At 60.3% G+C, this 57,196-nt stretch carries 53 protein-coding genes and 1 tRNA gene (1 of these 54 cut by a window edge); 24 read left to right on the top strand and 30 right to left on the bottom strand.

The features are described from left to right. The 3 genes in view from V7756_RS00270 to V7756_RS00260 are tightly spaced (at most 36 nt apart) and all read left to right on the top strand, a layout consistent with a single transcriptional unit that may run on beyond the window. Window positions 1–176: the final stretch of a lipase secretion chaperone gene (locus tag V7756_RS00270; RefSeq protein ID WP_335608162.1), read on the top strand. The gene continues 826 nt to the left of window position 1, outside the view; 176 of the gene's 1,002 nt are visible here — the last part of the coding sequence; its start codon lies off the left edge, out of view; the stop codon is at window positions 174–176. Window positions 177–212: 36 nt separating this feature from the next. Further along, window positions 213–449, top strand: coding sequence for a hypothetical protein (locus V7756_RS00265; RefSeq protein ID WP_335608161.1), 237 nt, complete (start codon window positions 213–215; stop codon window positions 447–449). Then, window positions 442–1,104, top strand: a complete 663-nt coding sequence (locus tag V7756_RS00260; protein WP_335608160.1) for a DUF3047 domain-containing protein — start codon at window positions 442–444, stop codon at window positions 1,102–1,104. The genes V7756_RS00265 and V7756_RS00260 overlap by 8 nt, the downstream gene beginning before the upstream one ends. On the opposite strand, the gene V7756_RS00255 is transcribed toward V7756_RS00260, so the two are convergent. Genes V7756_RS00255 through V7756_RS00245 form a run of 3 tightly spaced genes read right to left on the bottom strand, consistent with a single transcriptional unit; the run spans window position 1,079 to window position 4,223 of the window. After that, window positions 1,079–1,423, bottom strand: a complete 345-nt coding sequence (locus V7756_RS00255) for a YdbL family protein (RefSeq protein ID WP_335608159.1) — start codon at window positions 1,421–1,423, stop codon at window positions 1,079–1,081. The two genes, V7756_RS00260 and V7756_RS00255, sit on opposite strands and share 26 nt — an antisense overlap. 26 nt (window positions 1,424–1,449) lie before the next feature. Continuing rightward, window positions 1,450–1,641 (bottom strand): YnbE family lipoprotein, encoded by a 192-nt coding sequence (locus tag V7756_RS00250; RefSeq protein ID WP_335608158.1) that lies wholly within the window; start codon window positions 1,639–1,641, stop codon window positions 1,450–1,452. Window positions 1,642–1,643: 2 nt separating this feature from the next. After that, window positions 1,644–4,223: a YdbH domain-containing protein gene (locus V7756_RS00245; RefSeq protein ID WP_335608157.1), complete on the bottom strand. Its 2,580-nt coding sequence runs from the start codon at window positions 4,221–4,223 to the stop codon at window positions 1,644–1,646. Between the two features lie 189 nt (window positions 4,224–4,412). Between V7756_RS00245 and V7756_RS00240 the strand changes: the two genes are divergently transcribed. Both V7756_RS00240 and V7756_RS00235 read left to right on the top strand, forming a co-directional pair. After that, complete coding sequence (locus V7756_RS00240; protein WP_335608156.1) at window positions 4,413–4,778, top strand: DUF805 domain-containing protein; 366 nt, start codon at window positions 4,413–4,415, stop codon at window positions 4,776–4,778. A gap of 103 nt (window positions 4,779–4,881) precedes the next feature. Next, complete coding sequence (locus V7756_RS00235) at window positions 4,882–6,318, top strand: phospholipase D-like domain-containing protein (protein ID WP_335608155.1); 1,437 nt, start codon at window positions 4,882–4,884, stop codon at window positions 6,316–6,318. 24 nt (window positions 6,319–6,342) lie between these two features. Here the strand turns inward: V7756_RS00235 and gabT are convergent, their stop codons facing one another. From gabT to V7756_RS00220, 3 genes are all read right to left on the bottom strand, one after another. Next, window positions 6,343–7,617, bottom strand: coding sequence for a 4-aminobutyrate--2-oxoglutarate transaminase (gene gabT / locus V7756_RS00230; RefSeq protein WP_335608154.1), 1,275 nt, complete (start codon window positions 7,615–7,617; stop codon window positions 6,343–6,345). 60 nt (window positions 7,618–7,677) lie between these two features. Then, window positions 7,678–9,138, bottom strand: coding sequence for an NADP-dependent succinate-semialdehyde dehydrogenase (gene gabD / locus V7756_RS00225; RefSeq protein WP_335608153.1), 1,461 nt, complete (start codon window positions 9,136–9,138; stop codon window positions 7,678–7,680). A gap of 215 nt (window positions 9,139–9,353) precedes the next feature. Beyond that, on the bottom strand, window positions 9,354–9,815 hold the full coding sequence (locus V7756_RS00220; protein WP_335608152.1) for a MarR family winged helix-turn-helix transcriptional regulator: 462 nt from the start codon (window positions 9,813–9,815) through the stop codon (window positions 9,354–9,356). Window positions 9,816–10,162: 347 nt separating this feature from the next. Between V7756_RS00220 and V7756_RS00215 the strand changes: the two genes are divergently transcribed. After that, on the top strand, window positions 10,163–12,256 hold the full coding sequence (locus V7756_RS00215; protein ID WP_335608151.1) for a TonB-dependent receptor family protein: 2,094 nt from the start codon (window positions 10,163–10,165) through the stop codon (window positions 12,254–12,256). Window positions 12,257–12,481: 225 nt separating this feature from the next. On the opposite strand, the gene V7756_RS00210 is transcribed toward V7756_RS00215, so the two are convergent. Continuing rightward, entirely contained in the window at window positions 12,482–13,651 is a 1,170-nt protein-coding gene (locus tag V7756_RS00210; protein WP_335608150.1) for an MFS transporter, read from the bottom strand. Between the two features lie 157 nt (window positions 13,652–13,808). Beyond that, window positions 13,809–15,308, bottom strand: a complete 1,500-nt coding sequence (locus tag V7756_RS00205) for an aldehyde dehydrogenase (protein ID WP_335608149.1) — start codon at window positions 15,306–15,308, stop codon at window positions 13,809–13,811. Window positions 15,309–15,584: 276 nt separating this feature from the next. On the opposite strand from V7756_RS00205, the gene V7756_RS00200 reads away from it, so the two are divergent. The 6 genes from V7756_RS00200 to V7756_RS00175 all read left to right on the top strand — a co-directional run bounded on the left by V7756_RS00200 (window position 15,585) and on the right by V7756_RS00175 (window position 22,892). Continuing rightward, the gene (locus V7756_RS00200) at window positions 15,585–16,916 is read left to right on the top strand and encodes an aspartate aminotransferase family protein (protein ID WP_442908938.1); all 1,332 of its coding nucleotides are present in this window, start codon (window positions 15,585–15,587) and stop codon (window positions 16,914–16,916) included. A gap of 63 nt (window positions 16,917–16,979) precedes the next feature. After that, window positions 16,980–18,473 (top strand): CoA-acylating methylmalonate-semialdehyde dehydrogenase, encoded by a 1,494-nt coding sequence (locus tag V7756_RS00195; protein ID WP_335608147.1) that lies wholly within the window; start codon window positions 16,980–16,982, stop codon window positions 18,471–18,473. A gap of 58 nt (window positions 18,474–18,531) precedes the next feature. Continuing rightward, entirely contained in the window at window positions 18,532–18,900 is a 369-nt protein-coding gene (locus V7756_RS00190) for a cupin domain-containing protein (protein ID WP_335608146.1), read from the top strand. Window positions 18,901–18,983: 83 nt separating this feature from the next. Further along, a complete protein-coding gene (locus tag V7756_RS00185; protein WP_335608145.1) occupies window positions 18,984–19,736 on the top strand; it encodes a substrate-binding periplasmic protein in 753 nt (250 codons plus the stop codon). Window positions 19,737–19,886: 150 nt separating this feature from the next. Then, window positions 19,887–20,771 carry an alpha/beta hydrolase family esterase gene (locus tag V7756_RS00180; protein WP_335608144.1) on the top strand — a complete coding sequence of 295 codons (885 nt, stop codon included), beginning with the start codon at window positions 19,887–19,889 and terminating at the stop codon, window positions 20,769–20,771. A 213-nt stretch (window positions 20,772–20,984) separates the two neighbouring features. Further along, the gene (locus V7756_RS00175; protein WP_335608143.1) at window positions 20,985–22,892 is read left to right on the top strand and encodes a beta-ketoacyl synthase; all 1,908 of its coding nucleotides are present in this window, start codon (window positions 20,985–20,987) and stop codon (window positions 22,890–22,892) included. 710 nt (window positions 22,893–23,602) lie between these two features. On the opposite strand, the gene V7756_RS00170 is transcribed toward V7756_RS00175, so the two are convergent. Both V7756_RS00170 and V7756_RS00165 read right to left on the bottom strand, forming a co-directional pair. Next, window positions 23,603–24,607 (bottom strand): adenosine deaminase, encoded by a 1,005-nt coding sequence (locus V7756_RS00170; RefSeq protein WP_335608142.1) that lies wholly within the window; start codon window positions 24,605–24,607, stop codon window positions 23,603–23,605. Between the two features lie 118 nt (window positions 24,608–24,725). Beyond that, a complete protein-coding gene (locus V7756_RS00165) occupies window positions 24,726–25,385 on the bottom strand; it encodes a glutathione S-transferase family protein (RefSeq protein ID WP_335608141.1) in 660 nt (219 codons plus the stop codon). A gap of 180 nt (window positions 25,386–25,565) precedes the next feature. Between V7756_RS00165 and V7756_RS00160 the strand changes: the two genes are divergently transcribed. Together V7756_RS00160 and V7756_RS00155 are read left to right on the top strand one after the other, a co-directional pair. After that, on the top strand, window positions 25,566–25,808 hold the full coding sequence (locus V7756_RS00160) for a TIGR02647 family protein (RefSeq protein WP_335608140.1): 243 nt from the start codon (window positions 25,566–25,568) through the stop codon (window positions 25,806–25,808). Between the two features lie 11 nt (window positions 25,809–25,819). Further along, a complete protein-coding gene (locus tag V7756_RS00155) occupies window positions 25,820–28,660 on the top strand; it encodes a class I adenylate cyclase (RefSeq protein ID WP_335608139.1) in 2,841 nt (946 codons plus the stop codon). A 169-nt stretch (window positions 28,661–28,829) separates the two neighbouring features. Here V7756_RS00155 and V7756_RS00150 read toward each other — a convergent pair whose 3' ends face one another. From V7756_RS00150 to cyaY, 11 genes are all read right to left on the bottom strand, one after another. Then, window positions 28,830–29,576 carry a hypothetical protein gene (locus V7756_RS00150; RefSeq protein WP_335608138.1) on the bottom strand — a complete coding sequence of 249 codons (747 nt, stop codon included), beginning with the start codon at window positions 29,574–29,576 and terminating at the stop codon, window positions 28,830–28,832. Between the two features lies 1 nt (window position 29,577). Beyond that, window positions 29,578–29,997, bottom strand: coding sequence for a hypothetical protein (locus tag V7756_RS00145; protein WP_335608137.1), 420 nt, complete (start codon window positions 29,995–29,997; stop codon window positions 29,578–29,580). A gap of 40 nt (window positions 29,998–30,037) precedes the next feature. Next, window positions 30,038–30,787 carry a hypothetical protein gene (locus V7756_RS00140; protein ID WP_335608136.1) on the bottom strand — a complete coding sequence of 250 codons (750 nt, stop codon included), beginning with the start codon at window positions 30,785–30,787 and terminating at the stop codon, window positions 30,038–30,040. 1 nt (window position 30,788) lies between these two features. Then, window positions 30,789–31,094 (bottom strand): hypothetical protein, encoded by a 306-nt coding sequence (locus tag V7756_RS00135; protein WP_335608135.1) that lies wholly within the window; start codon window positions 31,092–31,094, stop codon window positions 30,789–30,791. A gap of 151 nt (window positions 31,095–31,245) precedes the next feature. Beyond that, window positions 31,246–31,983: a hypothetical protein gene (locus V7756_RS00130; RefSeq protein ID WP_335608134.1), complete on the bottom strand. Its 738-nt coding sequence runs from the start codon at window positions 31,981–31,983 to the stop codon at window positions 31,246–31,248. Between the two features lies 1 nt (window position 31,984). Further along, window positions 31,985–35,530, bottom strand: a complete 3,546-nt coding sequence (locus V7756_RS00125) for a T6SS effector BTH_I2691 family protein (RefSeq protein ID WP_335608133.1) — start codon at window positions 35,528–35,530, stop codon at window positions 31,985–31,987. Next, entirely contained in the window at window positions 35,527–36,399 is an 873-nt protein-coding gene (locus tag V7756_RS00120; protein WP_335608132.1) for a DUF4123 domain-containing protein, read from the bottom strand. The genes V7756_RS00125 and V7756_RS00120 overlap by 4 nt, the downstream gene beginning before the upstream one ends. Continuing rightward, window positions 36,399–38,465 carry a type VI secretion system Vgr family protein gene (gene tssI, locus V7756_RS00115; protein WP_335608131.1) on the bottom strand — a complete coding sequence of 689 codons (2,067 nt, stop codon included), beginning with the start codon at window positions 38,463–38,465 and terminating at the stop codon, window positions 36,399–36,401. The genes V7756_RS00120 and tssI overlap by 1 nt, the downstream gene beginning before the upstream one ends. Window positions 38,466–38,584: 119 nt before the next feature. Then, window positions 38,585–39,103: an Hcp family type VI secretion system effector gene (locus tag V7756_RS00110; RefSeq protein ID WP_092282965.1), complete on the bottom strand. Its 519-nt coding sequence runs from the start codon at window positions 39,101–39,103 to the stop codon at window positions 38,585–38,587. Between the two features lie 336 nt (window positions 39,104–39,439). Further along, window positions 39,440–39,634: a DUF1289 domain-containing protein gene (locus V7756_RS00105; protein WP_335608130.1), complete on the bottom strand. Its 195-nt coding sequence runs from the start codon at window positions 39,632–39,634 to the stop codon at window positions 39,440–39,442. Next, the gene (gene cyaY, locus V7756_RS00100; protein WP_335608129.1) at window positions 39,631–39,975 is read right to left on the bottom strand and encodes an iron donor protein CyaY; all 345 of its coding nucleotides are present in this window, start codon (window positions 39,973–39,975) and stop codon (window positions 39,631–39,633) included. Before cyaY ends, V7756_RS00105 begins: the two co-directional genes overlap by 4 nt. A gap of 127 nt (window positions 39,976–40,102) precedes the next feature. Here cyaY and lptM point away from each other — a divergent pair, with 127 nt between their 5' ends. The 6 genes from lptM to V7756_RS00070 are packed head-to-tail and all read left to right on the top strand — an operon-like array spanning window position 40,103 to window position 44,675. Further along, a complete protein-coding gene (gene lptM / locus V7756_RS00095; RefSeq protein ID WP_335608128.1) occupies window positions 40,103–40,249 on the top strand; it encodes an LPS translocon maturation chaperone LptM in 147 nt (48 codons plus the stop codon). Between the two features lie 7 nt (window positions 40,250–40,256). Further along, complete coding sequence (gene lysA / locus V7756_RS00090) at window positions 40,257–41,510, top strand: diaminopimelate decarboxylase (RefSeq protein WP_335608127.1); 1,254 nt, start codon at window positions 40,257–40,259, stop codon at window positions 41,508–41,510. Between the two features lies 1 nt (window position 41,511). Next, window positions 41,512–42,342 (top strand): diaminopimelate epimerase, encoded by an 831-nt coding sequence (gene dapF, locus V7756_RS00085; protein ID WP_335608126.1) that lies wholly within the window; start codon window positions 41,512–41,514, stop codon window positions 42,340–42,342. Further along, window positions 42,339–43,043, top strand: coding sequence for a DUF484 family protein (locus V7756_RS00080; RefSeq protein ID WP_335608125.1), 705 nt, complete (start codon window positions 42,339–42,341; stop codon window positions 43,041–43,043). Before dapF ends, V7756_RS00080 begins: the two co-directional genes overlap by 4 nt. Then, window positions 43,027–43,968: a tyrosine recombinase XerC gene (gene xerC, locus V7756_RS00075; protein WP_335608124.1), complete on the top strand. Its 942-nt coding sequence runs from the start codon at window positions 43,027–43,029 to the stop codon at window positions 43,966–43,968. The genes V7756_RS00080 and xerC overlap by 17 nt, the downstream gene beginning before the upstream one ends. Then, window positions 43,965–44,675: an HAD family hydrolase gene (locus tag V7756_RS00070; RefSeq protein WP_335608123.1), complete on the top strand. Its 711-nt coding sequence runs from the start codon at window positions 43,965–43,967 to the stop codon at window positions 44,673–44,675. Before xerC ends, V7756_RS00070 begins: the two co-directional genes overlap by 4 nt. A gap of 48 nt (window positions 44,676–44,723) precedes the next feature. On the opposite strand, the gene V7756_RS00065 is transcribed toward V7756_RS00070, so the two are convergent. The 6 genes from V7756_RS00065 to V7756_RS00040 all read right to left on the bottom strand — a co-directional run bounded on the left by V7756_RS00065 (window position 44,724) and on the right by V7756_RS00040 (window position 48,201). Beyond that, window positions 44,724–45,026 (bottom strand): hypothetical protein, encoded by a 303-nt coding sequence (locus V7756_RS00065; protein ID WP_335608122.1) that lies wholly within the window; start codon window positions 45,024–45,026, stop codon window positions 44,724–44,726. 160 nt (window positions 45,027–45,186) lie between these two features. After that, a complete protein-coding gene (locus V7756_RS00060) occupies window positions 45,187–45,606 on the bottom strand; it encodes a secondary thiamine-phosphate synthase enzyme YjbQ (RefSeq protein ID WP_335608121.1) in 420 nt (139 codons plus the stop codon). A gap of 60 nt (window positions 45,607–45,666) precedes the next feature. Further along, on the bottom strand, window positions 45,667–46,128 hold the full coding sequence (locus V7756_RS00055) for a hypothetical protein (protein ID WP_335608120.1): 462 nt from the start codon (window positions 46,126–46,128) through the stop codon (window positions 45,667–45,669). A gap of 215 nt (window positions 46,129–46,343) precedes the next feature. Continuing rightward, the gene (locus V7756_RS00050; RefSeq protein ID WP_335608119.1) at window positions 46,344–47,594 is read right to left on the bottom strand and encodes an ammonium transporter; all 1,251 of its coding nucleotides are present in this window, start codon (window positions 47,592–47,594) and stop codon (window positions 46,344–46,346) included. Window positions 47,595–47,647: 53 nt separating this feature from the next. Next, the gene (glnK, locus tag V7756_RS00045; RefSeq protein ID WP_093396590.1) at window positions 47,648–47,986 is read right to left on the bottom strand and encodes a P-II family nitrogen regulator; all 339 of its coding nucleotides are present in this window, start codon (window positions 47,984–47,986) and stop codon (window positions 47,648–47,650) included. Window positions 47,987–48,042: 56 nt separating this feature from the next. Continuing rightward, window positions 48,043–48,201 (bottom strand): hypothetical protein, encoded by a 159-nt coding sequence (locus V7756_RS00040; RefSeq protein ID WP_335608118.1) that lies wholly within the window; start codon window positions 48,199–48,201, stop codon window positions 48,043–48,045. Window positions 48,202–48,535: 334 nt separating this feature from the next. Between V7756_RS00040 and V7756_RS00035 the strand changes: the two genes are divergently transcribed. After that, on the top strand, window positions 48,536–48,781 hold the full coding sequence (locus V7756_RS00035) for an accessory factor UbiK family protein (RefSeq protein ID WP_335608117.1): 246 nt from the start codon (window positions 48,536–48,538) through the stop codon (window positions 48,779–48,781). Window positions 48,782–48,848: 67 nt separating this feature from the next. Continuing rightward, complete coding sequence (locus tag V7756_RS00030; RefSeq protein WP_335608116.1) at window positions 48,849–50,357, top strand: YifB family Mg chelatase-like AAA ATPase; 1,509 nt, start codon at window positions 48,849–48,851, stop codon at window positions 50,355–50,357. 178 nt (window positions 50,358–50,535) lie between these two features. On the opposite strand, the gene V7756_RS00025 is transcribed toward V7756_RS00030, so the two are convergent. Then, complete coding sequence (locus V7756_RS00025) at window positions 50,536–52,245, bottom strand: putative bifunctional diguanylate cyclase/phosphodiesterase (protein ID WP_442908927.1); 1,710 nt, start codon at window positions 52,243–52,245, stop codon at window positions 50,536–50,538. 320 nt (window positions 52,246–52,565) lie between these two features. Between V7756_RS00025 and rep the strand changes: the two genes are divergently transcribed. Beyond that, window positions 52,566–54,572: a DNA helicase Rep gene (gene rep / locus V7756_RS00020; protein WP_335608114.1), complete on the top strand. Its 2,007-nt coding sequence runs from the start codon at window positions 52,566–52,568 to the stop codon at window positions 54,570–54,572. Window positions 54,573–54,642: 70 nt separating this feature from the next. Here rep and V7756_RS00015 read toward each other — a convergent pair whose 3' ends face one another. After that, window positions 54,643–55,077 carry a c-type cytochrome gene (locus tag V7756_RS00015; protein ID WP_335608113.1) on the bottom strand — a complete coding sequence of 145 codons (435 nt, stop codon included), beginning with the start codon at window positions 55,075–55,077 and terminating at the stop codon, window positions 54,643–54,645. Between the two features lie 321 nt (window positions 55,078–55,398). Here V7756_RS00015 and V7756_RS00010 point away from each other — a divergent pair. Beyond that, window positions 55,399–55,475, top strand: a tRNA-Arg gene (locus V7756_RS00010). 469 nt (window positions 55,476–55,944) lie between these two features. Here V7756_RS00010 and V7756_RS00005 read toward each other — a convergent pair. Continuing rightward, a complete protein-coding gene (locus V7756_RS00005; protein WP_335608112.1) occupies window positions 55,945–56,853 on the bottom strand; it encodes a hypothetical protein in 909 nt (302 codons plus the stop codon). Window positions 56,854–57,196: the final 343 nt, after the last annotated feature.

The following is a 57,196-nucleotide window of genomic DNA, read 5'->3' as shown; positions in this document are numbered from 1 at the left end:
CCGAGTGGCAACAACGGGTCGACGCCTTCAACCGCGAGCGCGAAGGCATCCTGCAACAGGCCGGGCTGGCCGAGCAGGACAAACAGCAAGCCATACAGGCATTGTTGCAGAGCAGCTTTGCCAGCAACGAACAACTGCGCTTAAGCGCACAGACCGCTGATCAGTCAGCGCCTTGACCGCACGCCCCCGCCCGCTGCCATACTGAGTACTCAATGAGTCTGAGTGAGGAGGCAGCCATGCGCGCCGATGAGTTTCTCAAGAAGCACGGTCTGGATGAGGACGAAGACAAAGACAGCAGCCTGCGCGGCCAGGCTCTGGAGCGCGCCCTGCACCCCAGCCGTCCGCATGCCGGAACGCCACACGACTGGGAAGACTGGCAACGTTACCAGGCCGAGCAACAGGCTAAAACCGAAACGACGCAGGAAGAAAAGAAGCCGGCCGATGATTGAAGACTGCCGGCCCGTTTTGCTTGGCGCGACCTTGATGCTGTCACTGTCCAGCCTGGCAGCGCCAGGTTATAGCCCCGAGCAGATGCTCGGATGGCAGAGCAAAGACTTTGCCGAACCCACCGAGTACCAGCTCGAAGATGGTCAGCATGGGCTGCGCCTGCGCGCGCAATGCAGCAGCGGCGAGGCTAGCGCGCTCTACCTGGAGCAGCCGATAGACCTGCGCAAAACGCCAATACTGCGCTGGACCTGGACCGTGAGCGGTACCTATTCAGGGATCGACGAAACCAACAAGGCCGGGGATGACTATCCGGTGCGGCTGTACGTGGTGAAAGATGGCGGGCTGCTGCCCTGGCGCACCCTGGCAGTGAATTACGTCTGGTCCAGCCACCAGCCGGTCGGCAGCCACTGGCCCAATGCCTTTACCGGCAACGCACAGATGCTGGCGCTGCGCAGTGGCACGCCGGATCAACCCGGCCAGATGCTAAGTGAGCAACGCAATGTGCGCGAAGACTTCATGCAGCTGCACGACATCGACCTGCAGCAGATCGACGGTCTGGCGCTGATGACCGATTGTGACAACGCCGGCCAGCCGGTAACCGGCTGGTACGGCGCCATCGAGTGGCTACCGGCTACTTCTGCACCCAACCGCCGTTGACCTGAATGTACTGACCCGACGGCGTACGGTCGATGGCCTTCTGCCCGGCGATGGTTTCCACGTCCTTGAGCGCAACGCCATTGTCCTTCGCCACACGTTGATACTCTTCCTTGCGCGCGGCGTTGATCTGCCGCGCGACTTCCGCTGCGTTGCCGCCCGCCTTGACCACGCCCAGGTAACCATTGGGCTGTTCACCCAGTTGCCCGGCTTCCTTGGCCGCCGGTAGCGCGCCCATGGCCTCATTCAGGCTCAAGGCCCAGGCAGCGCCGCTACCCAGCAACATCAGCATGCATAAGGTAAAAATCGTTTTCTTGCCCATTGCCCTTATCCTTGTCGCGTGCGCGCTTAAAACAGCCCGCTGGATTCATCGAAGATTTCGTCCAATTGCTTATCAACCTTGATGTAAATCTCGTGCTCGATCTTCACATTCAGATTGATATTGATCGGTTCGCTGGGCGCCGCCAATTGCACCGTAGGTCCGGCACAGGCTACCAGCAGAATGCTTGCCGCCCCCATCAACAACCCTCGCCAATGCATAACTACTCCTCGTTGGCCGGCAGCCGCTGCTTGAGCAGGTGCTGCTGTACCCGTTGCTGAATGATGTCGCTGACCTGGCTGCTCAGTTGCAGACTGGTCAGCAGCGCCGGAATGTTTTCCTGCAGGTTGACGTTGAGATTGACCTGACGCCCCTGTTGAAAATTCGGGTTGCTGCCCTGCAATCGCAACCCCAGCTGCAGGGTGCCGTCCTCGGCGTAATCTACCTGACTGCTGAGCACAGTATAGTGAAAATTCTCCAGCGCCCCGGCCAGCTCACGCATGCCGGCATTGCTTTGCGCCAGCTGCTGCAGCTTGTCCGACTCGTATCGCAGCACGCCGCCGGGTTCACGCGCCGCCACTGTGCCGGTATCCACCACCAGCTCACCGTCGCGCAACAGCACCGGCAGGCGACCATCCAGGGTGCCGCGGCCACTCAAGCCCTCGGTCGGATAGACTTCAAACAGGGTTCCCAGTTCCAGCCCGCTCAGTTGCAGCACCAGGCGCTGCTCGGTGGCGGCAAAGTCCAGTTTGCTCGGCTCGGCGCTGATCTGCCCGCCCAGTAGCTGCAATTGCGCCCGGTCGAGCTGCAACTGCCCCCCGGAAAAGCGGGTCATTGACGCCCGATAGCTGGCCGCCGCGCGCAGGGGTCCCATCTCCAGGCCAGGGTTCAGGCTCTGCAATTGCAGATCGTTGCTGGCGATCTGCAAGGTTTCGCCGTGCACTGTGACTACCACCGGCGCGCTCAGGCCAGTGAAGGCGCTGCGGTCGTAGATGCCCTTCACCCCATCAAGGTTGAAATCGCCGCGCAGATTCAGCACCCGGCCCCCACTGGCCTGCACCGCCCCGCCGAGCTGGCCGCTGGCCAGGCTAAGCAACTCGGGCCAACTGGCCAGGGTAGCGGCCAGCGGATTGCCCGCGCGGAAAAACAGCGGCGGCAGCGTTGCCGAGGCGTGCCAGGGTTGCGCTGGCGGCAGGGTCAACTCGGTATCCAGGGCCAGCTCGGCAGCGTTGCCAAGCTGGCCCTGCCACTGCAACTCGCCGTCGTCATACTGCCAACGCCCATCGAGACTCCAGCGCTGCGATTTCAACTGCGGTTGCTCAACCTTGGCGAGGTTGCCGCTGAGGCGGCCCTCGGCGTGCAAGCTGTCCGGCAGCTGCCATTGTTGCTGGTAACTCAGACCATTGAGCTTCAGGCTGGCGTCGCTGATGTCCAGTTCAGCAGCAGCCACTTGCAATAACACCCACCCCAGCTGCGCGCCGTTGCCCGCCTGCAAGGTTGCGCCCTGGCTGTCGAGCATGCCGCTAAGCGGCGCGTTCATGTGCAGGCCCTGCAGCAGTATTCCCTGCTTCTGCCAACTGCCGAGGCGTAATGCCAGTTGGGTATCCAGCAGTTCGAGTTGCCAGCTTTCAGCCGGCGAGAGCCGCAGGGCCAGATCGCCCTTGAGCTGCGCATCAAGTCCTTGCGCGCCCGCCAGCGTTAGCGTGGCGGCAAAAGCCATGGCTTCACCCGCCGCCAGCCGGGTACTGGCTGCGGGTGAGGCCTGCAATTCCAGCTGCTGCGGCTGCAAGTCACCCGGCAAGCTGTCCAGCACCGCCAACTGCGGCTCGTCCAGAAGCAATTGGACTCTACCCTGCGCTATCTGCCAACGGCCCTGCTCACCCTTCAACTCCAGCTGCAGCTCACCGCTGAGGGCGCCCAACTGCTCGATCGGCCAAGGCTGCGGCAGCGCAAGCTGCGCATTCATCGCCGCCTCCCCCCGCAGCCAATCAGCCCAGCTCACCGGGGGCTGCGCGCTGTGCAAATCCCAATCCAGCAGCAACCGGGCGCCCGGCGGCAAACTGGCAATCGGCAGGCTGCCGAGCGACAGCCAGCGGCCAAGGTACTGGTAGAGCCCGTCGGTTTGCGGCCACTCGGGGACCCTGAGATTACCGCGCCAATGCGTTTGTCCCTGCCAGTCGGATTGCAGCTGCGCAGCCAACCCGCCGTCGATCAGCATGCGGCCTTCCAGACTCAGCTGGCTGCTTCCGGCCTGCAACTGCTGGCGAACCACAATCGTCTGCTGTCCCGCTTGCACCGCCAGTTCGGCGTTAGCCACCACATCACCCTCGAAGTCTGCAGTGCGGCTCGCCTGCAAGGAACCGATCAACTCGCAAGTCACCGCGCGGCAAGGGACCTGCGCAACAAGCTCGGTGACATGCAAATGATCGGGCAGCCAGTCGATTAGGCCGCTCCAGAGCTCGGGTGCAGTCAGGCTCGCTGCCGGCATGCCGGCAGCAGGTTCGGGCTCGGCTGCGGCGGCTTCCAGGCTTATATGCGCTCGCGCCAGCGTCAGTGTTCGAATCCGCAGACCATCGCGCCAGCCGGGCTGCAGGCGCAGTTGTTCCAACTGCGCCCGCCCGCCGGGAAACACAAGGGACACTCGCTGCACCTCCAGTGCGCTGTCTCGCCAGGCCAGGCCTTGCCACTCCAGCTGCTGCACGCCGGCGTCGGCAAGCGCCCGCTGCGCCCACCAGAGTGCCGCCGCCAGGCTGAGCCCGACCAACAGCAAGATAATCGTCAACCCACCAAGCGCTTTGCGCATGCCCGCCCTCTCAACCAGTAGCAGATCACAGGTTAGCACGCGCAGGTGCCGCATCAGTTGACCGCCTGGTCCGCTTGCGACCTATAATCAGCGGCGGTCTTGCTCACGCAATGCCCGCACTGGAAAGGAATTACGGGCGCCTGTCGATGCCTGTGAGCCAATAACAATAAACAAAAAGGAAAGCACCTTATGAACTGGTACCTCGAGGTTCTGAAAAAGTACGCCGTATTCCAGGGCCGCGCCCGCCGCAGCGAATACTGGTTTTTCATTCTGTTCAATATCATTGCCATGACCATCCTCGGAGCTGTGGATTACGCACTGGGCATGCAGATTTTGGCGCCGATCTATGTGCTGGCGACCTTTCTACCCTCGCTGGCGGTGGCAGTGCGCCGCTTCCACGACACCGGCCGCAGCGGCTGGTGGGTGCTGATTGCCCTGGTGCCGTTGATCGGTTCCATCATTTACCTGATCTTCATGTGCATCGAAGGTGAAGCCCAGGCCAATGCCTATGGGCCCAACCCCAAAGGCGATACTGCCGGTCCGGTCACAGCCTGATCCCAGTACCGGGCGTGCCTACGCATGCCCGGCTTACCCCCTTGCCTTGGTCGGTCGCAGCCGTCAGGCTGTGCTAATTCGCAGCCACTATCGATTGCCTAACATGCTCAGTATCTTCTCGGCCCTGCGCCGTAGCGCCCTTGTCTTGCTGTTGCTCGTCATCCTCAGCGTCGTTCTCAGCTCCTGCCAGAGCATGCCTGCGGGTTTCTCGGTCAGCGCGCCGCTGCGCCCGGCCGAACGCTTGCAGATACTCAGCGATCAAAGCTTCACCACCGCCCAGGGCCAGCAAAAGGTCGAACAGGAAATTTTCGACCAGGCATTCGCCCTGATTGCTCAGGCGCAACAGCTGGTGGTGGTCGACATGTTTCTGTTCAACCGCTTTGCCGGTGAAGACAGCTACCGCCCGTTGGCGCAGCAGTTGACCGATTCCCTGATTGCCGCCAAGCAGCGCCAGCCTGGCATGCCGGTGGTAATGATCACCGATCCGTTCAATACCCTGTATGGCGGCGTACGCGCCCCCGAGCTGCAACAGTTGCGCGCGGCCGGCGTGGAAGTCGTGATGACCGATGTGGACCAGCTTCCGCCCTCCAACCCCGCATGGAGCGGGATCTGGCGCTTGTGCTGCAGTTATCTGGGCAACAGCACCGAGGGCGGCTGGCTGCCCAACCCGGTGGGTGAGGGCAAGGTGACCTTGCGCACTTACCTGCACCTGGCCAACTTTCGCGCCAATCACCGCAAGACGCTGATAGTCGATTATGCCGATGGCTGGCGCGGCCTGGTTACCTCGGCCAATCCGCATGACGCCAGTAGCCGCCACCACAACAGCGCCATCGTGTTCAGCGGGCCGGCAGCGCTGGATCTGCTACAAACCGAGCGGGCGGTGGCGCTGCTATCCGGCCACGCCGCTGCCGTTGACTGGCCGCAGGCGCCTGAGGCCACCGCGTCCGTGGGCCTACCCGGCGTTCAGGTGCTCACCGAAGGCGCCATCGAGCGCTCGCTGCTGGAGCTGCTGAATTCAGCGCAGCGTGGCGATCGGTTGGATATGGAAATGTTCTATCTCGCTTCCAGGCCGGTGATCGCGGCGCTGATTGCCGCGCAGCGGCGCGGCGTAGAGGTGCGCGCCATACTGGACGCCAACCGCGACGCCTTTGGCCGCGAAAAGAACGGCATTCCCAACCGTCAGGCAGCCTGGGACCTGCATCAACACGGTATTGCCGTGCGCTGGTGCGGGACCGATGGCGAGCAATGTCACCGTAAATGGGTTCGACTGGAGCGCCGCGATGGGACCACCGAGGTGATCAGCGGCTCGGCCAATTTTACCCGGCGTAATCTGCACGATCTGAATCTGGAGACCAGCGTGCGACTGATTACCCAGGCCGACAATAGCGAGATAAGCGCCATGCGCGCCGGTTTCGAGCGCGCATGGAACAATAGCGACGGAGGTGAACACAGCCTCCCTTACAGCGCCTTTGCCGATCACAGCTATTGGCGCTACGGGCTCTATCGCTTCATGGAAGCCAGCGGGTTGTCTACTTTCTAGCAGGCCGCCCGCCAGCAGCGCGGGCTACTTCAGCTCGGCAAAACACTCGGCGATGATGTCCATACCGGCCTGCACTTCCAGGTCGGTAGCGGTCAACGGCACCAGAATCCGGATCACATTGCCGTACTGGCCGCAGGACAACAGGATCAACCCCTTTTCGCGCGCCTTGGCGACCACCTGCGCGGTCAGCTCCGCGTGCGGGTGGCCATCTGCCGTGAACAGCTCGCAGGCCACCATGGCGCCCAGACCGCGCACATCACCAATACGCTTGTCGTTCGCCGCCATCTCACTCAGGCGTCCGCCAATCAACTGCCCTAGGGTTCGGCTGCGCGCCAGCAGGTTCTCTTCCTCGAATACCTCCAGTACCGCCAGCGCTGCGGCGCAGGCCAGCGGGCTACCGGCGTAGGTACCGCCAAGCCCACCGGGGGCAATGGCATCCATCACCTCGGCACGGCCACACACGCCCGCCACCGGAAAACCGCCGGCAATGGATTTGGCGAAGGTCGTCAGGTCAGCCGCCACGCCCATCTGCTCCATGGCAAAGAAGCTGCCGGTACGTCCGGCGCCGGTCTGTACTTCATCGGCCACCAGCAGAATGCCGTGCAGATCACACAGCTCGCGCAAGCTGGCCATGAAGGCCGGGCTGGCAACGTAGAAACCGCCCTCGCCCTGCACCGGTTCGATCACGATGGCGGCAATGTCCTGCGGCTGGGCATCGTTCTTGAAGATGCGTTCGATGCTCGCAATCGCATCCTCGTCGCTAACCCCGTGCAGCGGACAAGGGAACTGCGCACGATAGACGCCGCCCGGCATCAAACCCATACCGGCCGAATAAGGCGCGACCTTGCCGGTCATCGACAGGGTCATCATGGTGCGGCCGTGGTAAGCGCCGGTGAAGGCGATTACCCCGGCACGCCCGGTAGCTGCACGGGCGATCTTGACCGCGTTCTCCAGCGCTTCCGAGCCGGTGGTAACCAGAAGGGTTTTCTTGTCGAAATCACCGGGCACCAGCTGATTCAGTTTTTCGCACAGTTCAATATAAGGCTCGTAGGCCAGCACCTGAAAACAGGTATGGGTGAACAGCTCCATCTGACGCTTGACCGCATCCATTATCCTGGGGTGGCGGTGGCCGGTGTTGAGCACCGCGATACCGCCGGCAAAGTCGATATACTGGCGGCCCTCGACATCCCAGACGGTCGCGTTCTCGGCACGCTGTACCACCAGCGGGTGGATCTGGCTGACACCGCGGGCGACTGCCGCGTTGCGCCGCTGCATCAGGGATTCATTGCTTTTGCTCATAACCGCCTCGCGCTTGAAAAAAGGGAGCACCGCTCCGGTAAACACGCCAGAAACTGGGTCTCAGATACCGCCCAGGCAGAGATATTTGATCTCAACGTACTCTTCAATACCGTACTTGGAGCCTTCACGTCCCAGGCCTGAAGACTTCATACCGCCAAAGGGCGCCACCTCGGTCGAGATCAGGCCGGTGTTGATGCCGACCATGCCGTACTCCAGGCGCTCCGCCACGCGGAAAACCCGGCTCAGGTCGCGGGCATAGAAGTAGGCTGCCAGGCCAAATTCGGTATCGTTGGCCTGACGCACTACATCGGCTTCGTCGCTGAAGCGGAACAACGGCGCCAGCGGGCCGAAGGTTTCTTCGCGCGCCACCAGCATGCTGCTATCCACATTGGTCAGGATGGTTGGCTCAAAGAAATTGCCGCCCAACGCGTGTGCCTTGCCACCAGCCAGTACCTGTGCGCCCTTGGCGGTAGCGTCGGCAAGATGGCGCTGCACCTTGGCCACCGCGTTGCCATCGATCAACGGGCCTGTAGTCACGCCGGTCTCGTTGCCATCGCCTACCTTTAACTGACTCACCGCAGCAGCCAGCTTCTCGGCAAAGGCGTCGTAGACCGAGTCCTGCACATAGATACGGTTGGCGCAGACGCAGGTCTGCCCGGCATTTCGGTACTTGGAGATCATCGCGCCTTCAACGGCAGCGTCCAGATCAGCATCGTCGAACACGATAAAGGGCGCGTTGCCGCCCAGTTCCAGCGACAGCTTTTTCAGGGTCGGAGCACATTGCTCCATCAGCTTGATGCCAACGCCGGTCGAACCGGTGAAGGACAGCTTGCGCACGATAGGATTGCTGCACAGCTCGCCGCCAACATCGCGTGAAGCATCCACATCGGCCGTGATCACGCTGAACAGCCCTGCCGGCAGGCCGGCCTGCTCGGCCAGCAGCGCCAGTGCCAGCGCGGAGAACGGGGTTTGCGGTGCGGGCTTGAGCACCATGGCGCAGCCAGCGGCCAGCGCCGGACCAGCCTTGCGGGTGATCATCGCAGCCGGGAAGTTCCAGGGCGTAATCGCGGCGGTAACGCCCACCGGCTCCTTCTGCACCAGAATGCGCTTGTCGGGCTGGTGGCCGGGGATTACATCGCCATAAACGCGCTTGGCCTCTTCGGCGAACCACTCCAGAAAGGAGGCCGCGTAGCCCACTTCACCACGGGCTTCGGCCAGCGGCTTGCCCTGCTCGGCGGTCATGATGCGCGCGAGGTCTTCCTGATGCTGCAGCATCAGATCAAACCACTTGCGCAGCACCTGGCCACGCTCCTTGGCGGTGCGCTGCCGCCAGGCCTGCTGGGCCTGCTGAGCCGCTTCGATGGCGCGCCGGGTTTCTACTGCGCCCATGTTGGGCACGCTGCCCAGTCGCTCGCCATTGGCCGGATTGAAAATCTCGGTGCGCGCGCCGCTGTCGGCCTCGCACCAGTGACCATCCACAAAGGCTTGTTGGCGAAAAAGTTCGGGGCAGTGAAGTTCCATCTAGCGAGTCCTCATCAAGGCAAAAACCGGAGTGGGCGTAACGCATTTACAACAGCAGCGTTTGAAATTTCAAACATGCTATGCGCAGCGCTGCACTCAGGCAATACCCCGAACGAGAAAAACCTTGGATGCTAAATACAGGGACGGAGTCAGGCCGAGACGCCAAAGGCAATCGGCCACCTCTGACCCGCAAGGACACGGGTCAGAGGCAGGGATCAGGCAGCTGTTTCGCTTTCAAAGAGTTCGGCCGGCGTTGTTTGCCCTTCTTCCAGCAAACCCGCGACCCGCTGCAGACTGGCCAGCAGCATCAACTGCTCCCAATCAGCCAGCTTGCCAAAGCGGTCGAGAAAGGCTGACGGCAACAAGGCCGGCTCAGCCTGAATCACTGCGGCGCCCTTGTCGCTCAGTACCAGATGCACCTTGCGCTTATCACTCTTGCTGCGAATGCGTTGCAGCAATTCGCGGTTTTCCAGGCGGTCTATGATAGTACTCAGGGTAGCCTGAGAGACGCTGACCTGCTTGGCAAGGTCGCCCAGGGTACTTTCCCCCATGGCCTTGATGCTGTGCAGAATCAGCAGCTGAATCGGGGTCAGGCCACTGTGCCGGCCCAATCGCTTGGCGTGTATCTCGCTGGCGCGCTGCAGGCGGCGCAGTGCCAGATATAGGTCGTGCATCATGTGCATATACAACTCCAGGCCAGCGCGAAAAAACAGCCGGCATTTTGCCATAAAGTCTAAATATTACAGTAATAACTAGATGCTTTTTATGCGCCTCCCCTTACAGCCCCTTTCTAGCGGACAGTCACGCGCAAAAAACACCCGAACACGCGAAGTATTACATGTTTTTTATTTTTACTTCAAAGTAAATCTTAAGCAATACCCGATGTACAGACGTTGTCGGATACTCATTTTGCGGCCGGCTCAACCCTCACCACTGGCATCGGGCACGCTTTCTGCCGCGGCCGCCGCACTGCTAGACTGACGAGCAGAACGCCGACCGCAGCCACAACAACAAGCCAGGCCCCATGACCCAAATTCCTCGCGTCACCACCACTTTACTGCTTGCCCTCGCTGGCCCGGCGCTGGCCACCGAGAGCAGCATCAAGCTGCCAACCCAGACCATACTGGGCAACCGTCCGGCCGCCGAAGCCGATACCCTTCCCTCTGCCAGCAGTCACGTAAGCAGCAGCGCCGTCAGCCCTTTCAACCTGGGCGCCAACCTCTCCGAGTCATTGCAACGCGTACCCGGCGTACTGGCGCTGAATCGACAGAACTACGCACAGGACGTGCAAATATCGTCGCGGGGGTTTGGTGCCAGGGCACAGTTTGGCGTACGCGGCGTACGCCTGATTCAGGACGGCATTCCCCTGACCATGCCCGACGGCCAGGGCCAGCCGGCGCTGTTCGACCTCGACGGCATGCAGTATATCGACGTGCTGCGCGGCCCATTGAGCGCACTCTACGGCAACGCCTCGGGCGGCATCATTCAGGCTTACAGCGCTCCGGCACCTCTGCATCCGACGCTGGATAGCCGCAGCGCGGTCGGCAGCGATGGCCTTTGGCGTTCGCGCTTGAAGTACGGCGGTCAGCATGGCGATCTGGGCATCACCGCCAACATCTCGCGGCTGGAAACCGATGGCTATCGCGACCACAGCCAGGCCCGGCGCGACATAGCCAACCTGCGGCTGGACTGGGATATCGACGATGCCTCTACCCTGACACTGCTGCTCAACAGCCTTGATCAGCCGGAAACCCAGGACCCGCTGGGATTAACAGCCGAATCGTTGAAAGAAGACCGCCGTCAGTTTGGCGGAAATGCCGAGAAATTCGATACCAGAAAGTCAGTTCAACACAACCAAATTGGCCTCAACTATCAGCGCCGGCTGGACAACGATGATCAGCTAACCATCGTCGCCTACACCGGTGAGCGGGACGTTCAACAGTATCTTGGCTTCCCCGGCGGAGACTCAATGAACTCTCAGAATCAGGTTGTACCCGGAAGCGGCGGCGTGATTGAACTGGACCGTCGTTTCGGTGGCGGCGAGGTCGGCTGGCTGCGCGATACGCAGTTGTTCAGCGTACCGGTCGAACTGGCCGCTGGTCTGACCTACGGTTATCAGGGCGAGGGCCGCAAGGGTTTCGTCAACAACGACGGGCGCAAGGGCGACCTCAAGCGCGACGAGTTCAACCGCGTTGATAGCAAAGAAGCCTATCTGATCAGCACCTGGGCATTGACCAACCAATGGAGCCTGACCGCCGGGGTACGCCACAGCCGTGTTGAGTTTGAATCCCAGGACGACTTTCTTGGTGACGGCAGCGACGACAGCGGCAGTGTCGATTACCGGCAGACCACCCCGGCGCTCGGTATCAGTTATCAATGGAGTCCGGCACTCACACTCTATGCCGCCGCCGGGCAGGGCTTTGAAACGCCCACCTTTCAGGAGCTGGCCTACCGCCCGAATGGCAGTGGCCTGAACTTCGCGCTGCAGCCGAGCGAGTCGGTCAACACCGAGGTTGGCTTCAAATTGCGCCAGGGCGATACCCGGGTTGATGTCGCCCTGTTCTACACACGCGTAAATGACGAGATTGTCACCGGCGTAGAGCAGGCCACCACTGAACGGTCCACCTACGCCAACGCCGGCAAATCAACCCGCCGAGGCATGGAGCTGGCGGTAGAGCAACAACTGCCGTACGACCTGAACGCCTATATGGCCTATACCTATATGGACGCCAGATTCGACGAATATGTCGACGGCAACGGCAATGACTATGCCGGCAATTATCTACCGGGCGTGCCGCGTCACAGCCTCTATGCCGAGCTAGCCTGGGCCCCAGCCGGTGGTTTCAGCACAGCACTGGAAGCACAAAGCCTGAGCAAGCGCTACGCCACCGACAACAATCAGGCCACAGCGCCGGGCTATGCGGCGTTCAACTGGCGGGCGGGGTATCGGCAAGAATTGGGCAACTGGGCGTTGGAGCCCTTTGTGCGGGTCGACAACCTGACCGACAAGGAGTACATCGGCTCTTTGATCGTCAATGGCGCAGGCGCCCGATACTACGAACCGGCGCCCGAGCGTAACTGGTTGGCGGGCATCGGCCTGCAGTATCAGTGGCGCTAGGCGGAAGGTGCGGTTCTCTGGGACGGCCAGGGCTCATCCCGGCCTGCGTGTTCGCCCATAGCACCCTTGGTCGAGATGGAACTCGACCCTCCCAGGCAAAAGCCAAACCAGGCATAACCCCGGGACGGCCTGGCTCCATCCCGGCCTGCGTGTTCGCCCATAGCACCCTTGGTCGAGATGGAACTCGACCCTCCCAGGCAGAACCTCAAAACGAGGGCTTCCTGGTCAGGACTGGATGACGACGGGCTTGGGCGCCGGCACGGCTACGGCAGCAAAAGCATTCCGGCGCCACGCCAGCACCACAAAGATAAGCGCCGCTATCGCCATCATCATCGGCAGCGCGTGACTACTGAGCCATTGACTCGCCGCGCCGGTGGCCACCGGCCCAAGTAGACAGCCCAGCCCCCAAAGCATGGCGATATGCGCGTTGGCGCGTACCAGGGCATCGTCACGAAAACGTTGCCCTACCAGAATGATCGACAGGGTATACAGCCCGCCCGCGCTGGAGCCGAAGAGCACCAGCGCGGGCCAGATCAGTACCGTATGCAACACCAACGGCATCGCCAGGCTACTCAGCAGCAGTACTACCCCACAGAACTTGAACAACGCGGTGCGCGAAAACTTGTCGGCCAGCCAGCCGATCGGCATCTGCAATACGGCATCGCCCACCACCACAGTACTGACCATGATCAGCGCCAGTTGCTGGGCAAAGCCTTCGCGTATCAGGTAGACGGGCAGCAATGTCAGGGTCATGGTTTCAAACCCGGCGAACAACACCATGGCCCAGGCAATCGCCGGAAAGGCCCGCACAAACTGACGCAGGCCGCGCCCCGCAGCTGCAGCCGGATCAACCACCGGCGCACCGCTGACGCAAAACAACATGGCTACACCGCTCAGCAACAAAGCGGTCGCCAACCAGAAACCCCGGTCACCCTCGGTTCCGATAAAGCCCAACAGCAGCGGCCCGCACAACTGGCTAAGGGCAAAGGCACTGCCGTAGACCGCGACCAGTCGGCCACGCAGGCGGTCCGGCACCAGTTGATTGATCCAGCTTTCACCAATAACAAAGGTGACCGTCAGGGAAATACCCAGCACCAGCCGCAGCAACAGCCAGACCGGATAACTGGGCCAGATCGCCAACAGCGCAACCGAGACCGCGCTACAGGCCATTACCAGGCGCAGGGCATTCTCCGAGCCCAGCCGTCCGGCCAAGCGCCCGGTCAGCTTGGAACCCAGCACGATGCCCACCGCCGGCATGCCGGCCATGATGCCAATGGCAAAGGTGCTGTAGCCCCAGTCATGCAAGCGTAACGAGACCAGCGGCAGCGTCACGCCCAGCGCCAACCCGACGATAACCACCGCCGCCGTGACGATGCAGTAGGCCTTCCAGTTCATAAAACGAATCCATGAGAAAACGAGGCAAAGCCCACCAACAAATCAGCCAAAGCCAAAGCACACGCTCCGCGCCGAGGCTGGCTTTTGGCTTTTGGCTTCTAGCTTCTAGCTTCTAGCTTGCCGCTTGTCGCTTGCCGCTAGCGCGCCAAAGGCGCGCTCAGAGCTTGATCCAGGTCGACTTCAGCTCGGTGTACTTGTCGAAGGCGTGCAGCGACTTGTCGCGACCATTGCCCGATTGCTTGAAGCCGCCAAAGGGCGCAGTCATGTCGCCGCCGTCGTACTGGTTGACCCACACGCTACCGGCACGCAGCGCCTTGGCAGCACGGTGTGCCTTGGACAGATCCGCCGTCCACACCGCCGCGGCCAGGCCGTAGATGGTGTCGTTGGCAATTGCCATGGCTTCATCGAAGTCGTTGAAGCTGATGACCGAGAGCACCGGCCCGAAAATTTCCTCACGGGCAATGCGCATGCTGTTGTTCACGTCGGCAAACACCGTCGGCTCGACAAACAGGCCGCCGGTGTCCTGCATTACCCGATTGCCGCCCAGCACCAGACGCGCGCCGTCTTCACGGCCCGCTTCGATATAGCGCAGCACGGTGTCGATTTGGGTGGTATCCACCAATGCACCGACTGCCGTGTTCGGGTCCAGCGGGTAGCCCGGTGCCCAGCTGGCCTTGAGTGCCGCTGCGACTTTCTCGACAAAGACATCCTTGATCGATGCTTCCACCAGCAAGCGCGAACCGGCGGTGCAGACCTCGCCCTGGTTGAAGGCGATGGCGCTGGCGGCGGCTTCAGCTGCGGCGTCGAGATCCGGCGCGTCGGCGAAGACCACATTCGGACTCTTGCCGCCGGCCTCCAGCCATACACGCTTCATGTTCGATTCGCCGGCATAGATCATCAGTTGCTTGGCGATGCGAGTGGAGCCGGTGAAGACGATGGTATCTACATCCATGTGCAGCGCCAGCGCCTTGCCCACGGTGTGACCGTAACCCGGCAATACGTTGAGCACACCGGCCGGCATGCCGGCTTCCAACGCCAGCGCGGCGATGCGAATGGCGGTCAGCGGCGATTTTTCCGACGGCTTGAGCACCACCGAATTCCCGGTGGCCAGCGCCGGACCCAGCTTCCAGCTGGCCATTAGCAGGGGGAAGTTCCAGGGCACGATGGCGGCCACCACGCCCACTGGCTCGCGGGTGATCAGGCCCAGCTCGTTGTGCGCGGTGGGCGCGACCTCATCGTACACCTTGTCGATAGCCTCGGCGGACCAGCGAATAGCATTGGCAGCGCCGGGAATGTCGACCGCCAGCGAGTCACTGATCGGCTTGCCCATATCCAGGGTTTCCAGCAGCGCCAGCTCTTCGGCATGCTGCTCGATCAGATTGGCAAAACGCTGCATGACCTTCTTGCGCTTGGCCGGCGCGCTGCGCGACCACACACCGCTGGCGAACACGGCGCGCGCAGCGGCTACCGCCTGCTCGGCATCGGCCTGATCACAGCTGGCGATCTGCGCCAGAACGCGCCCATCAACCGGTGAGACACAGTCAAAAGTCTCGCCGCTGGCGGCATTCTGGTACTGGCCGGCGACAAAGGCCTGCCCCTGAATCTGCAGGGCAGCGGCGCGCTGCTCCCAATCCTGACGGCTGATAGATGCAGACATGACAATAACCTCGCTTGAAGAAAGCCCTCGCTGGGGCGTTCGATAAAGTGGACAGACAATGCCCGCCACAGTAATAAGGCGTCGCGAAAAATTCAATATATTTGACACAAAACCGAAATTGCAGGGGTAAATTCTTTGCAAAGCCCCCTTTTTCGTTTGTTATTTTTGACATAGACTTTGCAAGGTTCCTATTTGCCAGGTTCCTACACATCGCCACCAAGGCTGCCCGCACCCACTATCTCCGACGGCACCCGCCAGGAAGGTCACATGAACAGCATGCAACAACCCACGCCCGCCCAGCAGGATCTCAGCCTGGATCCGTTCTGGATGCCCTTCACTGCCAACCGCCAGTTCAAGGCCCGTCCGCGTCTGCTGGCCAGCGCGGAAGGCATGTTCTACACCGACGTGGAAGGCCGCCAGGTGATGGATGGCACCTCCGGTCTGTGGTGCTGCAACGCCGGTCATGGCCGCCGCGAGATTGCCGAGGCGGTGAGCAAGCAGATCAGCAGCATGGATTTTGCGCCGACCTTCCAGATGGGCCATCCGCTGCCGTTTCAGTTGGCTGAGCGTCTGACCGAGCTTTCACCGGCCGGGCTGAACCGCGTGTTCTTCACCAACTCGGGTTCCGAGTCGGTCGATACCGCGCTGAAGATCGCGCTGGCCTATCAGCGCGCCATCGGCCAGGGCACCCGCACCCGGCTGATCGGTCGTGAATTGGGCTACCACGGCGTCGGCTTTGGCGGCATTTCGGTGGGCGGCATGGTGAACAACCGCAAGGCCTTTAGCGCGCTGCTGCCGGGCGTCGATCACCTGCCGCATACGCTGGATCTGGAGCGCAACGCCTTCACCCAGGGGCTGCCGCAGTTTGGCATTGAGCGCGCCGAGGCACTGGAAGCGCTGGTCACCCTGCATGGCGCGGAGAATATTGCCGCCGTGATTGTCGAGCCCATGTCCGGTTCGGCGGGCGTCATTCTGCCGCCGCAGGGCTATCTCAAGCGCCTGCGCGAGATCACCGCCAAGCACGGCATTCTGCTGATTTTCGACGAAGTGATTACCGGTTATGGCCGCGTCGGCGCGCCCTTCGCTGCGCAGCGCTGGGAGGTCACCCCCGACATTATCACCACCGCCAAGGGTCTGACCAACGGCGCCATCCCCATGGGCGCGGTCTTTGTCAGCGAGGCCATTCATGATGCCTTTATGCAAGGCCCGGCTGGCGCCATCGAGTTTTTCCACGGCTATACCTATTCCGGCCACCCGGTTGCGGCCGCTGCCGCGCTGGCAACCCTCGACATCTATGCCCGCGACGGTCTGCTGACCCGCGCCGCCGAGCTGGAAAGCTATTGGGCCGAGCTACTGCACAGCCTCAAGGACCTGCCCAACGTGATCGACATCCGCAACACCGGCCTGGTCGGGGCCATTCACCTGGCCAGCCGCGAAGGTGCGCCCGGCGCGCGCGGCTACGAGGTATTCGATGGCTGTTTCTGGCAGGGCGCGATGATTCGCTGCACCGGCGACATCCTGGCCATGTCACCGCCGCTGATCGCCGAGAAACAGGATCTGGACCAGTTGATCGAGATCGTCAGCAAGGTCATCAAGCAGACCGCCTGAGCCAACCCATTTCACGGCCCGGCACCGCGCCGGGCCTCCATTTTCGACTTCTGGTGACTCCCTATGACATTGCAACTGACGCACTACATCAACGGCCAGCGCAGCGCCCCCAGCGCGCGCACTCAAGCCACCTTTGAACCCGCCACGGGCCAGCAGCGCGGCGAAGTCTCGCTGGCCAGCGCCAGCGAAGTGGAGCAGGCCATCGCCCACGCCAAGGCGGCATTTCCGGCCTGGGCCGCGACCACGCCGCTCAATCGCGCACGCGTGCTGTTCAAGTACAAGGCGCTGCTGGAAGCCCATGCAGATGAACTGGCCGAGCTGATTACCCGCGAACACGGCAAGGTATTCGACGATGCCAAGGGCGAACTGACCCGCGGCCTGGAAGTGGTCGAGTTTGCCTGCGGCATTCCGCATCTGCTCAAGGGTGAGCACAGCGAGCAGGTCGGCGGCGGCGTGGATGCCTGGTCCTTGAATCAGGCGCTGGGCGTGGTGGCCGGTATCGCGCCGTTCAACTTCCCGGCCATGGTTCCCATGTGGATGTTCCCCATCGCCATCGCCTGCGGCAACACCTTCATCATGAAACCATCTGAGAAGGACCCGAGCGTGCCCATGCGCCTGGCCGAGCTGCTGACCGAAGCTGGCCTGCCCGATGGCGTATTCAACGTGGTCAACGGCGACAAGGAAGCGGTCGATGTGCTGCTCACTCACCCCGATGTGCAGGCGGTGAGCTTTGTCGGCTCCACACCGATTGCCGAATACATCTATGCCACCGGCTGCGCACACGGCAAGCGCGTGCAGGCCCTGGGCGGCGCCAAGAACCACATGGTGGTAATGCCCGACGCTGATCTGGAGCAAACGGTCAACGCCCTGATGGGCGCAGCCTACGGTAGCGCAGGCGAGCGCTGCATGGCGATTTCGGTGGCCGTGGCGGTAGGCGATGTCGGCGACAAGCTGATTGCGGCTCTTGAGCCCAAGGTGAAAGAGCTGAAGATCGGCAACGGTCTGGACGCCGGTATGGAGATGGGCCCACTGGTCTCTGCGGCGCACCGCGACAAGGTCAAAGGCTATGTCGATCAGGGCGTGGCCGAAGGCGCCACTCTCGTAGTCGATGGCCGTGACATTGTGGTCGATGGTCACGAGCAGGGATACTTCATCGGTGGCTGCCTGTTCGACAACGTCAGCAGCGACATGGTGATCTATCAGGAAGAGATTTTTGGCCCGGTACTCTGCGTGGTACGCGTGCCGGACTATGCCAGCGCGGTGAAACTGATCAACGCGCACGAGTTTGGCAACGGCACCGCCATCTTCACCCGCGACGGTGATTGCGCGCGCCAGTTCTGCAACGAGATCCAAGTGGGCATGATCGGCGTCAATGTGCCGATTCCGGTGCCCATGGCCTTCCACAGCTTTGGCGGCTGGAAGCGCTCGCTGTTTGGCCCGCTGCACATGCACGGCCCGGACGGTGTGCGCTTCTATACCAAGCGCAAGGCCATCACCTCGCGCTGGCCCACCGGCATTCGCAGTGGCGCCGAGTTCGCCATGCCGACCATGAAGTAAACCTCTCGCCCCGGCCACCGCGCCGGGGCTTCTGCTTGCCGCTACGGACATTCAAACCATGAGCATCGACAACGTCATCGACTTTGCCAGCGCCGCCACGCCGGCAGAACACTACCGCCCTGACGCCGCCAAGATTATCAAGGGCGACCCCGCACAGAACGTGCGCAACCATTACAGCAGTCCCGATCAGCAGTTTTCCGCGGGCGTCTGGGAATGCGAGCCGGGGCAATGGAAAGTCAGCTACAGCGAATACGAGTACTGCGAAATTCTGGCTGGCGAGTCCGTGCTGCATGACAATCAGGGTGGCAGCCGCACCCTGCGCACTGGCGACCGTTTTGTCATTCCGGCCGGATTTTCTGGCACCTGGGAAGCCATAAAGCCCACCCGCAAGGTGTACGTGATTTTCGATCCAAACAACGGCAACTGACATTCGTCGGGCGCTTCAGCGCAAAGCTTGACCGGAGCAGAAACAACCCCTAGTTTTGGCGGCCGTTCCCGCCGGAGTTGTCCATGCCGTCTTTCCTGGGCCGTGTTTGCCTATTTCTGGCGTTGCTGCTGCCCTGCCATACTTATGCGCAGGACGCGCAGGAGGCACCGGTCGAGATAGCCATTGTTGGCGTTCCCCCCTACCTGCTGGTCGATCAGTATGGCCGGCCCAAGGGGCCGGTGATCGATCTGATCGAGCGATTGTTCGCCGACCTGCAACAGCCCTACAACGTAAGAGACCTGCCGCCAAATCGGGTCGGGCTGCGCCTGATCAAGGGACAGGCCGCCCTGACCATTGCCTCGGGCAGTAACCCTGGCCTCTCCCGTCTCGCCCGACAGGGTAGTGAAGCCTTGCTATCCATGGCCTTGAATGTCTATCGCAAACCCGGCACACCCGCCATCCACAACCTGAGCGACCTTGCCGGCAAGCGCGTGATCTGCATTACTGCATACAGCTATGGCACTGCCGACGCGACACTGGCACAAAACCAGCCGCCCACCCGAAAGGTCCATGCCAACAGCCACGAGGCCGCACTGCAGATGCTCCTGCATGGCCGCGCCGATTATCTGCTGGACTACGCCGAGCCACTGCAAAGCCACCTCAAGGCCCTGCCACCCGACAGCGTGGCGGCAGATCCTATCGACGAGATCGCTATGTACTTTTATCTGGCCCGCCAATACCCCCACCCCGAACTGCTTGTCCGGCTGGACCAAGCAGTACGCAAACAACGGCTCAGCGGAGAACTCCAGCACTTGCTGACCCTGCCGTCCGAATAAACCGGTAGCGGCGCAAACGAGTGACCCCTCTGCCGCAAATGTGAATTGCCGCACACCTGTCTTTGCTTTCCCTTGAGCATACCCGAGCAGCAGCGCAGCCTGAAGAAGATGAACAAACGTTCACTTTTCCGTCATTCTCAGGAGGTTTCCGTGCCACGATTTCTACTGCTGTTGATGCTCTTACCCAGCCTTGCGCTCGCCACCAACCCTGCGCCACCCGAGCCGCCCACCAATCCGCCGGCCGCCTGCAGCGGGCAGAGCCTGCAAGCCGGAGAACACGAACTGTCGGTCAACGTGAATGGTCAGCAGCGGGACTTCATTCTGTACGCGCCCCCATCCTACAACGGCAGTGCACAGGTCCCGCTGCTGCTCGACTTTCACGCCCTGCTGACCTCCGCCGAGTATCAGCGCGACAACTCAGGTACCCGCGAGGTCGCGCAGGATGAGGGCTTTCTCGTCGCCTACCCGCAAGGCATCGACAACGCCTGGAATCTGGGCCCTTGCTGTACTGAATCGCGTAGCGTCGACGATGTTGCCTTCGCTCGGGCCATGGTGGCCGATGTGGTAGCGCGCGGCTGCGTGGATCAAAAGCGCGTGTACGCTACTGGCTACTCCAATGGTGGAGGCATGGCCTACAAGCTGGCCTGCAGCGCAGCAGACATGGTGGCGGCCGTCGCACCTGCGGCCTTCGACATGATCGAGGAAATGAACTGCGCCCCCTCGCGGCCCGTTTCGGTCTTTGCCTACCGGGGCCGGCTCGATCCGATTGTGCCCTACAGCGGCGGCCCTTCCACTCCGCCTACCGGCTATCCGCTGGAGCAGATCACTTTCCAGGGCGCGCAGGGCAGCTTCAATACCTGGGCCACGCTGAACAACTGCAGCACCGGCACCAGCAGCCCGAGCCGCAACTGCACGGCCAGCAACAGCTGTGAGGACGGCACCGAGAACGTGCTCTGTACCGCGCGCTTTGGCGGCCATTCGGCGTGGGATGCCGAGACCAGCTGGGACTTTCTCAAAGCTCATCAGCTGCCCTGAGCACTTCGGCGCTGCCTGCGCCCGCAGGCAGCGCCAGTTGGCAAGATTGCACAAACAAACTTGGTCTAAACGTGACCAACGAGTTACATTCCTCGTCATCCTGTACGTTCAAACAAACCAATTACGTATTCAGTCCAGCCTGAGCGAAGAGCCCAGACCTGGGCCGGGCAGACAAAAGTCAGCCCCGAACGGACCGTGTGAGGAGCCAGCAAGATGTCGCGTTTACCTGTCATAGTCGGATTCGGGGGCTACAACGCCGCCGGGCGAAGCTCATTCCATCACGGCTTCCGCCGCATGGTGATCGAATCGCTGCCCCCCGCCGAGCGCCAGCAAACCCTTGCGGGCCTGGCTGTATTGATGAGGCTGGTAAAGGTCGAGAACGAAACCTATCTTGATGCCGAGGATCAGGCGCTAAGCGCGGAAGACATCGAGCGCCGCTTTGGCCAGCAGATTCTCGACGGCACCCTGGTGCGGCGCATCGAGAAGCGCTATCTCGATGTGGACGCGGCACACTGGCAGAAGAATCTCACCATCACCGGCGAAGCCGGCAAACCCTTCTCCTTCATCACCCTGAATAAGCAGCTCCCCGAGCCGCTGCCCAGCGACTGGGCGGTAGAACCACTGAACGACACCGAGGTGATGGTGACCGTCTATGACGGCTGCGACATCAAGGTCGACAGTTACCGCGCCCTGGCCGTGAAATCCGCGGGCCAGTTGCCCAGCGGCCTGGAACCGGGCGAACTCTATGCGTCGCGCTTTCATCCACGCGGCCTGCAACTGACCATAGTCGCCGCCACCGATGCCCTGCGTTCGGTGGGTATCGACTGGCAGACCATCGCCGCTGCGGTCGAGCCCGATGAGGTAGCGGTGTTCGCCAGCAGCGCCATGAGCCAGCTGGACGAAAACAGCTTCGGCGGCCTGATGCAGTCGCGCCTCAAGGGCGGCCGGGTCAGCGCCAAGCAGCTGGCACTGGGCCTGAACAGCATGCCGGCCGACTTCATCAATGCCTATATTCTGGGCAGCGTGGGCACCACCGGCGCCATCACCGGCGCCTGCGCCAGCTTCCTGTACAATCTGCAAAAAGGCAGCGACATGATCACCAGTGGCCGCGCGCGCGTGGTATTGGTGGGCAATGGCGAGGCGCCCATTACCCAGGAGTGCATCGAAGGCTACGGCGCCATGGGCGCACTGGCGACCGAAGAGGGCCTGCGCCAGATTGGCGGTCAGGACGAAGTGGACTTTCGCCGCGCCAGCCGCCCGTTCAGCCACAACTGCGGTTTTACTCTGGCCGAGTCCGGGCAGTTTTTTGTACTGATGGACGATGAGCTGGCGATGCAGCTGGGCGCCGATATTCACGGCGCGGTGCCGGATGTGTTCATCAATGCCGACGGCTTCAAGAAGTCCATCTCCGCGCCCGGCCCCGGCAACTACCTGACCATGGCCAAGGCCGTGTATGCCGCCATGCAGATCGTCGGCCCCGAAGCCGTACAACAACGCAGCTTTGTGCACGCCCATGGCTCCAGCACCCCGGCCAACCGCACCACCGAATCCGAGATTCTCGACCGTGTGGCCGAAGCCTTTGGCATCAACAACTGGCCGATAGCGGCTGCCAAGGCGTACGTCGGGCACTCTTTGGCCAGCGCCAGCGCCGACCAGTTGGTCGCAACGCTGGGCAGCTTCCGCTACCAGATCATCCCCGGCATCAAGACCATTGATGCGGTGGCCAAGGATGTGCACCAACAGCACCTGCAGTTCAGCACCACCGACATCGACCGCCAGAGCAAGCCGCTGGAAGTCGCCTTTATCAACTCCAAGGGCTTTGGCGGCAACAACGCCAGCGCCCTGGTGCTGGCGCCGAACGTGGTCGAGCGCATGCTCGCCAAGCGCTACGGCGAAGAGGCGTTTGCCGACTACAGCGCCCGCCGCGAACAGACCCGCGCCAACGCGGCCGCCTATGATGCACGCGCCCTCAAGGGGCAGTTGGATATCATCTACAACTTTGGCCAGGGGATGATTGATGAGCAGGGCATCGAGATTTGTGATGCGCACATCAGTATTCCGGGGTTCAGCAAGAAGTTGACGTTCCGTAAGGATGATAGATTCAAGGATATGCTGGACTGAGGTTTTTGATTTTCGCTAATGGAGCCCTGGTCGCTTTCGGCTAGGGCTTTTTTGTGTCTGTATCGAATAGACCGTAGATGGCCGACAGGTTGGATACTTCGACTGGCATGGTTTGATCATCGCGGTCTGGACTGAATCTGCTTTTCGCCTCTAGGCGAGCCAAGGGGGCATGCTTGCCCATGCCCCCTTAGCAATCCCCCAGGGCACCCAGCTGCGCGGCCCTGCGGGTTCGCTGCGTTGCTCAAGCTGCCGGGGATACTCGCAAACTCGGCGCTACGCACCTCAGACACCGCGAGCATCTTTTTCCCGGCAGCTCTGCGCTACTCGCCCGCTCAGATGGTAACTGGTGGGCCGTGCAAACGTTGGTTTTGGTGTTTAAGTCTTGACCAAAACAACCAAACTCGAAAACCACACCGATCTCATGCCCTTGGCCCCCTTCCAAGCTGCCGAGTAACGCAAGAGTTGAGCGAGAGAGCCGAGGACTGTCTGAGGAGCGCAGCGACGAGTTCCGCAGGCGCGCTCAACTCTGAGTAACGCAGGGGAGCCGAAGGCCTGCTTGGTCGGGGCCCAAGCTGGTCGCGACCTTTCTTTTGGTTACGGCTCGATGGCCATACAAAGAAAAGTAACTCGCCGGTCAGGCGAAAAAAGAGCGTTATAACGACCCAGGCAATCAGCGCCCCCTCATGTGATATGGGTCTAGCCTACAGAGACTATTGTCCATCCAACTTCGCCAACCAACCCGCCTGCTCATCGTCCGACAACATACTTGCCGTAATGCTGTTGCGCGCCAGCGCGATGGCCTGCTTGCGGGTCATATTCAGCGCATCGCGCACGGCCATGAAGTTGGCCAGCAGGTAACCGCCAAAATAGGCGGGGTCATCCGAGTTGATGGTGACTTTCACTCCCTGCTCCAGCAGCTGCAGAATGTTGTGATCCTCCATGCGGGCGAAGACTTTCAGCTTGGTATTGGACAACGGGCAGACTGTGAGCGGCGTTTGCTCGGCAATCAGGCGCTCAACCAGCACAGGGTCTTCGACGCAGCGCACCCCATGGTCTATACGCTCGACGCGCAGCAGATCCAATGCCTGCCAGATGTAATCGGCCGGGCCCTCTTCGCCGGCGTGGGCGACCGCGCGCAGCCCCTCGGCACGCGCCATCTCATACACCCGCACAAACCCCTCGGGCGGATTACCCTGCTCGGAGCTGTCGAGCCCCACGGCGACAAAGTGTTCTCTCTGCGGCAGCGCCTCCTGCAGAGTGGCGATGGCGTCGTCCTCGCTGAGGTGGCGCAGAAAGCTCAGAATCAGCCGAGAGCTGATACCCAGCTGCGCTTGCCCGTCAGCCAGCGCACCGCTGATCCCCGCGAACTGGGTCGCAATAGCCACGCCCCGCTCGGTGTGTGTCTGCGGATCGAAAAAGGGCTCCACGTGCACCACACCGTCGGCGGCGCAGCGTTCAAGGTAAGCCCAGGTCAGGTCGTAAAAATCCTGCTCAGTCTGCAGTACACCTGCGCCCTGATAGTAGATATCGAGAAAGTCCTGCAGATTGCTGAACTGATAGGCCTCGCGCAGCGCTTCCACGCTCGCGTACGGCAGTTGCACCCCATTGCGCTCGGCCAGTTGAAACAACAGCTCAGGTTCCAGGCTGCCCTCAAGGTGCATGTGCAGCTCGGCCTTGGGCAGTTGGCGTAAAAAGTCGTTATCGGGAAAGCTCATGGGCGGATTCCTCATCGGCAAAGGCTATAGCGCCGACGATAGGCCAGTGCGGCCTCCGCGTCCATTGCGGAGCAGGCACAAGCGCCGCCGCAGAGCGGCGCCTGCACGGCTCAGCGACTTACTTACGCGCCTTGGCAGCGGCGATAAAGGCCGCCATTTCGGCGTTCTTGTCGGCCTCGATCTGCTGCACGTGGGGATTTTTTGCCAGCTCGGCCAGCAGCGCCTTGGCTTGCGGCAGGTCCGCCAGCAGGTCAATGCCGAACAGCTTGCCGGCGACCGCAGAGGCCAGATCGCTGCTGAACAGGAACATCAGGTCAGCGATGGTCATCTCACTGCCAGCCACATAGGGAGAAAACTTGGCGTGACGCTTGAGCGTGGCAATACCGGCGAGCAGATCGGCCTTGGCCTTGTCTTTCACCGCCTCGTCCACCTTGCCGCCGAAGAAGACTTCCATATAGCAGCTACGCGCTGGCAGCTCGATATAGAGTTCGATCTCCTTGGTCAGCGCCCGCACATAGCCACGCTCGTAAGGGTCGTTGGGTAGCAGCGCCTTGCCGCCCTGGGTTTCCTCGATGTATTCCAGAATCACGTTGGTTTCGTTGAGAAAGCCCTTGTCGGTTTCCAGCACCGGCACCTTGCCGCGCGGGCTGATCGCCAGAAAAGCCTCATCCTGGCTGCCGTGTACGTTATTCATCTCGAAATCGACGCCCTTCTCCAGCAGCGCCAGCTTGACCATGTTGAAGTAGTTGCTGACGGCAAAGCCATGAAGTTTGATCATCTTGTTTTTCTCCATTGTCCTGCGGGTGTGAAATGCTGCACTCTTGTAACGCTGCCTGCTCAGAATATCCAGCGCAATCATGACAATGAATAGGCAGCAAGAGATCAACCGGCAGCCTGGGCTGATCTCGGCTTTACTGGTTCCAGACTGCACGCCATTCCAACAAGAGGTAACGCCCCGATGCTGACACCCGATGAAATCGCTGAAATCAACCTGCTTTGCCAGTTCAACCTGGCCAACTCACAGGAAGGGCTGAAAATTCACCAGCACGACGCCGAAGCCGCCACGGTAGCTGCGGCCGAGCGTTTGTTTACGCAGGGGCTGATTACCCGCCAGGATGGCGGTTACCTCACCAGCCTGGGCCTGGACGCCGCCGAACACAGCCAGGCCTTGCTGACCATTCTGCGCGCCGAACCGGCCTGACGGAGCGGTCAATGGCGCAGGCAGGTGAAATTCATCCACTGATCAATGAAGGCATTGACCGCAAGGCGCTGAGCACGTTGCGCAAGCGCTTCGTGGCCCTCAATCAGACCCGTCTGCGTCGCGTGCTACAGGCCCTGCCCACCCGCCAATACAATGTTCTGCAGCTGATACCGCTGCTGTTTGACGTCAATTATCATTTATTGCCCGGCTTCGTTTCCCGCACCACACCCTATGGTCTGGCCGGTTACGAGGCCGAAACCGCAGCGTTGCAAAGCGCGCAGGCACTGACCCGCAGCTATCAGTACCGCCGCCACCCCGCCGGTTTTGTGCCACAGATACTCGGGCTGTATCTGATGGGCAGCGGCGGCACCATCGCCCAATCCGAGCAAAGCGACCTGGATATCTGGGTCTGCCATCAACCCGACTTGCCGCCGCATGCGCTGGCAGAGCTGGCCAGCAAATGTCAGCTGATTACCGACTGGGCAGCCACCCAGGGCTGTGAAGCCCACTTTCATCTGGTCAACCCTGCCAGCTTCAGCCGTGGCGACCGCGACAACGCTCTCGGCGTGGAAGATTGCGGCAGCACCCAGCATTACCTGCTGCTTGACGAGTTCTACCGTACCGCCATCCTGCTCGGCGGGCGCTACCCACTCTGGTGGCTGGTGCCCGATTACGAGGAAGAGGGCTACGCCAGCTACACCGAGCGCCTGCTCAGCAAGCGCTTTATTCGCGAGCACGAAAGTCTCGACCTCGGCCATGTGGCCGGCATACCGGCTGGCGAGTTTGTCGGTGCTGGCCTGTGGCAGCTGTACAAGGGCATAGATTCGCCCTACAAATCGGTGCTCAAGCTGCTGCTCACTGAAGTCTATTCCAGCGAGCATCCGCAGGTACGTTGCCTCAGTCTAGAGTTCAAGGCAGCGGTCTACCATGGCCAGCTGGACCCCGACGAACTCGATCCCTACGTCATGCTCTACCGGCGTATTGAGCGCTACCTGCTTAGCCGCAACGAAACCGAGCGCCTGGAACTGGTGCGCCGCTGCCTGTATATCAAGGCCAACGTGCGCCTGAGCAAGCGCAGCGGCCTCCTCGATTGGAAGCGCAACCTGATGGAAAAGCTGGTACGCGAATGGCACTGGGGGCCGCGTCAGCTGCAGCAGATGGACAGCCGCCAGCAGTGGCGTATTCGCGAAGTCAGCACTGAACGTCGGCAGCTGGTCAACGAGCTGACCCACAGTTACCGACTGCTATCGCACTTTGGTCGCAGCCAAGGGGTGATCAACCAGGTCACCAGCCGCGACTTGTCATTGCTCGGGCGCAGGCTCTACGCCGCCTTCGAGCGCAAGGCCGGCAAGATCGAATTCATCAACCCCGGCATCAGCCCCGACCTCAGCGAAGACCTGTTGACCCTATCCCAGGCCGAGCCTGCCGAAGAAGGCCAGACCTACTGGAGCCTCTATCAGGGCAGCCTCACAGCGCACGAGCTCACCGACCATATACCGCTCAAACGCTCGCGTCGGTTGATGGAACTGCTGGCCTGGGGGCACCGCAACGGTCTGATCGATAATGCCACACGCTTTGCTCTGTATCCGGGCGACAGCGCTCTTAGCGAGTTTGAGCTGAGCAACCTGATACTCAGCCTGCAGCAGCAATTTCCGCTACCCCTGCCCGCCCTGACCGAAACCGCGCTGTCGCGCGCCAGCGAACCCTGCCAGGTATTGCTGCTGGTCAATATAGGTCTGGACCCCCTGCCGGGCGCCAGCCAGAAAAACCTGCACCTAATCAGCAGCCACACCGATGCACTCGGCTATTCCGGTCTGCGCGACAATCTGATTCTCAGCATCGACCAGATATCGCTGAACAGCTGGAACGAGCTCTTGGTTACCCACTACCAGGGCCAGGAAGCCTGCATGCAGGCGCTGTGCGATTACCTCAACCAGGGCCGCGAACACAATCGCCTACCGGACCTGCAGGTGCGCTGCTTCTGCCGCAACCGCTCCAGCTCCATCGCCGAGCGGGTAGAAGGCCTGTTCCGCGAGGCCGCCCGGCATCTGCTCGCCAGCCCGCCCGAGCGCTTTCTGGTGCAGGTGCAAAATGGCTACCGGGTGCTGGAATGGAGAGACGAACAGATCAGCATGCTGGAACTGGACGACCGCGACGCCCTGCTGCGCCACCTGGGCCGCTCCCGGGCTCGCCACAGCAAACTGGCGCTGGACGCCTACGCGCTGCAAGGGCAGGATCTGGCGCTGATACTGCAGCACGACCAGCCCGGCCGCATCCAGCTGTTCTACCGCATCAAGCCGCAATGGCAGGTGGAAATCAGCCTCCTGGATGAGCGTGGCGCACTCTGGAGCCATCAGCAGAGCTATCGCGACGAGCAGACCATGCTGCTGCCGCTACTGCGCTTTCTGAATGGCATACGCCTGCGCCGACAGGTCAAGGAAAGCCTGGAACACAGCCAATGGGAAGGCGACATCCAGCTCTACGCCATCCTCCCCGCCCAGGACGGCAACCCGCTGCGGCTGGAAGCCAAACCCCTGCCACGCGCCGGCCTAAGCCCTGACTTTTACCCGGTGCAAGCCATCGCCGAGCCTGGCGGCAAGCGCAGCTTCAACGTCACCATCTTCTGCGACCACCGCGAGTTCTCCGAACTGGAGCACGGCCCACGGCTGTACACCGAAGTAGCCAAACACATCCTCAGCCAACGCCAAAGCCAGGAAGCCTACCCCTGCTACATCACCGACCTTGACCTCTCCGCCATCGACCCGGGCGAACGCATGCAGACGGCGCAGTATTTGCGCTATCGGCAGCAGTTGGAGGGGGCGTTGAATGAGGCTATGGGGGCTTTGCGGTAAAAGCTTGGGAGAATCAAGCAGCAAGCTGGAAGCTGGAAGCTGGTATACCTTAGTGCCTCACTGTGGTTACCCGCGCCGCCAAGTTTTCACCGGACTCAGCGCGATGGGCTTGCGCCACGCTGTAACACTACTGGCTGTGCGCACAAATACCGCCTGCCTACTACCACCCTCAGGCGTAAATCTGGATATACGCTTCCTCATAGGGCGTGGACTCCGGCAGCTGGGCTCGGGTTATTTTGATCAGCTCGTTGTAGTGGGCTTTCCTGCAATAAATCTTGCGCGTAGAGCGAACCATCTTGTCTTCAATTTCGGCTTGAGGATTGTAATAAGTGAAACTTAAACCAATGATAGAGCGCCGCCGAAATACTGTAACTTTGTTGAACTCATCCCAACAGTGCACTATGTGATGATAGCTTTCATGCATTTTCCGAAACTGACTGGAGGTGCCCATGCGCAAATACATCAGCCCGATCAGCCCCGGCCCCGCTATCGCTCCGATCAATGCTGCCGGGTGTACCACCACCAGCATCAGCATCACCACTCCGGTGATCACGGCCAGCCACTTCAGCAGGGTGGGCAGCCACTCAGGGAAAGCCTTCCACTCACAGAACTCCAGACCGGAAGCTGTCAGGCGATAGGCGAACTTGGTTTTTTGATGGGTCATACTGAGGACGACTGACAAGAATAAAGCCCACAAAAAAATTGTAAGCAAGACTTGGCTTAGCAATGTCTTCGCCGTGTCGAACCCAAGCCAAGCAGCAAATGGCATTACTATAAAAAATAAAGCCGCGAAAATTCCATTCGCGATATCCGAATTGTAAGGCCGCGCCTTTAGCGACCACTCGGCCAGCGCCGGCTCATCCTTAAACTGCCATTGCAGCTGCGGCGGCAGGGCCAAGGGTTTGCGTGTAAACATCTCAGGACTCCGTGGTCGAAACAGGCAAGGTAATACGTTGCGCTGGTGCGCCTGAGCGCGAAAGTAGCTCACCGTCAATGGGCTCATCGCGCAAGGGGTTGCTGATCAGCTCAGCATTTCTAGGCGCGGGTCGCAGGCTAGCTCTGAAAGTGTAACGTGCGGGAGCTTTGGTATCGGGCTCCAACAATTGCGGATAGGTTATTTCCAGCTCGAGATAGGAAGCGCCGCTAACCGTTACCCAGGTGCGCCAGTAATAATGACTGGCCTGCGCAGGATAGCTGACATCACCCGGCAATTTGTCAGTTTGGCCAAGCGGGGGCATGTTCGGTAGTGGATCAACCTCGATTGCCTGGCTCCAGTAGCCCCCCGCCAAGCGTTTGCGGGCCTCGGCACCCAGCTCGATGGGCGTGCGCGACGACACACTGATCTTCACAAATGCCTAGGAAGGCCTACCGCCGCGCTCAGGCATAAATCTGGATATAGGCCTCTTCATACGGCGTGGAATCCGGCAACTGGGCGCGGATGATTTTGATCAGCTCGTTGTAGTGGGATCTGCGGCAGTACAAAATTTCCTCCCATGGGATCATTCGGCCTTTTCCGCCATCTGCCTCAGGGTTGTACCACTCGAAATCCAATCCAATAATTGAGCGACGCCGAAACACGGTCATTTTTTTGAAGTCATTCCAACAGTGGAAACCTTGATGAAACTGTTCATGCATCTTCCGAAACTGACTTGAGGTGCCCATGCGCAGATACATCAGCCCGATCAGCCCCGGCCCCGCTATCGCTCCGATCAATGCCGCCGGGTGCACCATGACCAGCATCAGCATCACCACCCCGGTGATCACGGCCAGCCACTTCAGCAAGGTGGGCAGCCACTCAGGGAAAGCTTTCCACTCACAGAACTCCAGACCGGAAGCCGTCAGGCGATAGGCGAATTTGGTTTTTTGGTGGGTCATGCTGATAACAACTGATAAGAATAGAGCCCACAAAAAAACTGTCAGCACGACTTGCCATAACAATGTATTGGCGGTGTCGAATCCAAGCCAAGCAGCAAATGGCGTTACAACCAAAAATAAAGCAACAAAAATCCCATTGGCAATATCCGTGTTGTAAGGCCTTGCCTTTAATGACCACTCCGCCAGCGCCGGTTCATCCTGGTACTGCCATTGCAACTGCGGCGGCAGGGTCAGTGGATTCTGTTTAAACATCTCAGGACTCTGTAGTGGGAACAGGCAAAGTAATGCGCTGCGCGGGGGCGTTTGAGCGCGACAACAGTTCACCATCGATGGGGCTACCAAACAGCTCGGCTTGCCTTGCGGCCGGTAACAGGCTGGCTCTGAAGGTATAGCGTGCTGGAGCTTCGGTCTCAGGGTCCAGCAAATGCGGATAGGTTAGCTCGAGTTCGACACAAGATGCACCGCCAACCGGTATCCAGGTTCGCCAGTGGTAGTGGCTTGCCTGGGCAGAATAACGCACATCTCCCGGCAGTGTGTCGTTCTGGCCGAGCGGGGGCATGGGTGGCAGCGGCTCAGCCTCGACTGCCTCACTCCAGTACCCCCCCGCCAAGCGTTCAGTCGCTTCGCCAGCCAACGCGATAGGGCTACGCGAGGCTATAAAGCCATCTGTCTTGCGTACAAATAAGGCCTACCAAGGATAACCACCGCGCTCAGGCATAAATCTGGATATAGGCCTCTTCGTAGGGCGTGTTCTCTGGCAACTGGGCGCGGATGATCTTGACCAGCTCGTTGTAGTGGGATCGGCGGCAGTAGAGTAGGCGTTCCCGCTTTATCATACGCCCTTTACCCTCATCGGCTTGGGGGTTGAAGTAGGTAAAGTCCAACCCAATAATCGAACGTCGCCGGAACGCCGTTACCATGGTAAAGTCACTCCAGGACTGGACCTTGTGGCGGTAGGTTTCATGCATCTCCCGAAACTGGCTGGATGTGCCCATGCGCAAATACATCAGCCCGATCAGCCCCGGCCCTGCTATCGCTCCAATCAAGGCTGCCGGGTGCACCATCACCAGCATCAGCATCACCACCCCAGTGATCACGGCCAGCCACTTCAGCAGGGTGGGCAGCCACTCAGGGAAAGCTTTCCACTCACAGAACTCCAGACCTGAGGCCGTCAGGCGGTAGGCGAACTTGGTTTTTTGGTGGGTCATGCTTAAAGCAAGACTTATAAAAACGCAAAAAAGCAAGATATCAACTATAAAAGGGAAGCCGTTTAACATTCTATGCCAGTAGGCTGCAGCGGCAGAAATAATTACAAATATTACAAAAAGCCCATTTGCAATATCCGTATTATAAGGCCGTGCCTTCAGCGACCACTCGGCCAGCGCGGGCTCATCCTGATACTGCCATTGCAGCTGCGGCGGTAGGGTCAGGGGTTTGCGTGCAAACATTTCAGGACTCCGTGGTCGGAACAGGCAAGGTAATGCGTTGCGCTGGTGCGCTCGAGCGCGACAGCAGCTCACCGTCGATGGGTTCGCCGCTCAGGGGGTTACTGATCAGTTCAGCATTTCTCGGCGCGCCTGGCAGGCTGGCTCTGAAGGTGTAACTCGCAGGTACCTGGGTATCGGGGTCCAACACGTCCGCATAGGTAATTTCCAACTCCACATAGGACGCGCCGCTGACCGATATCCAAGTACGCCAATGGTAGTGGCTGGCCTGAGCAGGATAGCTGGCATCACCCGGCAATTGGTCATTTCGGCTAGGCGGGGGCATCTGCAGCAGCGGCTCAGCCTCGATTGCCTGGCTCCAGTAGCCCCCCGCCAGGCGCTCACGGGCTCTGGCATCCAAAGCGATAGGTGTGCGCGAAGCCATAACGCCACCGGTCTTGCGCACGAAAACGGCCTTTATTTCACAATGCTGGCCCGCCAGCTGGGCTGGCAGACTGAAGTGCAACCAGGCACCGTTCAGTGTGGGCGTATAGGGATTGCCGGTGGCGCGCACGGTGACGCCAGGAGTAAGACAGATTTGCGCCAACTGCCAGAGACTCTTTTTGTGCGCAGCCTCGGAGTCGGCCACAGTGGCGGCCTTACCCCAGTAGCACTGGTATAACCAAAGCCGCAGGCCCTCGCGATAATAGAGGCTGACGACAATGCTGGCGACAAGATAGACCAAACCCGCGATGGCCAAAAACCCGACCATCCAACCGCCCATGACCCAGGCGAAGGAAAACTGCAGGCCAGATAGGCTTCCTCCAAGCTGAAAAGCGCCGGCAACCCCCATTGCGACTAATGATAGCTGCTGAACCCGCATTGCTCCTGCCTGCTCTGAACTCGTCGCCTTCTTCATTTGTTCGTTTATCTGCACAATCTCGCTAACAGAGGCGATAACGCTTAATGCTGCCATACCGGCAGTTCGGGCGATCAGGCGTTGGGCGAGTTTGGCGTGGCCGAGCTGACCTTCTTTCAGCCACTCTCGCGCTCCCGCTTTTGTTAGCTTGAATGTTTCACCGTCTATAACCCCCGTCATATTCCCCACGCGCGCCCACATGGGCATGACCATCAACGCCATCAGCAGTGAACCGGAGGACGCCAGAGAGGTGAGGAGTTGGTTCTTTTCAATGCTGCTCAGGTGGCCGTCGTAATGCACGGCGTGGGTGGTTACCATCAGGTTCCACAGGCCCAGGCCAGCCAGCGCTAGCGGCAATGTGCCGCCCAGGTTGAGGTCTATCCAGGCCTTGGCACGCGCGGCGTGGGCTACTGGGTTGCTGAGCTTGAGCTGCTGCTGAGCTATGGCTTCGGCCTGCCCGGCGGTGGACATCAGCTCCTTAAGGTATTGCGTGTTCAGGCCATCGAAATGGGGCTGGCCATTGACGGTGATACGCAGATGCTGGGGTCTGTTATTCGTGTGAGCGTCCCATTCAGCATTCAGGCCGGTGAGCTGATTATTGGCTGATTTTTTGTCATACCAGGCACTTGGCCTGCTCAAAGCGTTTTGCAGGCCGCGCTGGCGATTGAGCAGGGCCTGTTGTTGCAGATTCCATTTCTGCTGCTCCTGCGTAAAATCTGGATTGAGTTGTACGCTGGCATGGCGGGCAACTTCTGGGGTGGTCCACAGCTGCGCGAGGGTAAAGCTCAAAACGCGCGCGGCAGTTGCACTATTGTGCGCGGCTTGATGGCCAGCCAAAGCGGGCAAGAAGAGTGCCGAGAGGCGGCTCCATGCCCCCTGCGCTTGCTCGGCGGAGGCCTCAAGCAGCGCATCAAAACTTAGCCGGGCCACGTCCGACAGCGATTGATAGATTTTACTGCTGCGGACCGACTCCAGGCTCAGCAGGTCCTGGACGCTGCCGACCCCCTTTAGCGTGTTGAGCCAGAACCCGCTGCCAGTGTTCACCTGCCCACTGTTATCTGGCTGTTGCCCAAGGCCATCTATGGTGCCGGTGCTGCTGTAGTTGAAGGCGATCAACTCCAGGGCCTGCGCCAACTCCCGATTGAAATTGAACAGCGCCAGACCAATCAAGCTGTTCTGTTCGGCCATCTGCCGGTACAGCCAGGTTTGACCCTGAAACTCAACCCGGGCCAGGTACAGAATGCCGCTGTCTTGTGCTGGCGTATCGGCCTCTTCGCTGCCGCAGCCACCCAGGCTTTGGGCGATGCCATCAGCCCAGCTCAGTAGCGCAGTACTTTGCTTGACGTTGCAGGTGTCGTAAAACAGCTCATCCGCGTCAGGGTTGAGCTGATCAAGCCAATATATGAGGTCTGCCTCGCTGGCTTGCACATGGGTGCGCAGGCGCTTCAACTCATCGGCGCGCTCATGCAGAAACGCACAGACTTCATCAAAGCGCACATCGTGGCGCCAGGTATCCTTGGCCTGCCATTCTTCTGACAGTCGATCCCAGGCCGGATGATTGGACTGCACCTGCCATTTATTACGCATCGTATCGACGTTGGCTTGATGGCTATGCAGCGACCCCGCGCCCTCTGCGATCCCTCCGAAGGCCGGGTCGTGCACTCTGGCATGGCTGGACATGAAGCGCTGGGCATCGGCAGTAAAGGCCAGCCGTTGCTGCACATTATCCTTGATGGCGGCAGGCATGATGTCGTCCAGGTTGACACCGCAGGCCTGGTGCACGGCCATGGCGCTTTGCAGCTGCTGGCGATGCTCCTCCTCAAACAGAGCGATATCACCAAGGCGACCGTTGAGTTGCATGTTCAGATCATCGATGACGCCCAGCGGATCATCCAAGGCTATAAACAGCGCCGTGTCCTGATCCGGCACGGCGCCCAATACCTGCGCATCACTGATACCCGGTTTGATCTGCATGGCGCTATCGTCTGCGTCAACGGACTCGCCTTCGGCAGGTATCAAGGTAGTGGTGAACGCCGGAGCGACACCTTCAGGGCTGATATCGGCGACACACTCTGCCAGCCTGCGCAGCTCTGCGCCATGCGGTGCCTGATAAGTGGCACAGTAGCCTGTAAGATCAAGCTCGCGCATCCATTTCAATTGCTGGCGGGGGCTGCTGCGCATTCGTTCACAAAGACGCCACGTCCACCGCACTGGAGAATAAGCAATATGGAGTGTGCTGCGGCGTGGGTAGAGCAGGTAAGGTAGCGTTTCCCCCTCCGTGGAGCGATCGTCCTTGCCTCGGTCAGCTTCATGCCAGATTACCCGGGTAAACAAATGCCCTTGGACAATGTATTCGTGGAACGTGGTGTCGGTTTCGTCCCATACATAAAGCCAGCCATCGCGTATCTGACGCAAGGTGTAGCTACGGCTCTCAAGCACTGGCAGATGCCCCGCCTCAAAGCCTGCGGGTAAAGGGTTAGGCCCCTGCGAAGAACCCTTGGGTGCCGATTCATCTATCGCATAACGCACCGGAAAAATGGCGACTTCCAGCGCTTTGAGCGGGCACTGGGCGCTTCCAGTAGCGGGCCTGTCTTCAAAGAGCTGGTTTCGACGCGCCTGGTCGAGGTCTGGCTGGTTGGATGAAGCAGTCATACAAGGTCCTTTTGCTGACGTGACAAACAGGCCTGATCAAACGCCTGAATGCGGCTATCGGGATGGCGGCTGTTGGCAGAGGGGTTAGTGGCCAGCCATTCGCTGTACGGGCTATCGGTAGCGTTGAACGCATCATCACCGAGGCGTATGCAACCCGTAATCCATATAGTGATACTGCGCTCGGTGGTCAGGCCCCATTCGCGCGCGGCGCGCAGCTGATCTTCCAGCCAATGACTCCACCCTGCGAGTCGGGTGGCCCTGAATGCGGGATAGGTGCCTTCGATCCAGCTATCCAGTCGCTCATGAAAACGTTGCTCGTAGGCTTGCTCCAAGGCGCTCACCTGACGATCACCCAGATGATTGAGTGGGATTGCTGGTTCGGCCCTACGGATTACTGGCGAGCTAAAGCGCTGCCAAGCGACCTCATCAGTCTGAGCCCAACGCGGCTGATGCACGGCCACACTCCATTGATCTATGGGCCCCAGTAGCTGACCTAGGGTCTTTTGATCATAGCTAGCCAGCCAGTATTGCAAAACCAGCGGATCAGCAAAACGCAGCAGACTGTGACTGCCCAAAGTATCAGTCACAGTAATGAAGTTTTGAAGGTGATGCATGATTGCGGGGCTGGGCTGAGTGCTTGTTAGTAGCGCGCAGGAGGTCCGCAACTCGGCACGCTGCTCACAATCGGCAAGCAGTGCGCTGTTAGGGCTTGGCTGTACCAGCACAGGCCCGATCTCGCTCAGCTCAGCCCATCGAGTGCCCATGTATATAGGCGAAATATCCAGCGCTTCGTCTTGTTGATATAACCATGGCAGCAGATTGGCTTGCAGCACACCATCAAATAGCAGGTAGGTTACTGGCTCGTTCATCAAAAAACCGCCTTACCGTCAGCCAGCGGAGGCTGTTCGCAAATTTCACAGCGTGGCGCTGCACGCAGCAGGGCCTGGCGCTGTGCCGGAATAAGTAATGCGCCTTGTTCACTCACATCCACCGCCGCCACAGCCCTCGGCAACAACGGCGCCGCTCCACTCCCACGCCCCGGCCCTCCACCCGAGTTGATCTTCACACTTGGCCCGACCAGGGTTACACCGCTGGGGTCGAGTTTGACGAAGCTGCCGCCGACTTTGAAGGTGATTTCCATGCCGGCTTCAAGCACGACTTTCATGCCGCTGGAGAGGTGGATTTCGCTGCCCGCTTTTACCAGCTGGCTGTCGCCGAGTTTGACGTGCTGGCTGCTGCCCACGGTGAGGTGGTCGTTGGTTTTGATCTCGGTCTTGCGGTCCGCGTGGGTGGTGTGGTGCTCTTCGGCCTTGAACTCGCTGTAGCTGTTGGCTTCGACCGTGTCGTGGCGTTCGTTGCCCACGCGGATGGTCTGATCGTTCTCGATGTTTTCGTCCCAGTCCTTCTGCGCGTGCAGGTAGATCTGTTCTTCACCCTTTTTGTCCTCAATGCGCAGTTCGTTGTAGCCGTCGCCTCCGGGGCTACTAAGGGTTTTGAATACGCTGCGGGTTTTGTGTGCCGGCAGCGGGTATGGGACTTCGTGTTCCTTGTGGTACAGGCAGCCGGTGACCAGAGGTTGGTCGGGGTCGCCTTCGAGGAAGGTGATGAGTACTTCCATGCCCACTCTGGGGATGGCGATGCCGCCGTAGCGGTCGCCGGCCCAGCTGGAGGCGATGCGCAGCCAGCAGCTGGTTTTGTCATCGGCTTGACCTTCGCGGTCCCAGTGGAACTGCACCTTGATGCGGCCGTACTGGTCGCAGTGGATTTCTTCACCCTGAGGGCCGGTGACCACCGCGCTTTGGCTGCCGAGGACCTTGGGTTTGTTGTGGTTTAGCTGCGGGCGCCAGATGACTTGCCAGGGCGTGGCCTTGAAGTGGTTGCGGTAGCCCTGGGTGAAGCCGTCTGCTTTGTTGGTGTCGCTGGTGACGCCTTCTTCGAGTACTTGTGGCTGTTTGCCTTCGTGCTGGATTTCGGTCAGCAGCCAGAGGTCGTTCCAGTCGCCTCTGGGGTGGCCGGTGAGCGGCATGAAGTGGCCGCTGCGCAGTTGCGGTTGGTCGCTGCTTCCGTCACCCAGTTGCTGGTCGGCGCGGTGGCGTTCGAGGGTGATCTGGCTGAGTTGTTTGCCGCGCTCGCGGTCGGTGAAGCGGCCGGGGTAGTCGTAGTCTTCCAGATCGGGTTGGGGTTCGTTTTGTTCTTCTTCGGTTGCTTCGCCTTTGTAGGCGGCCTCCATCAAGAGGCGTGGTTTCTCGAAGTCGTAATCACGGCGAGTAACGCGGCTGGGGCGGGTTTCTACCCGCAGGCCGAAGCGTTTGACCACCGGTTGGTCGGCAACCAGGCCGGTGCCCTGGCTGTAGCCGATCTGTTGTAGCTGCGGGAAGCTGGTCTGGTCGTCGCCGAAGACGATGATGTGACCGGCTTCGCTGTGCTCGAAGTGGTAGTGAATGCCTTCTTCTTCGCACAGGCGCTGGATAAACTGCAGGTCGGTTTCGTCGTACTGGGTGCAGTAGTCGCGTTCAGGGTAGGTGGCGTTTAATTGAAAACGGTAGGCGTCGCCCTGAATGCCGTGCTCTTGCAGCAGGCGGCTGATGATCTCTTGGACCGGTAGGTGCTGAAAGATGCGTTGATTGGTGCGATGCGTCAGGTAGCTGAGCTGGGGGCGCAGGCAGAGGTGGTAACGGGTGAGGCGTTTGCCGGCTTCGCCCTGGGCGAGGCGGTCGATAAAGCCGTGGATGCCAGCTCCCTGGCCCATGTCCAGAAAAGCGGTGTGGTGCAGCAAGGAGGCCAGATCGATATCCGGCTGCTCGCTGACCAGCTCCAGTTCAAAGGCAAACGGCCGGTTGAGGGCCTCGCTGCCGGTGAAGGCCAACACCTTGAAGTCGTGGGCGGCGCCGTCGATGTGCAGGCTGAAGGCCGCTTCATTGGCTGGGGAGAACATCCTTTGTCCTTTTTACCGAGTTCGTTCAGCGATCCGGCTACCGGATCGGCGAGACGCTTGAACGCCAAAAGCCACCGACTGACTCTCAAGTCAATCGGTGGCCTGGCATTGTAAAGACCTTAGGCGGCGATGGGTGTGCGCCAGTCATCAGAACCGGAGGTTCCTGAGACTTCGTGGGTCCAGACGATCTTGCGGTAGGTGAAGTAGACGTCTTCGAGGTGGGTGAAGTGCGCCATGTTCGGGTCCTGGCAGTTGGGCATCTGCGACTGCACGTCGACGATGATGGCGTCGTGCAGCTCGATGGTGAAGTAGTGCTCCTGGGTGCCGGTGGCGGAGGTGCGGTACCACTCCAGGCGGCACTTGCTCAGGCGCTCGCCGGAGGTGAGGGCGTTGAAGATCAGCGGTGAGGACTTGTCGAACACCTTGGTGATCATCAGCGGCTTGTGCACGCGCTGGCCGGTGGGCTGACCGGACTGCGGGTCACGCGGGATGATCACCTGGTGGTTGTAGCCCTGCACCAGCACCTGGTCTTCGTGGCCTTCCTGGAAGATGTTGCCGACGGAGTCTTCGGTAAAAGTACCGGCGGTGATCAGGCCCTGCTTGGTGCCTTCGATGGTCAGATACGCGGGTGTTGGCATTGCTGCTCTCCTTGCTTGAAATAGGGTTGCCGGAGGATCCGGTTGGCCAATAACAACCAAGAGCTGTGCCAAGAAAGCAAAAGCCTGTCGAATCAGTGAGTTAGAAAATAGGGAGAGAGGCCAAAACCGGCTTGTGTGACATCGATCACAGAAAGTTGCGCAGATTGTTGCGCACTGCTGTGCAGGTTTTTGCGCACTGTGCTGTGAGGCCCGGATTGGCTGGGCTGCAGGGGAATACAACAACGGAATAATGGCAAAGGCTGCGCAACAATTTGCCAGCTGCGGCAGCTCACGCCGCGATCAGCGCATAGCGAAATTCACATCCACCGCAAAGCCTCAGAGCCCAGCACGCCGCTGCTCACGCTGCTGCAAACGCTCGCCCGCTGCAGCGATAATCTCGCACTGGCGCGCGTCCGAGGCGTTGGCCCATTCGAGTATTTCACTCATCATGCGGCCACAGCCAAGGCACTGGTCACCATCGAGGCAGCAACGGCGTACACAGGGTGAAGCTTGGCTGCCGCGCGCTGTCACTCGGCGTTCTCGTCCAGCTCAAGCTCGATCTCATCACCGGTCAGATCCTCGAGCACCTCGGACAAAACCTCGGCCAGCGAGCCTTCGCCGCTGTCGTGCTGCCAACCCGCTTCAGCCTGGTAACCAAAGTGTTGCGTGGAACCCGGCGTGGCCAGCCAGAGTTCACGCGAAGCGGGCTGCCGCCCGATGACCAGGCGCGTGCCATCGGCCAGTATCAACACCAGCGAGCCTTCAATGTGTTCCATATCCAGATCAAGATCGCAGCCATCAACCGCATGCTCGATCAGGTCCTGTATCCGATCTACCTGCTGATGAAATTCCGCTTCACTCATATCCTGCATGGGCTTCTCTCTTATTGGTTAGGCATCAACTCGCGCAGTGTAGACATGCGCCCGCCGAGCGGCTGCTGATGCACCGAGCCGGGCGGCTGGGTATACTGCCGGATATTCTACCTGTAAGGATTCCAACATGAAGCATATCAGCGCACTTCTATTCGGTTTGCTGGTGCTCGCTGGCTGCGGCCAGAAGGGCCCTCTTTACCTGCCTGACGACACTTCAGGCCAGCCGCCGACGCCGGCGCAGGAAGAACTGATCCAGGAACCGACCGAGAAGTGATGCACCCATGACCGCGTTTGATTACCGCCACGGCGAGCTTTACGCCGAAGGTGTCGCATTGTCTGCGATTGCCGCCGAGTACGACACCCCCTGCTTCGTTTACTCGCGCAGCGCTATCGAGCAGGCCTACCAGGCGTGGGATTCTGCCCTTGAGGGTGTGCCGCATCTGGTGTGCTTTGCCGTAAAAGCCAACTCCAATCTGGCCGTGCTGAACCTGCTGGCTCGCCAGGGTGCGGGCTTTGACATTGTCTCCGGCGGTGAGCTGGAGCGTGTGCTGGCCGCCGGTGGCGAGCCCTCCCGCATCGTCTTCTCTGGCCTGGGCAAAACCGCCGCCGAGATGCGCCGCGCGCTCGAAGTCGGCATTCACTGCTTCAATGTGGAGTCTGCCGCCGAGCTGGAACGGCTGCAGCAGGTGGCCGCTGAGCTGGGCGTCAACGCGCCCATCTCGTTGCGGGTAAACCCCGATGTGGATGCCAAGACGCACCCCTACATTTCTACCGGGCTGAAGGAAAACAAGTTCGGCATCGATATCGCCCGTGCGCCTCAAGTCTATCGCCGCGCAGCCGAGCTGAGCCACATCGATATCTGCGGCGTGGATTGCCACATCGGCTCGCAGCTGACCGATGACACCCCCTTTATCGATGCGCTGCAGCGCCTGCTGCAACTGATCGATGGCCTGGCCGAGGAAGGCATCGAGATTCGTCATCTGGATCTGGGTGGTGGCCTGGGTGTGACCTACCGCGACGAGACCCCGCCCAGCCCCGGTGCTTACCTGGCCAAGGTGCGCGAAGCGCTGGCCGGTCGTGATCTGACGCTGCTGTTTGAGCCGGGCCGTTCCATCGTTGCCAATGCCGGCGTGATGCTGACCCGCGTCAACCTGCTCAAGCCGACCGAACACAAGAACTTTGCCATCATCGACGGCGCCATGAACGACCTGATTCGCCCGGCCCTGTACAACGCCTGGATGGGCATTGATGCGGTCAAGCCGCGTAGCGATGTGCCGGCGCAAGCCTGGGATATCGTCGGCCCGGTGTGCGAGACCGGCGACTTTCTGGGCAAGGATCGCGAGCTGGCACTGGCCGAAGGCGACCTGTTGGCCGTGCGTTCTGCCGGCGCCTATGGTTTTGTCATGAGCTCCAATTACAACACCCGCCCGCGCGCCGCCGAGGTGTTGGTCGACGGTGAGCAGACCCACCTGGCACGCCGTCGTGAGACCGTAGCCGAACTGCTGGCCGGCGAGCGCCTGCTGCCCGAGGACTGACATGCTGCTGCGATTCACCAAAATGCATGGGCTGGGCAATGACTTCATGGTCATTGATCTGGTCACCCAGCACGCGCAGCTCTCTGCCCGGCAGATTCGCCAATGGAGTGATCGCCACACCGGGATCGGTTTCGATCAGTTGCTGGTAGTCGAGCCGCCAAACGACCCGGACACCGACTTTCGCTATCGGATCTACAACGCCGATGGCAGCGAGGTGGAGCAATGCGGCAACGGCGCGCGCTGCTTTGCCCGCTTTGTGCAGGACAAACGCCTGACCGCCAAGAAAGTCATTCACGTGGAAACCAGCGGCGGCCCCATCACCTTGCGCGTGCGCCGCGACGGCCAGGTCACGGTCGACATGGGCGCGCCGCGCTTCGCTCCGGCAGAGGTGCCCTTCATTGCCGAGCAGGAAGCCACCCAGTATCCGCTCGAGGTTGGCGGCGAGCAATTGATGGTCTCTGCGGTGTCCATGGGCAACCCGCACTGCGTCACTCTGGTCGAAGACGTCAACAATGGCATGCTGGAACGCCTGGGCGCACAGATCGAGGCGCATGCGCGCTTCCCGCGCAAGGTCAACGCCGGCTTTATGCAGGTGATCGACCCCGAGCACGCGCGCCTTCGGGTGTTCGAGCGCGGCGTGGGCGAAACCCAGGCCTGTGGCACTGGCGCCTGCGCCGCAGCAGTCGCCGGCATCCGCCTGGGTCTGTTACGCTCGCCGGTACAGATTCAACTGCCGGGCGGCAACCTGCAGATCGAATGGGCCGGCCCCGGCCAACCCGTACTGATGACCGGCCCGGCTGCCCGGGTCTACGAGGGACAGATACGCGTATGAGCGAGCAACAGCCGCACCCCAGCGACGAGATCGATGCCGAGCAGGTCGCCGACTTCCTGCGCCGCCACCCGGCCTTCTTCGCCGAGCACGACGAGTTGCTGGCCGACCTGATCATCCCGCATGAACGCGGACAGGCCGTTTCACTGGTCGAGCGTCAGGTAAAGCTGCTGCGCGAACGCAACATCGATGTGCGTCACCGGCTGAACCAGTTGATGGATACCGCCCGCGAGAACGACCGGCTGTTCGACAAGAGCCGCCGACTGATTCTCGGCATGCTGGAGGCGCAAAGCCTGGAACAGGTGATCGCCAGCCTGGAGGACAGCCTGCGCAATGATTTTCAGGTGCCCTATGTGTGCCTGATTCTGTTTACCGAAGCCGACCGCTACAGTAACGCCCATTGTGTGACCCACGCTGCCGCCAAGGAGGCCATCGGCCACCTGCTGGACAACGGCAAGCCGGTCAGCGGCGCGCTATGCCCGGACGAGCTGCGCTTTCTGTTTGGCGAAGCGGGCGACGAGGTCGCCTCCACCGCCTTCGCGCCCATCAGCCACCAGGGGCTGCACGGCGTGCTGGCACTCGGCAGCAAAGACCCGCAGCAATACCGCAGCGCCACCGGCACCCTGTTCCTCGGCTATGTGGCCGACGCGCTTGCCCGCATTCTCCTGCGCCAACGCCCGCTGGCCGATGAAGCTCACACCTGAGGCCGCCGGCACCCCAGCGGTACCGGCAACCGATAGCGATATCGACGCTTATCTGCGCCACCTGAGCACCGAGCGCCAGCTCTCGCCGCGCACCCTCGAAGCCTACGCCCACGATCTGCAGCAGTTGCTGCTGTTTCGCCAGCAGCGCCAGCTGAGTGCCTGGGGTCAAGTCACCGCGCAGCAGTTGCGCCTTTACGTTGCCCAGCAGCATCAGCACGGTATTTCACCGCGCAGCCTGCAGCGCCAGCTCAGCGCCATCCGCAGTTTCTACCGTTACCTGTTGCGCGAGCGTCGCTGCCAACTCAATCCGGCGCTGGACCTGCGCGCACCCAAGGCCGGCAAGAAACTGCCCAAGACGCTGGATGCCGACCTGGCCGGGCGGTTGCTCGACGACAATGGCGACCCCGACTGGCTGCAATTGCGCGACCAGGCCATGCTGGAGCTGTTCTATTCCTCGGGTCTGCGTCTGGCCGAACTGGCCGGACTGGATGTGGCCGATCTGGACCTGCAACAGGGCGAAGTACGGGTACTGGGCAAGGGCAATAAAACCCGCCTGCTGCCGGTCGGCCGCATGGCGCGCAGCGCGCTGCAGGCCTGGCTTGCCGTGCGCCCTGCCTTGCCCGGTCCGGCGCAGCCGATCTTTGTCAGCCAGCGCGGTACCCGGCTGACGCCCAGAGCCATTCAGCTGCGCGTGCGCCGCCGTGGCGTGGAGCGCATCGGCCAGCATCTGCATCCGCACATGCTGCGGCATTCCTTTGCCAGCCACATGCTGGAGTCATCCGGCGATCTGCGCGCCGTGCAGGAGCTGCTGGGCCACGCCGATATCAGCACCACCCAGATCTACACTCATCTGGACTTTCAACATCTCGCGCAGGTCTACGACAAGGCCCACCCGCGCGCCAAACGCAAAGCGGATACCGAATGATTCAACTTGTTACCTTCGACCTGGACAACACCCTGTGGGAAACCGAAAGCGTGGTGGTGGCCGCCGAACAGGTTCTACTGCGCTGGCTGGAGAAACATGCCCCGCTGTTCGCGCAGAAGCTGGATGCCGACGCTCGCAAGGTGTTGCGTGATGAAGTCCTGGCCGCGCAGCCCGAGCTGCGCCACCGCGTAACGCCGCTGCGCATCGCCGTGCTGGAGCTGGGTTTGCGCAAGGCCGGCTACAGCGACGAGCAGGCCAGCGAGCTGGCGGCGCAGGGCTTCAAAGTGTTCCTCGATGCGCGCCACCAGCTGGAGTACTTTCCGCATGTGGAACTGGTGCTGGAGTTGCTGTCGCGGCAATACCAGCTGGCAAGCATCTCCAATGGCAACGCCGATGTGCGCCGGCTGGGGCTGGATCGCTTTTTCAAGATTATCGTGTCGGCCGACGAGGTAGGCTTGAGCAAGCCCGACGCAGCGCCCTTTCGCGCGGCGCTACAGGCTGCCGGCGTGGAACCTGCGCAGGCGCTGCATATTGGCGACCATCCAGGCGACGATATTCAGGGCGCACTAGATGTGGGCATGCATACCCTGTGGTTCAACCCGCAGGGCAAGGCCTGGCCACAGCAACCGCGCCCGCACGGCGAGGTACGCTGCCTGAGCGAGATCCCGCCCTGGCTCAACCGCTACGTGAAGTACGCCAAGCGCTAGGCGCAAGGCACCGCCTGAGAACGGCGGTGCACGCACTGGGACAGTGCCTTAGATGGGACGGCTGCCGTACTTATTGTCCGGCTTACGCGGCGGATCTGACACCACGTTGGAGTCGATTTCCTGCACCTTGCCACCACGGGACAGAAACTCTTCCATCTGCCGTGCCAGCATTTCACGCTCGCGCTCCTTGGCCTCCAGCGACGCGCTTTCCAGCTCTTCGGGCTGGGCGTTTTTCTTGCGCGGCTTGCTGGTTACTACTTCACCATCGGAATCGTCATCGCTGTCATCCAGCTGATCGCTGACCTCGGTGTCTTCAACGCCGTCCAGATCATCGTCCATATCGTCACTCATGCCCCACACCCTCCCAAGGGAAAACACGCTATATATAGCGCATCCGGGTGATTTGGCTAGTCCCAGCGCACATTTTTTTGGCGCTGTGCCCGGTGCTAGAGGGGCGCTGGAGGATTACTGAGGGTGCGCCCTCGGTCAGCCAGTCGGGATACCGGCGCGTCTATTCGCCCTGCAAGGTGGCAAGCACATGGCGGCTTCCGGCATCAACGCGATGTTCGCCCAGGTAGATACCCTGCCAGGTGCCCATCGCCAGACGGCCGTCGCTCACCGGAATGCTGAGCTGCACACCCAGCAGGCTGGACTTGATATGCGCGGTCATGTCGTCCGGGCCTTCATAGGTGTGCTTGAAGTAGGGTGTATCGTCCGGCACGGCGCGGCGAAAAAAGGCTTCAAAGTCTTCCCGCACCAGCGGGTCGGCATTTTCGTTGACGGTCAGCGAGGCGGAGGTGTGCTGCAGCCAGAGGTGGAGCAGGCCGGTGCTTATCGACGCCAGCTCGGGCAGTGCGCCGAGCACCTCGCGGTCGATCAGATGGAAGCCGCGCGCACGCGGTTTCAGCTGTATGCGCTTTTGTAACCACATGGGTGTTTCCTGTGAATCCGCAGAAGCCGATAGCGTATCACGCAGCCTTACAATGCCCGATTACATCTCCTGCGCACGCTGCGCCTGCTCGGCCAAGCGCAGGGTTTCGTGCTCTTCCATGGCCAGCAGCTCCTGCATCAGTTCGCGCCCGTCAGCTGTTTCGGCGCGGCCAGCAAGATAGCGATACAGCTCCAGCGCATCGTTGTGCATGTCAAAGACCATGGCGCTGATCTCCTCGTAACTCATTCCAGCGAAGCTCTTGCCTGCATCCAGCGCGCGGATACGCGGGTTGTCGGTGAAGTGATCATAGAGCCAGCTGTCGAGAATCTTGATATCCGCCTTTTCCTCAAAGCGTTGCACCATTTCCTGCATGCGCCGTTCATGCTCGGCAAGGTACTCAAGCAGCAGACGCAAACGCTCCGACGTGCGCGCATCGACCGCGCCAGTCTCCAGTCGCGTTGCCAGCTCGCCATGCAAGTGCTGGGTCCATTCAATTACGTCCCGATAGGTTTCCGCTTTCATCAAGCCTCCTGCTGTTGCGCCAAAAATCACTCGCACTGAGTAGATGTCGTGAGTAGATAGTTTTTTGGCCGCGCAGAGGCTGGCAAGTTCAGTGTCGCCTGCAACCTGGGGTTTCTAATGATTAAGACCAATAGCGGCCACGATGGCTGAGAACGGAACGAAGAAGGGCGCCCAATGGGCGCCCTTCTTGTTACTTCCGATAGTGCCCAGTCAGCTTATTTCTTGCTGCTGGTGAACTCCGGATAGGCTTCCATACCGCACTCGGAGATATCGACGCCTTCGTACTCTTCTTCTTCGCTGACGCGCAGGCCCATCACCAGTTTGATGATGCTCCACACGATCAGGCTGGAGATGAATACCCACAGGAATATGACCACGATGCCCAGCAGCTGTGCTTTCAGAGAAGCATCGCCGTTGGTCAGGCAGACAGCCAGCAAACCCCAGATACCGACCACACCGTGGACGGAGATGGCACCGACCGGATCATCAATCTTCAGTTTGTCCAGCGCGAGGACAGCGAAGACCACGATCACACCGCCAACTGCACCAATCAGCGTCGCCTGCAGACCACCAGGGGTCAACGGCTCGGCGGTGATGGCAACCAGGCCAGCCAGCGCGCCGTTGAGGGCCATGGTCAAATCAGCTTTACCGAACAGGATGCGTGCCACTACCAGACCGGCAATCAGGCCACCGGCTGCTGCAGCATTGGTGTTCAGGAAGATCTGCGCAACGGCGTTGGCGTCGGAGATGTTGGAGATAACCAACTGCGAACCGCCGTTGAAACCGAACCAGCCCAGCCACAGGATGAACATACCCAGCGTAGCCAGCGGCAGGTTGGCACCGGGAATGGCACTGATCTGACCGTTGGAACCGTACTTGCCCTTACGAGCACCCAGCAGCAATACGCCAGCCAGTGCAGCGGTAGCACCGGTCAGGTGAACCACCCCGGAGCCTGCAAAGTCCAGGAAGCCCGCAGCGTTCAGGAAGCCACCGCCCCATTTCCAGAAACCCTGGATCGGGTAGATGAAGCCCGTCATGATCACCGCGAACACCAGGAAGGAGAACAGCTTCATGCGCTCGGCCACGGCACCGGAAACGATGGACATGGCAGTGGCGACGAAGACTACCTGGAAGAAGAAGTCCGAGGCTACCGAGTAGTAAGGTGCATCGTCACCACCGGCGAGTACGTCTTCAACGGTGTTTTCAGCACCAATCAGCACCCCAAAGCTCGGGAAGATACCGCCTTCCGGGCTGGAATACATGATGTGGTAACCGATCAGCAGATACATGGTGCACGCGATAGCGTACAGGGCCACGTTCTTGGTGAGGATTTCCGTAGTGTTCTTGGCTCGTACCAGACCGGCTTCGAGCATGGCAAAACCTGCCGCCATCCACATGACCAGCGCGCCGCAAACCAGAAAGTAGAACGTATCAAGTGCGTACTTGATTTGTACGATGTCTTCCATTTTTTTAAGCCCCCCATATAGGCTTTTTTACTGCATTCTGTGAAGAACGTGGCTTAGATGGCGTCGGTATCGGTTTCGCCGGTACGGATGCGGATTGCCTGCTCGAGGTTGACCACGAAGATCTTGCCGTCGCCGATCTTGCCGGTGTTGGCAGCCTTGGTGATGGCCTCGATCACGCGGTCAAGCATGTCGTCGCCGATGGCTACGTCGATTTTTACCTTGGGCAGAAAATCAACAACGTATTCCGCGCCGCGGTACAGCTCGGTGTGACCCTTCTGCCGGCCAAAACCCTTGACCTCTGTCACAGTGATGCCCTGCACACCAATCTCGGACAAGGCTTCACGCACGTCATCCAGTTTGAAGGGCTTGATTACAGCCGTTACTAGTTTCATTTTGATACTCCCGTGGTAATGGACTGCCCTGGGGGACAGGACAAGTCTATGCCGAGTTAGAGGCTTTTAGAAACGGACAATACAAAAGCGCTGTCGCAGTGGTCAGAATCACCAGCAAAGCCGGTACATTCATCCGAGCTCATATCTGTATCGGCATATGGCAAGTCCGTGGCGCTCAGAGCGATGGCCGAATTAGCCAGGGTCAAACGCTTCATTGTTATGCTCCCGATGTGATTCACACTGTCCTGGCTGCCATGGAGTGCCGCCCTGTAGCAGGGACGCTCACCGCCGTCAGCTACAGGACGCTTTGCAGAAAGCCTGCCAATTTTGTTTTTTCCTTCTAAATCATTGGGTTGTAAAATACCCGCAGGGTAAAGGTGCACTAAGACACAGCTTCATGCACCAGCGTAGTGCACAGCCATAGTGCGCGCGCAGATTCGGCGCACAATCAGGGCGCGCGTTTCGATCTGTGCGCACGCGGTGCTACACTACAGGGCCACGCCGGGCGCCAGCCCGTGCCATCCCAACCATTGCCACGGGTACCAGCGTATGCTGCACAAACTTGTGATTGATGCCGTCAGCAGCCAGGCCAGCAAATTGTTGATGAGCGAAAAAGGCTTGCCCGCCCCGGAGATCGAGAAGCATCTCAAAGCGCTGGTGCAGAACGCCTTGAGCAAGCTCGACGTAGTCAGCCGTGACGAGTTCGACACCCAACAGGTGGTGCTGATGCGCACCCGTGAACGCCTTGAAGCGCTGGAAGCTCGGGTTGCCGAGCTGGAACAGAAAAACCGATAAACTAGAGTACCCCCAACGCCTGATCCCGGCTGTATCAGGCACCAGACTTGACGATCAAGGAGTGATCATGTCACTGGCGATAGTCCACAGCCGCGCCCGCTTGGGTATCCAGGCCCCTCCTGTCAGTGTGGAAGTGCACCTGGCCAACGGCATGCCCAGCCTTACGCTGGTGGGCCTGCCGGAAACCGCCGTGCGTGAAAGCAAGGACCGAGTGCGCAGCGCGCTGCAGAATGCCCAGCTCGACTTCCCCAGCCTCAAGCGCATCACCATCAATCTGGCGCCCGCAGACCTGCCCAAAGAAGGGGGACGCTTTGATCTGGCCATAGCCCTGGGACTGCTGGCCGCCAGCGGCCAGATTCCCGCGCAGGCCTTGGCGGACTGCGAATGCATTGGCGAGCTGGCGCTGTCCGGCGAGCTGCGCCCGGTTCAGGGTGTACTACCGGTTGCGCTGGCCTGCCGCGACGCGGGCAGAACCTTGATTCTGCCGCGCGCCAATGCGGCCGAAGCCGCCCTGGTCAACGGCGTGGAGCTGATAGCCGCGGATCATCTGCTGGCGCTCTGTGAGCATCTGCGCAACGAGCAAAGCCTGCCGGCGGTTGCGCCTGCGCCGCCGATGCCAGCGCTCAAGTTGGCGGATCTGTGCGAGGTACAAGGCCAGCAACAGGCCAAGCGCGCGCTGATCGTCGCGGCCAGCGGTGGCCACAATCTCTTGCTGTTCGGCCCACCCGGTACCGGCAAAACACTCCTGGCCAGCCGGCTGCCCGGCATACTGCCGCCTTTGCAGGAACAGGAAGCGCTGGAAGTGGCCGCCATTCAATCGGTGTGCGACCGCACTCCCTTGACCTGCTGGCCAGGCCGGCCATTCCGGGCGCCACATCATGGTGCATCGGCAGCGGCATTGGTCGGCGGTGGCAGCCAACCCAGGCCGGGCGAGATCAGTCAGGCGCACAACGGCGTGCTCTTTCTCGATGAGCTGCCGGAGTTTGATCGCAAGGTACTGGAGATGCTGCGCGAGCCAATGGAGTCGGGCTGCATCCATATCGCCCGTGCGCGTGAGCAACTAACCTTCCCCGCACGCTTCCAACTGATTGCCGCGATGAATCCCTGCCCCTGCGGCTTTCAGGGCGACCCCAGCGGGCGCTGCCGTTGCACACCGGAGCAAGTGCAGCGCTACCGCGGAAAGCTCTCTGGACCGCTGCTGGACCGCATAGACTTGCACCTGGCGATGCACAACGAGCCCTTTTCGCTGAGCCACGAATACGCGGCCGGCGAGCCTGACAGCGCCACTGCCGCTGCCCAGGTTCTGGCAGCACGAGACCGCCAAGCAGCTCGCCAGCAGGGCCTGAATGCGCATCTTGGGCTGGATGGTTTGCGTGATTTCTGCAGTCTGGCTGAAGAGGATGCGCGCTGGCTAGAGAAGGCCATAGAGCGCCTGGGGCTGTCCCGTCGCGCCAGCCACCGCACGCTGAAGGTAGCTCGCACTATCGCCGACCTCGCCGGCACCTCGGCTATTGCCCGCGCGCACCTCGCCGAAGCCTTGCAGTATCGCCAGTTGGATCGCAGCCAGGGCGTGTGAACTTTCAACCAGCCACGGCTCGGAACGGTAGCGGGCTCGAAGGGAGGAAGACAAGGACTGGCCGAACGCCAAAGATGCACTATAGTAGGTCGCAGCGGGGCGGCGTCGGTTTTGAATAGCATGGCGCCAGCAAAGCCGATAGTCGCCTCGCTATTTCCCTGCCGTTGCGGTGCAGGCCTCAGCTAAGCAACGAGGTGATCTTGTCGCTTACCTTCAGAGCCTCATCGCGCCCCATGCTGTACGCATCCATGAAATAACACAGCTCATCGAAGCTCAGCGCCGGGCTGATGAAGTAGCCCTGCACCTGCTCGCAACCCAGACTGCGCAGAACCTCAAGTTGCTCGCGATGCTCCACACCTTCGGCCACCACTTCCAGACCCAGACTGTGCCCCATATCGATCATGGCGCCCACCAGCTGACGGTCCGCGGTACGCTCGGCAATCCCCTTGACGAAGCTGCGGTCAATTTTCAGCAGATTGATTGGCAGGCTGTGCAGGTGCACGAATGACGAAAAGCCGGTGCCAAAATCATCCAGCGAGAAGCGCACGCCCAGCCCGGTCATGCCGTCCATGGTCATCAGCACCTGTTCGGGCTGCTGCATCACGGCGGTCTCGGTCAGCTCGAACTCCAACCAGTGCGGATCGATGCCAGTGCGCTCCAGCAGGCGTTTCACGGTCGACAGCAGCCGGCTGTCCTGAAATTGACGGAACGACATATTGACGGCCACATGCACAGGCGCCGAGCCCATCTTCTGCAGCCGGGCCAGGTCGTGGCAGGCCCGGGCAATAACCCAGTAGCCCATGGGCACAATGAGTCCGGTCTCTTCCGCCAGCGGGATAAACTCGTTGGGACCGAGCAGGCCGCGCTCCGGGTGACGCCAGCGAATCAGCCCTTCCAGCCCGACAATGTTGCCCGTACTCAGCTCCACCCGCGGCTGGTAATGCAGCTCGAACTCGCCACGGCGCAATGCCTGGCGCAGGGAAGACTCGAACTCGATGAGGCTGTGGGCCTGCAGATTGATACGCTCATCGTAGAAATGGAAATTACAGCCCCGCTGCCCCTTGGCCTGCAGCATGGCGAGGTTGGCGTGCAACAGCAGGCTGTCGACCGTCTGACCGCCTTCCGGGTAGGTAGCGATGCCCACACTGCAACCCAGCAACAGGCCTTCCCGATTTACGGTGAAGGGTTCGGCCATTTCATTGGTGACCTTCTGGGCAATCTGCAAGAGGTTGCTGGCGGTGGCGTAGTCTTCGATCACCAGCGCAAATTCGTCGCTGCCCATGCGGCCGATGGTGTCGGTGTTGCGCAGCACACTGCGCAGACGTTCTACCACCTCGCAAATGATGGCATCGCCTGCACTATGACCCAGGGTATCGTTAACGTGACGGAAGTTATCAAGATCGATGAAGAAGACGGCCAGCGGTTGATTGGTGCGCAGCGCGCGGCGCATGCCTTGCTTGAGCCGGTCCTGAAACATCTGCCGGTTGCAGGTACCGGTCAGCGCGTCATAGCTGGCGGCGTGATCCAGTGCCGAGCGCAGCTGATGGCGCTCGATGGCGTACTGAAAACAGCGCACTATCTCGCTGCTGCTTGCCTGCTCCCATAATGAGTCGTGATCGCCAGCCTTGACGCGATCAAAGTCAGGCTCCGCCGCGAGATGAATAACCGGCACGCCGCAGTTGGCCAGCAATGCCAGGTTTTCTGCCCTCGAGAGCACCGCTTGAACCTCTCCGCGATTGATCTGAGTCTGCAGGATGTGCCAATTTTCCTGACGTTCCAGCACAAACGCCCTACTTTTCACCGCAGACAGCCGTCTGCACAGCTGCACAAAGGCACCGTGATCGGTATCAAGTAGCACAATTCGCTGTGTTGGACTCTCAGCGCTCAACTAGCGATCCCCCAAGGATCAGGACAATATCCGAATCATTCGGCGCCGGCTCCCCGCCGCAACGCCACCGCAACCCACTGCTATCTATATGATTTATTTCGGGTCTTGCTTGCCTCCAGCGCAACTTTAAGCGCTGCAGGCAATCGATTCAGAACACCCCAAAAAACAAGTTTCTTTTAAATTTAGTTATATACGACGCTTTTATAAAGCCAGTTATAGCGAAATTCTGGCTATTAACCAAGTCTAGCGTTTGGCTATTACAGGGCCAGTTGAGCAAAAACTGCTACTATTGCCCACCCCCAGCGCAGGAGACCCGACCAGTGGCAAGCCTCAACCCCCGTCAACAGGAAGCCGTCGAGTACATCAGCGGGCCGCTGCTGGTACTGGCTGGCGCGGGCAGTGGCAAGACCAGCGTAATCACCCGCAAGATCGCCTATCTGGTAAAGGAATGCGGCATCCGCGCGCAGCACATCATCGCCGTAACCTTTACCAACAAGGCGGCGCGTGAGATGAAGGCACGGGTCGGTCAGTTGATCAAGGGCCCGGATGCGCGGGGCCTGACCGTATCGACCTTCCACAACCTGGGGCTGAACATCATCCGCAAGGAGCACCAGCGCCTGGGCTACAAGCCCGGATTCTCGATCTTCGATCAACAAGATGCCCTGGCGCTGATTACCGATCTGATGCGCCGCGACTATGGCGCCGATGATGGCATCGACGGGATACAGAACAGGATTTCTTCCTGGAAAAACGACCTGATCCTGCCGGATGAAGCCCTGGCCCAGGCCAAGACTCCGCAGGACCAGACCGCCGCCAGCGTCTACATCCACTATCAGCGCACGCTAAAGGCCTACAACGCGGTCGACTTCGACGATCTGATTCTGATTCCGGTGGTGCTGTTTCGCGACCACCCGGACATTCTGGAAAAGTGGCAGTTTCGCATTCGCTACATGTTGGTGGATGAATACCAGGACACCAACGCTAGCCAGTACCTGCTGGTAAAGATGCTCGTCGGTCAGCAGGCACGCTTCACGGTTGTGGGCGATGACGACCAATCGATCTATGCCTGGCGCGGCGCACGGCCGGAGAATCTGGCGCAGCTGAAGGACGACTTCCCCGCGCTCAAGGTAGTCATGCTGGAGCAGAACTACCGCTCCACCAGCCGCATACTGCGCGCGGCCAATACACTGATCGCCAACAACCCGCACGTGTTCGAGAAGCAGCTGTGGAGTGAGCTGGGCTATGGCGACCCCCTGCGCGTGATTCGCTGCCGTAACGAAGAGGCCGAAGCCGAGCGGGTGGCCGTAGAAATCCAGAATCAGCACTTGCAGCACAAACGTGCCTGGCGCGACTTTGCCATTCTGTATCGCGGCAACCATCAGGCGCGGCTGATCGAACTCAAGCTGCAGCATCATCAGGTGCCCTATCATCTGTCTGGCGGCACCAGTTTCTTTGCCCGTCAGGAGGTGAAGGATCTGATGTCGTACTTTCGCCTGCTGGTCAATCAGGATGACGACAACGCGCTGCTACGCGTGATCAACGTCCCGCGCCGCGAGATCGGCCCGGCCACGCTGGAAAAGCTCGGCACCTACGCCAATGAGCGCGGCGTCAGCATGTATCAGGCCTGCACCGAAACCGGCCTGAGCGAGCGTCTGGACAACCGCTACGCAGAGAAGCTGCAACGCTTCATCCACTGGATGGACGGCGTGCGCATGCGCTGCAGCAAGGAAGATCCGATCGACGCCCTGCGGCAAATGATTCTCGACCTGGACTACGAAAACTGGATTCGCCAGAACTGCTCCAGTGACGAGATCGCCGCCAAGCGCATGGGCAACGTCTGGTTTTTGCTCGACTCGCTCAAGAGCATTGTAGAGAAGGACGAAAGCGGCGAAACCAGCATCGAAGACGCCATCGCCAAGCTGGTACTGCGCGACATGCTGGAGCGGCAGGAAGAGGAAGAAGACAATGATCGGGTGCAGCTGATGACCCTGCACGCCTCCAAGGGCCTGGAATACCCGCACGTGTTCATCATGGGTATGGAAGAAGAAATACTGCCGCACCGCTCCAGCATCGAAGCCGACAGCGTGGAAGAAGAGCGCCGCCTGGCCTATGTGGGCATCACCCGCGCGCGCAAGACCTTGACCTTCACCTTCGCCGCCAAGCGCCGGCAGTTTGGCGAAGTCTTCGACTGCCTGCCGAGCCGCTTTCTGGAAGAGATCCCCAGCGAAGACCTGGAGTGGGAAGGCACCGAAGAAGCCCCCGCCGAAGAAAAGCAGGCCCGCGGCCAAGCGGCACTTTCCAACCTGCGCGGCCTGCTTAACCGCTAAACCTCACTACCAGCCTGCAACGAAAAACGCCCCGCATCAGCGGGGCGTTCTGGTCACAGCAGCTGAATGATCAGAGGCCGGACATGTGATGAATAGCGTTGAGCAGCTCTTCATCCGAGCAATCGGCACAGGTGCCCTTGGGCGGCATGGCGTTCAGGCCATTGATCGCAGACTGCAGCAGCGCATCAAAGTCACCACCGTGGGAGTCCAGGCGGGCCTGCCAGGCAGACGCATCGCCAGATTTAGGCGCACCCAGTACACCGGTACCGTGGCAGGCAGTACAGAATTTACCAAAAACCTCTTCGCCGGTACGCGGACCGCCACCAGCCGCTGCGCCGCCACCAGCGACTTCTTCGGCACAAGGGTCACCCACCAGACACACAGTCCCGTAGGGCTTGAGACGCTCGGCCATGGCCTCTTCATTGGCCGTTGCTGCAAAGGCGTTACCCGCTACCACCACCAGCATGGCCGCCGAGGCCAGCAGAATCTTTCTCAAAGTCATCACCTTATACATCCTCATCATGGCTATAAGAGTCGCGCCCAAGTGCATTGCCCGGACAATGTGCGCGAGTATACCGGGAAACCCGCAAGCGACAAAATAGCCATTACCCACAGACGCGCGGCGAATCACCGCACAGGCATGGACGACAGCCCGCCCGTTGCGTATCATTGCGGCGCTGAAACCCGGCCCACCACCGCGTGCCCCCCGCGTTTCACACCACGCACCCGTAGCTCAGCTGGATAGAGTACCGCCCTCCGAAGGCAATACTCAGTCACTTGTGCCACGGTGCGGCTAGAGGTCAAAATGACCCCGCTTTACCTATATGCACCCGTAGCTCAGCTGGATAGAGTACCGCCCTCCGAAGGCGGGGGTCACAGGTTCGAATCCTGTCGGGTGCGCCACTTCCTTTAAAATCAGCAGCTTGCACGATCTCAGAATCGACAAGATCAAGCATTGATCACCGCCCCACTCAGCCAATACTCAATTATCCGTCGTGCGAATGCTGAAAAGCACGACATCTAGCTCAAATCGCGAGCACAACCTTCAAAGTCTTCAGTGCCCAGATCGTGCCCAAATCGCGCCCACCTGGTTTTTGTGATGAGTGAATGCGTGGCTTATTTGAGTATTGCCTCAGATTTGGCACAAAAGCATCTGGCACGAAGTAATTCATGTGGCTCATTACACTTTTTTTGGCTGATCGAAGTCTTTGGCCGCATGCAGATATCGGCCAGAAGCGACCCGTTGGGACCGATTAAATCTATTCCTTTTGTGCAGGCTTCAAAATTACGTCAGTGATGACGTGACTCGGCTCCGACGATGACCACCGCACCGTCCATAAAATTACTGCTGTATGGCGTCACAGTCCATCCGCTACTCACTAACGAGCCAGTAGGCCTTAGCTGTGCCACCTCCCCGTGCATAACTGATACAAAATGCCATGAGATCAGCCAGACGCTCGCTCACCATCGTCCGGCGAATGCCGGGCTGTACTCCAACGACGCAGAAGCTCAGTTTGGTGGGCAGGGTCGAGGTGAGTAGCGCGTCAACCTCCTCCATCGTTCCAGTGACAAAATAGGAAGGTAAGCTGTGCCTCGCCGGGTTCATACGGGACTTCATGTGACCAAGTAAGGTCGTTACATCACAGTAGTAGGCGCATTTGACCAGTTGGCCGGCGACTTCGTATACATCTCCTACCCGGCCCTCATTAGCAGGCCCACCCGCACCCTTGCAGTGATAGAAGTCCACACTAACTTGATCACCTTCATTACGAGTAACGCAAATGTAGTCAGCTGCTTCGCCGGTTCGATGATCGTAGAAAATTGCCTGCACACCCGGCAAGGTTAGTAAGTGTCGCTCCAAGTGCTCCTGAACCGTAGCCAAACCATTGAGCAAAGCGCGCCGCTCCAGGGTCTTTTGTGATTTATCGTTAGGCAGAAACTCAACTCTAATTTCACATCCCGTCCAATCGATCGACTGCGTGTCGCCTGGAGCGAGCGAAAGCGACTGGAGTAGTGGCGGTGCCATTTTGTTCATGCCTTCGAACGACGACTTGTCCGCAGCGTAAAATGTTGGACTATGCTCAGAGAGCCAGTCCGCCAAGGGCATCCAATGATCATGGGCTGACTCCACGTCAAGTGTGACGTTAGCCGTCTGGCAAGTAATGAGTCGTCTTACGCCAAGACAGTAGTTCATCTCGACTAAGCCATCGAGATGCGCTACCGAAAACACCATACTCCCTGCGTCAGGATCGGTGTAGAAGTCCTTAAGATCCCACTCCACCAGTCGAGAGTAGCTCGGCTGGTCCTGCCGTCCACTTTGATATCGAAGCCGTGGGTTCGTTTTAAACCCTTCCTGCGGCCAGTTGGCTGCGATGACCTGCTCTGGCAAGCGGTCGAGCGGCGTCGCGACCCTGACAAGATCCAGGTTAGTCTGGGTGATGAATGCGTTTCCAGAGATGCGAGCGTTTAGCGTTTCAACCCATTCAACAAAGTCGCGGATCGATAGTGTTGGGTTCTACCCCGCTAACACGGACACTTTCAAGTAGACTCGTACGGAGTCATAGGAGTGTTCATGTCCAAGCGCAAACAATACAGCCCGGAGTTCAAACGGGAGGCCATAGAGC

It is taken from the genome of Halopseudomonas sp., from assembly GCF_036961105.1.
Classification (GTDB): domain Bacteria; phylum Pseudomonadota; class Gammaproteobacteria; order Pseudomonadales; family Pseudomonadaceae; genus Halopseudomonas.
This window is presented reverse-complemented; position numbering and strand designations above follow the sequence as displayed.

Bases quoted from the DNA above. Each gene is read 5' to 3' on its own strand.
- V7756_RS00265 (WP_335608161.1), top strand. From the start codon at position 213: ATGAGTCTGAGTGAGGAGGCAGCCATGCGCGCCGATGAGTTTCTCAAG.
- V7756_RS00260 (WP_335608160.1), top strand. From the start codon at position 442: ATGATTGAAGACTGCCGGCCCGTTTTGCTTGGCGCGACCTTGATGCTG.
- V7756_RS00255 (WP_335608159.1), bottom strand. From the start codon at position 1,423: ATGGGCAAGAAAACGATTTTTACCTTATGCATGCTGATGTTGCTGGGT.
- V7756_RS00250 (WP_335608158.1), bottom strand. From the start codon at position 1,641: ATGCATTGGCGAGGGTTGTTGATGGGGGCGGCAAGCATTCTGCTGGTA.
- V7756_RS00245 (WP_335608157.1), bottom strand. From the start codon at position 4,223: ATGCGCAAAGCGCTTGGTGGGTTGACGATTATCTTGCTGTTGGTCGGG.
- V7756_RS00240 (WP_335608156.1), top strand. From the start codon at position 4,413: ATGAACTGGTACCTCGAGGTTCTGAAAAAGTACGCCGTATTCCAGGGC.
- V7756_RS00235 (WP_335608155.1), top strand. From the start codon at position 4,882: ATGCTCAGTATCTTCTCGGCCCTGCGCCGTAGCGCCCTTGTCTTGCTG.
- gabT (WP_335608154.1), bottom strand. From the start codon at position 7,617: ATGAGCAAAAGCAATGAATCCCTGATGCAGCGGCGCAACGCGGCAGTC.
- gabD (WP_335608153.1), bottom strand. From the start codon at position 9,138: ATGGAACTTCACTGCCCCGAACTTTTTCGCCAACAAGCCTTTGTGGAT.
- V7756_RS00220 (WP_335608152.1), bottom strand. From the start codon at position 9,815: ATGATGCACGACCTATATCTGGCACTGCGCCGCCTGCAGCGCGCCAGC.
- V7756_RS00215 (WP_335608151.1), top strand. From the start codon at position 10,163: ATGACCCAAATTCCTCGCGTCACCACCACTTTACTGCTTGCCCTCGCT.
- V7756_RS00210 (WP_335608150.1), bottom strand. From the start codon at position 13,651: ATGAACTGGAAGGCCTACTGCATCGTCACGGCGGCGGTGGTTATCGTC.
- V7756_RS00205 (WP_335608149.1), bottom strand. From the start codon at position 15,308: ATGTCTGCATCTATCAGCCGTCAGGATTGGGAGCAGCGCGCCGCTGCC.
- V7756_RS00200 (WP_442908938.1), top strand. From the start codon at position 15,585: ATGCAACAACCCACGCCCGCCCAGCAGGATCTCAGCCTGGATCCGTTC.
- V7756_RS00195 (WP_335608147.1), top strand. From the start codon at position 16,980: ATGACATTGCAACTGACGCACTACATCAACGGCCAGCGCAGCGCCCCC.
- V7756_RS00190 (WP_335608146.1), top strand. From the start codon at position 18,532: ATGAGCATCGACAACGTCATCGACTTTGCCAGCGCCGCCACGCCGGCA.
- V7756_RS00185 (WP_335608145.1), top strand. From the start codon at position 18,984: ATGCCGTCTTTCCTGGGCCGTGTTTGCCTATTTCTGGCGTTGCTGCTG.
- V7756_RS00175 (WP_335608143.1), top strand. From the start codon at position 20,985: ATGTCGCGTTTACCTGTCATAGTCGGATTCGGGGGCTACAACGCCGCC.
- V7756_RS00170 (WP_335608142.1), bottom strand. From the start codon at position 24,607: ATGAGCTTTCCCGATAACGACTTTTTACGCCAACTGCCCAAGGCCGAG.
- V7756_RS00165 (WP_335608141.1), bottom strand. From the start codon at position 25,385: ATGATCAAACTTCATGGCTTTGCCGTCAGCAACTACTTCAACATGGTC.
- V7756_RS00160 (WP_335608140.1), top strand. From the start codon at position 25,566: ATGCTGACACCCGATGAAATCGCTGAAATCAACCTGCTTTGCCAGTTC.
- V7756_RS00155 (WP_335608139.1), top strand. From the start codon at position 25,820: ATGGCGCAGGCAGGTGAAATTCATCCACTGATCAATGAAGGCATTGAC.
- V7756_RS00150 (WP_335608138.1), bottom strand. From the start codon at position 29,576: ATGTTTACACGCAAACCCTTGGCCCTGCCGCCGCAGCTGCAATGGCAG.
- V7756_RS00140 (WP_335608136.1), bottom strand. From the start codon at position 30,787: ATGTTTAAACAGAATCCACTGACCCTGCCGCCGCAGTTGCAATGGCAG.
- V7756_RS00135 (WP_335608135.1), bottom strand. From the start codon at position 31,094: ATGCCCCCGCTCGGCCAGAACGACACACTGCCGGGAGATGTGCGTTAT.
- V7756_RS00130 (WP_335608134.1), bottom strand. From the start codon at position 31,983: ATGTTTGCACGCAAACCCCTGACCCTACCGCCGCAGCTGCAATGGCAG.
- V7756_RS00125 (WP_335608133.1), bottom strand. From the start codon at position 35,530: ATGACTGCTTCATCCAACCAGCCAGACCTCGACCAGGCGCGTCGAAAC.
- V7756_RS00120 (WP_335608132.1), bottom strand. From the start codon at position 36,399: ATGAACGAGCCAGTAACCTACCTGCTATTTGATGGTGTGCTGCAAGCC.
- tssI (WP_335608131.1), bottom strand. From the start codon at position 38,465: ATGTTCTCCCCAGCCAATGAAGCGGCCTTCAGCCTGCACATCGACGGC.
- V7756_RS00110 (WP_092282965.1), bottom strand. From the start codon at position 39,103: ATGCCAACACCCGCGTATCTGACCATCGAAGGCACCAAGCAGGGCCTG.
- cyaY (WP_335608129.1), bottom strand. From the start codon at position 39,975: ATGCAGGATATGAGTGAAGCGGAATTTCATCAGCAGGTAGATCGGATA.
- lptM (WP_335608128.1), top strand. From the start codon at position 40,103: ATGAAGCATATCAGCGCACTTCTATTCGGTTTGCTGGTGCTCGCTGGC.
- lysA (WP_335608127.1), top strand. From the start codon at position 40,257: ATGACCGCGTTTGATTACCGCCACGGCGAGCTTTACGCCGAAGGTGTC.
- dapF (WP_335608126.1), top strand. From the start codon at position 41,512: ATGCTGCTGCGATTCACCAAAATGCATGGGCTGGGCAATGACTTCATG.
- V7756_RS00080 (WP_335608125.1), top strand. From the start codon at position 42,339: ATGAGCGAGCAACAGCCGCACCCCAGCGACGAGATCGATGCCGAGCAG.
- xerC (WP_335608124.1), top strand. From the start codon at position 43,027: ATGAAGCTCACACCTGAGGCCGCCGGCACCCCAGCGGTACCGGCAACC.
- V7756_RS00070 (WP_335608123.1), top strand. From the start codon at position 43,965: ATGATTCAACTTGTTACCTTCGACCTGGACAACACCCTGTGGGAAACC.
- V7756_RS00065 (WP_335608122.1), bottom strand. From the start codon at position 45,026: ATGAGTGACGATATGGACGATGATCTGGACGGCGTTGAAGACACCGAG.
- V7756_RS00060 (WP_335608121.1), bottom strand. From the start codon at position 45,606: ATGTGGTTACAAAAGCGCATACAGCTGAAACCGCGTGCGCGCGGCTTC.
- V7756_RS00055 (WP_335608120.1), bottom strand. From the start codon at position 46,128: ATGAAAGCGGAAACCTATCGGGACGTAATTGAATGGACCCAGCACTTG.
- V7756_RS00050 (WP_335608119.1), bottom strand. From the start codon at position 47,594: ATGGAAGACATCGTACAAATCAAGTACGCACTTGATACGTTCTACTTT.
- glnK (WP_093396590.1), bottom strand. From the start codon at position 47,986: ATGAAACTAGTAACGGCTGTAATCAAGCCCTTCAAACTGGATGACGTG.
- V7756_RS00040 (WP_335608118.1), bottom strand. From the start codon at position 48,201: ATGAAGCGTTTGACCCTGGCTAATTCGGCCATCGCTCTGAGCGCCACG.
- V7756_RS00035 (WP_335608117.1), top strand. From the start codon at position 48,536: ATGCTGCACAAACTTGTGATTGATGCCGTCAGCAGCCAGGCCAGCAAA.
- V7756_RS00030 (WP_335608116.1), top strand. From the start codon at position 48,849: ATGTCACTGGCGATAGTCCACAGCCGCGCCCGCTTGGGTATCCAGGCC.